Here is a 56,086-nt window from a genome sequence, read left to right as displayed (position 1 = left end):
CGTGCCGCCTTTCGCGATGATCTCCGCCATCGTTTCGCCCACGCCCGGCCCGATCTGGAACCCCGACCCGGAAAAGCCGAAGGCGTAATAGAGGCCGCTGGTCGTCGCGCTCGGCCCCATCACCGGCTGGCTGTCGGGCATATAGCCCTCGATGCCGGACCAGACGCGGATGATGTTGAGCTTGCCCAGCGACGGCGCGAGCCGACGGATCTGCTGCAACTGGCTCAGCGTATTCTGCGGTTCGACATAGGCGCGATACTGGTCGGGGAAGGACGGGCCGCGGGTGCTGCCCCCCAGCACGATATTGCCGCGTGCGACCTGACGGAAATAGACCGTTTCTTCCTCGATCGGCGTCATCACGCCGACCGCGGGCAGGATCGCATAGGGCACAGGTTCGGTCACGCTCATATTCGGCCCGCGCGGCACGATCGGCACCGGCTCTCCGAACTGCGACGACAGCGCATTGCCCCACGCCCCCGCCGTCACCAGCAGGATCGGCGCCCGGAATGTCCGTCCGTCCGCAGCCGTGACGATGAAGTCCTCGCCCACCTTCTGCGCGTCCACGATCTTCGTATTTTCGTGGATCACCGCGCCCAGCCGCTCTGCCGCCCGCGCAAAGGCGGGCGCGGCGAGACGCGGATTGGCATGGCCATCGGTCGGCGAATAGGAACCCGCCAGCACGTCCGGCCCGAAAAAGGGGAATTTGTCGCGCAGCGCATTGCCGCTCAACAATTCCAGGTCCAGCCCTTCCTCGCGCGCCTGCGCCGCATAGTCCTCCATCGATCCGACCAGTTCCGGCCGCTCGCGATAGCAGACGCGGATATGCCCGGACTGGAGATATTCGACGTCCGCGCCCAGCAATTCGCGCGACTTGCGCCAGATGGCGATAGCGCGATTGGCCAGCGGCAGTTGATGGATGCCGCGCCCCTGTCGCCGGACATTGCCGAAATTGGTGCCGCTCGCCTGCCGCCCGATCAGGTCGGTTTCCAGCAAGGTGACCGAAATCCCGTGGCCGCGCAGGAACAGCGCGGCGGACGAACCCATCAACCCGCCGCCTACGATGATGACGTCGCTGCCGGCGCTCATTGTCCGTCTCCGATCGCGATAGGCAGCGGCTTGACCGGCGCCTGTCCGCGCAGGCGGCCGACCTGTTCCACCGGCACGCCGGCTTCGGCTGCGATCAGTTCGGCGGCAGCCAGCCCGCAATAGCGTCCCTGGCACCGCCCCATGCCGACCCGGCTGAACGCCTTGGCGCGATTGGCTTCCTGCGCGCCCGTTTCGCGCATCACCGCCCGCAGGTCGCCCGCCGTCACGCCCTCGCAGCGGCACAATATGGCGTCGTCGGGCAGGGCTGGGGCCTGTCGGGCGGGCCATGGAAAGGCCTTCGCCAGCCCGCGCGCGAACCTGGCATATTGGCCGACCTCGCCGCGCAGCGAGGTCATCTCGCCCTTGTCGACCGGCAAGCCAAGATCGCCTAGCGCCGCCAGCGCCGCCAGCCGCCCGCTCGCCTCGGCCGATCGCGCGCCCAATATCTTCGCGCCGTCGCCGGCCAGATAGACGCGCGCCACGCTCGAACGCCCGTCGCCGTCGCGCTCCGGCAACCATTGGCGCGTGCCGGGGTCGAAGGCGAAGGCGCAGCGCGCCAGATCGGCCAGTTGCGTCTCAGGCCGCAGATGATGGCCCATCGCCACCGCATCGCAGGCGATCGTTTCTTCACGGCCTGATCCGGCAAGAAAGCGCACACCGCCGACGCCGCTTTCGGCATCGCCCATGATCTCGACCGGCGTCACGCCATGCTGCACAATTACGCCCGCGCGCTTCAGCGTCCGCGTCAGCGCCACCCCGTTCCACAGGACGGAGGGCATCGCCAGCAAATCCGGCAGCGCCTTCAACCGCGCGCTGAACGGCGACGTATCCAGCACCGCCGCGACATCCGCACCGGCCTCCACATATTGGCTCGCGACCAGATAAAGCAAAGGCCCCGATCCCATGAACACGACCTTATGCCCGATCGACACCGCCTGGCTCTTGAGCGCCACCTGCGACCCGCCGAGACTATAGGCCCCCGCATAATGCCAGCCCTTGACCGGCAGCAGCCGATCGGTCGCGCCGGTGCACAGCAGCAGCGCGTCGAACGGAATAGCCTCCTGAACCGTCGCACTCGCCGTCCAGACATGATCCTTGGCGATATTCCAAACCAGCGTTTCGGGCCGATAGTCGATCGCCGCTTTCAGTCCGTCGAACGTCTCATGCAACGCCTGCGCCCGCCCGGCTTCCGTGCCGTAGAGTTTGGCGTAGGGCCGGGTAAAATTGTCCGGCTGGCGGCGATAGATCTGCCCGCCGTCGCGCCGCCCTTCGTCGATCACGGTGGGACGGATGCCGGCCTGTACGCAGGCCTGCGCCGCGCGCGTGCCAGACGGGCCTGCGCCGACGATGATTATGCGTTGTTCGGCCATGACGCCCCCGGCTGGCTGGTGACGATGCTCTGGCCCGATGCGGCCAGGGTGGAGCAGGCGCGCAGGCGATCGCCGCTTGTCGTCCATACCCAACAATCCTGGCATGCCCCCATCAGGCAGAATCCCGCCCGCTTCTCCGGTCCGAACTCGCTCTGGCGCAGCGTGCCGCCGGCGCTCAGCAGCGCGACCATCAGCGTGTCACCCTCCATCGCCTCTACGGCGCGGCCGTCGACATACAGGGTCACGGGTGGGCGGTCGGTTTCACCCAGTCGAACGAACCGGCTCATGACGCGATCAAGCTTTCATCTCCATGATGGCATAATATGCGGCTGACCCCGGCCGATCCCTTGTCCAGCGGATGGCGCGGTGGCGGGGTGATGTTGCACAGGCCGTCCACGCGCGCGGCGCAGCGCGGCAGGAAACGGCAGAGGTCGGGATGGTCGCCCGCCGCGCCGATCGGCGGGGGCGCAGCCCCGGCATGGCTTTCCTCCAGCCAGCCCGCGCGCATTTCCGGCACCGATCCGATCAGCAGGTCGGTATAGGGATGGAAGGGGGCGGTGGCGAAGGCCGCACGCGGTCCCGTCTCGACCATCGTCCCCGAATAGAGGACCAGTATGTCGTCGCAAATCGCCCGCACCGTCGAAATATCGTGGCTGATGAACATCGTCGCGATCCCCAGTTCGCGGCGCAGCTCCGCCATCAGCTCCAGGATCGCCGCGCCAACGACGGTATCCAGCGCCGACGTCACCTCGTCGCACAGGATGATCTGCGGGTCGGCGGCCAAGGCCCGCGCCAGATTGACGCGCTGTTTCTGCCCGCCCGACAGGCCGCCGATATTGCGGTCGATCAGGCTGGCCGGCAGGCGGATGAGGTCCAGCAGTTCCAGCACCCGCAGATGCGCGGCATTGCCCTTCAACCCGGCATAGAAGGCCAGCGGCCGCGCCAATATCTGCCCCACGCTATGCGCGGGATTGAGCGCGGTGTCGGCATTCTGGAACACCAGTTGGATACGGCGAAACTGCTCGCGGCTGCGCCCGTCCAGCCCCGGCGGCAACGGCTCGCCATCCAGCAGCACCTGCCCGCTCGCCGGGGGCAGCAGCCCGGCGATGACGCGGGCTATGGTCGACTTGCCCGATCCGCTTTCGCCGATCACGCCCAATGTGCCGCCGCGCTCGATCGTCAGATTGATGTCGCGCAGCACGGGCACGCGCGGCAGTCCATCCTTGCCGATCCTGCCATAGCCGGCCGTCACATTGCGGATTTCCAGCAGCGGCGCGGCGGCGGGCAGGGCGACCTTGACCGGCGTCGGCCGGATCGCCGGGCGCGCTGCGGCCATCAGCGTGCGGGTGTAGTCGTCGGCCGGCGCGTGCAGGATCTGCGCCGCCGCGCCCGCCTCGCGGATGCGACCCTGGCTCAACACCACGATCTGGTCGGCCATCTGCGCCACCACGGCCAGGTCGTGCGACACATAGATGGCGGTCGCCCCGCGCTCAAGCACCACCGCCTTGAACGCGCGCAGCACTTCGATCTGCGTCGTCACGTCCAGCGCCGTGGTCGGCTCGTCCAATATCACCAGTTCGGGATCGGTGATCAGCGCCATCGCCGCCATCAGCCGCTGCAACTGCCCGCCCGACAACTGGTGCGGATAGCGCGTGCCGATCGTGTCGGGGAAGGGCAGGGCGAGCGCGCGGAACAGATCGACCGCCTTCGCCTCCGCCGTGGCGCGCGGCATCAGTCCATGGATCATCGCCGGTTCGATCACCTGATCCATGATCGTGCGCGACGGGTTGAACGCCGACGCGGCGCTCTGCGCGATATAGGCGATGCGATTGCCGCGCAGCTCTGCCAGCGCGCTGCGGTCCAGCGTCGTGATCTCCGCGTCACCTACGCGGATGCTGCCGCCCGCGATGGTCGCGCCCGGCCGGGCATGGCCCAGCAGGGTCAGTGCGATCGTCGTCTTGCCCGACCCGCTCTCGCCGATCAGCGCCAGCACCTCGCCGCGTTGCAACGCGAAATCGATGCCGCTGACGATCGGAAAGCTCTCGCCTGCCGCATTGCGCGCGGTCACGGTCAGGCCTTTGACCTCGACATGGGGCTTTTCCATCATCGGCCTTTCCCCCGTCCCGGCAGTGCATCGATCAGCAGGTTCACCCCCACCGTCAAAGTCGCGATCGCCACCGCCGGCGCCAAAATCGCCAGCGCCCCTTCGCCCAGCCCGGAAATATTCTCCCGCACCAGCGAGCCCAGATCCGCGTCGGGCGGCTGGACGCCCAGCCCCAGGAAGGACAGGCCCGACAGCAGCAGCACGATGAACACGAAGCGCAGGCCGAAGTCGGCGAGCAGCGGGTGGATCATGTTGGGCAATATTTCCGTGATGGCGATATGGAACCGCCCCTCGCCACGCGCACGCGCCACCTGCACATAGTCCATCTGCGCCAGATTGACCGCCAGCGCGCGGGCGATGCGATAGTTGCCCGGCACATAGGTGATCGCGGCGATCAGCAGCAGCAGCGGCAGCGACGACCCGAAGGCTGCGACCAGCACCAGCGAGAAGATTTTGGACGGAATGGAGATCAACATGTCCATGAAGCGCGACAGCGGCTCGTCCACCTTCGCGCCGCCGACGGCCGCGGTCAGCGCCAGCGCCGTGCCGGTCGCGCTCGCCAGCATGGCCGCGGCCGCCGCCAGACCGACCGTATAGCGTGCGCCTGACAACAACCGGCTCAGCACATCGCGGCCCAGATAGTCGCTGCCCAGCCAATGCGCGGCGGATTGCCCGTCGAACACGTCATAGGCCACGAACGCGCCGACCGGATAGGGCGCCAGCATCGGCCCGAACAGCGCTACGGCCAACCAGAAGAGGACCAGCGTCAGGCCGACCTTGCCCGACAGCGGCAGGGCTTTCGCCCGTTTGAAAGCGGAAGCGATCATTGTGCGCGCAGCCTGGGGTTGGCGAGGATCGCGGTCACGTCCGCGATCAGCATCAGGAGGAGATAGGCCGCGCAAAAGATCATGGCGCAGGCCTGGAGCAGCGGCATGTCGCGGCTGGTGACGGCATTGACCATCAGGCTGGCGAGGCCGGGATAGTTGAAGATCGTCTCCACGATCACCGCCCCGCCCAGCAGGTAGGACAGGCTCAATGCCATGGCGTTGACGATCGGCGCGATCGCATTGGGCATGATATGCTTCAGCACCACCTGCACCGGCGCGACGCCCTTCAGCACCGCCATCTCGACATAGGGTCGGTCCATCTGGTCGATCACCGCCGCCCGCGTCATCCGCGCCATTTGCGCGATGACGACGACGCTCAATGTCAGGATCGGCATGGCGACCCCGCGCAGATAGTCGCCCCATCCCATCTCTTCGGAAGCCAGCGCGATGGAGGGCAGCCAGCGCAGCTTCACGGAGAAGATCAGCACCGCGATCGTCGCCACCAGAAATTCCGGCACCGCCACCATGGACAAGGTGGCGATATTGAGCGCCCGGTCGATCCTCCCCCCCGGTTCATCGCCGATCCGATGCCGATCGTCAGCGCCACCGGCACGGCCACCAGCGCCGTCAGCGCGGCCAGCAACAGGCTGTTGGGCAGGCGGTCGCTGATGACTTCGGACACCGGCATGTTGGCGACCATCGACTGGCCCGGATCGCCGCTCACCATCCCGCCCAGCCAGTCGGCGTAGCGGACATAGGCCGGGCGATCGAGACCCATTTCATGGCGCAGCGCCGCGACCTGCTCCGCCGTGGCGCTCTGCCCCAATGCTTCCTGCGCGGCGTCTCCGGGCAGCAGTTGCGCGATGACGAAGATCGTCACCGACACCAGCAGCAGCGTCAGCAGTGAAGAGGCGAACCGCTTGGCGATCAATGTCAGCGCGGCCTTCATGCCGCTCTGGGAGGATGCGCCCGCCATCAGCCTTCCCACCATATATGTTCGGCGAATTGATAGCCCATCAGGCCCCCTAGCGAGACGGGATACATCCCCTTCAACCGCCGGTCGTAACCATCGATCAGGCTGATGAACACCGGGATGCCGACGCCGCAATGATCGTGGACCAGCCCCTGCATCTCGCCATAAAGCTGCTTGCGCCGCGCTTGGTCGGCTTCGCCCCGCGCCTCCAGCAGCAGCCGGTCGAAGCGCGGATTCTGCCATCCGCTCTCGTTCCAGGCGGCATCGGATTTATAGAAGAGGCTGAACAGCAGGTCGGCGGTCGGACGCGGGTTGGTGTTGCCGAACCCCAGCGGATGCTTCATCCAGTGGGTAGACCAATAGCCGTCCGCCGGCACCCGGTTGACCGCCAACTTCAACCCCACCCGCGACCCATATTCCTGCAATATCGACGCCATATCGACCGATCCGTCCGCGGCGGGCGAGGCATAGACGGGCAGGCGCACGCCGGTCAGGCCCGCGCGCTGCAAATGCCATTTCGCCTTGTCCAGGTCGAGCGACCGCTGCGGCAGGTCGGCGCGATAATAGGGGTGGAAGGGCGGGATCGGCTGATCGTTGGCGATCGTCGCATAGCCGCGATAGAGCGCCCGTTTGATCAGCGGCCGGTCGATCAGATATTTCATCGCCGCGACGAAATGCGCATTGCCGGTCGGCAACTGCCGCTGCTGCATGATGAGGTTGGTGTAGAGGCCTGACTGCGTTTCCAGCAGCGCATGGCCACGCGACGCCATGATCCGCTTGGTCGACCGCGGGTTGACCGCGATCACCAGATGGACGTCACCCGACAGCAACGCATTGACCCGGCTGACCTCGTCGGGAATGCCGATCAGTTCGATCTCCTCCAGATAGGGTTTGCCTGGCTTCCAATAGTCAGGATTGCGCCGCGCCAGCGTCCGCACGCCGGGCCGGAACTGCGCGCACAGATAGGGTCCGGTGCCGTTGGCGGTACGGAAATCGCGTGTTCCGGCCCGCAGGATCAGGAAATGGGACTGCGCCAATATGGTCGGCAAATCCGCATTGGGCCCGGTCAGCCGGATGGTCAGCTCATGCCGCCCGGTCGCCTTGACCTGCGCGAATTGCTCGGCGATCTGCGCCATCTTGGAGCCCACCGCCGCATCCTTGTGCCGCAGCAGCGACCAGACGACATCGGCGGCGGTCAGGTCCGCGCCATCATGGAAGGTCACGCCCTTGCGCAACCGCACATGCCAGTCGGTCTGGTCCGTGCTTTCCATCCGTTCGGCCAGCGCCGGACGTGCGATCAATTGCCGGTCCAGTACGGTCAGCCCGCTATAGAACATATAATGGCGCACATAGTCGGTCGACAGCGCGCCCTTGGCCGGGTCCAGCGTGTCGGCGGTCGAGCTGGACAGGCTGGCGACACGGATGCGCCCGCCCACTCGCGGCCTGCTCGCCGCCAGCGCGCCGTCGGGCAGCAGCAGCCCGGCGCCGATGCCAAGGCCCGCGCCGATCAAGTCTCGCCGGGAAAAGGGCGACATCGCGTCCATCAATGGATCATATCCTGCCATTTGTACCACAGGCCCACCAGCGGCAGGAACCAGGGCTTGCCGAAATGGCCGGGCACGCTCGGCCAGTCGAGGCCCGCCCAGGGATTGACGGCCGGCTCGCCGCCCATCACCCGCGCCATCTGCTGCCCCATATAGGTCGCCATCTGCACGCCATGGCCGCTATAGCCCATCGCATAATAAAGCCCGTCCATCTCGCCCGCGCGGGGCAGGCGGTCGGCGGTCAGGTCGACCATTCCGCCCCATATATGGTCGATGCCCACGCCCTTGAGCGCCGGGAACATCTCCCCCATCGCCTGCTCCAGGATCATTCCGCTCTTCGCGTCCGATCGCGGGTCGCTGATCGCAAAGCGCGCCCGCCCGCCGAAGATCAGGCGGTTGTCGGGCGCCAGCCGAAAATAATTGCCGATATTCTTGCTGGTCACATAGTTGCGCCGTCCCGGCAGCAGCCGGCCGATCAGCGCGTCGTCCAGCGGCTGCGTCGCGATGATGAAACTGCCCACCGACACGATCCGCCGACGGAAAAAACCAAAGGGGCCAACAGCCGGCGCGCCACCGGTAGCGACCAGCAATTGTTTCGCCGTTACCGTACCGCGCGACGACGTCACGCGCCATCCCTGCGGCACGCGCTGAAAATCGGTAACGTCGGCTTGCTCGTAAATCCGCGCCCCGGCCCGCGCCGCCGCCTCGGCCAGCCCGACCCCGAACCGGCCGGGATGGACCTGCGCGCTGGTCGTCTGGATCAGCGCGCCGTGGAAAGAATCCGATCCCACTTCGTCACGGATGCGGTCGGGCGGCACCAGCCGGACATTCTCGTCCACTTCGGCGGTCAGCAGGTCATACGCACGGACCAGCTTGTCATAGTGAGCCGGCTTGGCCGCCAGCTTCACCCGGCCGCAGCGGTTGAAGTTGCAATCGATGCCCTCTTCGCGCGCCAGCCGCTCGACCGTATCGACGGCGTCGCAATGGGCGCGATAATAGGCTTTGGCGACATCCTTGCCGAAACGGGCGGAGAGCGCGCCATAGTCGTGAGCCGTGCCATTATTGCACTGGCCTCCGTTGCGACCCGAAGCCTCCCCGACGACGCGCCCCTTTTCCAACAGCACGACGCTGCCCCCCCCCTTCGTCAGCGCCAGCGCCGCCGACAGGCCGGTAAAGCCACCGCCGATGATGGCGACGTCCGCCATGCCTTCGACCGCGCCCTCCGCCCCGCCGGTGAAGGCGGGGGCGCTGGCGAGCCAGTAGGAGAGGGGAGAGGCGCCCATCCGGGGTTTACAGGCCGACGACCGCGGGCAGGCAGCCGATATGGGGGATTTCGACGTCGCGATAGAAGGGGTTGGACGGCTCATGGCCGCGACCCACGAACACGCGGCATCCGAAATGCAGGTCGGTGGCCGTGTTCTGGTCATACCGGAAACTGGAGGAGACGTGCATCATATCCTCCGGGTTCGCGCCGAGCTGATCGAACATATATTCGAACGCCTGCATCCGCGGCTTGTACGCCTGCGCCATCTGCGCGGTATAGACCGCATGGAAAGGCGCGCCGAGCATGGCGACATTATGATGGATCTGCTCGTTCATTGCGTTGGACAGGATGACGAGCGGAATCTTGTCGCCGATCTTGGACAGGCCGCCGGCGACATCGTCATGCGGACCCCAGGTCGGGACGGCGGCATAGACCGCGTCGGCATCGGCCTCATTATAGGCCACGCCCCATTTCTGGCAGGTGCGGCGCAGCGAATTGCGGATGATCTCCTGATAGGGTTGCCAATCGCCCATCACCTGGTCGAAGCGGTAGGCGCTCCAGTCCTTGCAGAAGGCGGGCAGTTTTTCCGCATCGATGCGATCGGCCATGAAGGCGGTCGCCATCTCGGTCATGCGGAAACGGGTCAGCGTGCCATAGCAGTCGAAGCTGATATATTTGGGCCGGAAATTGGGCATCGGCGGAGCGTCCTTTGCGGGTTCTACGATTGGCCCTCGGGGCCGTGTGACAACAGCATTACGACATGGCAGGGCCGGAACATGCACCCGATTGGCTCGGGTCGGGGGCAGATTCCGGCCTTTTATGGCATGGCATTCGGCATCATTTGCCGTGCCGCTTTCGTGCGTGCGAATATGGCCGGATGATAGCTGAAAAGCCCTGCTGCAGACAGTTGCGCGGCATGGAATGTCGCACCTTCAATAGCCCCGGTCGCGCGTGACTTCGCCGTCCATCGGCTGGCCGGCAGCAAAGCGTCGGATATTGGCGATCAGCGCGCGCGCCGCCCCATCCGGGCGGGTCATGCTCGCGACATGGGGCGTCAGCAGGATGCGCGGATGCGTCCAGAAAGCATGGTCGGCCGGCAGCGGCTCCGGCTCGGTCACGTCCAGCACCGCGCCCGAAAGATGCCCGTCATCCAGCAACGACAGCAGATCATGCTCCACCAGATGTCCGCCGCGTCCGACATTGATGAGCGCCGCACCGCGGGGCAGTTTCGACAGATGATCCCGGCACAAAATGCCGCGCGTCTCGTCGGTCAGTGGCAACAGGCAGAGGAGGATGTCGCAACCTGCCAGAAAGCGCGGCAAAGCCTCTTCGCCCGCATGGCAATGCACACCCGCGATCGCATGGGCCGACCGGCTCCATCCCGACAGGGCAAAGCCGAACGGCTGCAACGCCTGCAACACCGCCTGGCCCAGATTGCCCAGCCCCATCACGCCGATCCGCCGCTCGCCCGCGGGCACCAGCTTGATCGGCGCCCAGCGCGCGTCCTTCTGCGCCTCGCGATAATCGATCAGGTTCCGGTGCAGCGCCAGCATCGCCATCGTCGCATATTCGACCATGCCGGCCGCGATCCCCGGCTCGATCATGCGCACCACGCGGACATGAGGCGGCAGCGCGCGCATGTCGAACTGGTCGATCCCGGCGCCGATCGAAAAGAGGACGTCCAGTTTAGGCAGGCTGGCGATCAGTTCGGCCGAGGGCGCCCAGGCGGCGAGGTAGCGGATCGTGGCGGGATCATGCGGCTGGGTCGGATCGACGAAGCCGATGTCCGGCGCGTCCTCCGCGAAAATCGCGCGCCAGATGCGGCCGCGCGCGGGATCGGAGGTATAGAGCAGGGTCATGGCATGGCCTTTCGGACGGGACGGCGGCGCTGGGCGGCAGCCTGCCACCAGAGGATCGGGCCGGAAAGGGCGAGCGCCGCCAGCGTCAGCGCGACAATCAGCAAGATGGCGGGACCGGCCGGGCCGATCACATCGCCGCTATGGATCGGCAGCACCGTCATCCACAGCGCCCCATTTTGCTCGGCGCGCGTCGCGCCGACGATATGCGGCCGGGACAGAGTGACGATGGCGCGATGCACCGCGCGCGCATTGCGTTCGGGCGCGTGGAAATTGACGATCAGCCGGTCGCGCTCGATCCGCAGGTCGCGCAGCGCGCTGTCGGGAAAGGCGCTCTGCGCCAGCGACAGGCTGCGGTCGACCGCGGCCGCGGGGGCGACGACCGATACTGGCGCGGCGCTCCCATCGGCCAGTTCGGGCAGGATCAGCAGCAGGCCGGTTCCGGCGAGCATGACCAGGAAAGCGGCGGCGACCACGCCGACCGTGCGATGCGCCTGCCGCAGCACCAGCCGCGGGGCCAGCGACCAGCGGATCGTCAGCGCCCTGGCGATGTTGCGCTTGGGCCACCAGAAAGCGAGGCCGCTCGCCGCCATGGTCAGCAGCGCCAGCGCGTTGAGCGCGACCATCGCCATGCCGGCCTTGCCCGCCATCAGCCGATAATGGATCTGCAGCGCGGCCTCGACCGGAAAGGTTGACATACCGCCCGCGCGCAGCACTGCGCCACCGGCCGGATCGATCGAGGCATAGCCGGTGCGCCCCTGGTCGTCCGCCAGTTGCGCGAACCAGGTCGCGCCGTCTCTGTCGGGTGCGAACAGGCGGACGACATGCCGGCCCGGCATGGTCCGGTTCGCCTGCGCCACCGCTTCGCCGGCGGAGATGGCGGGACCGATCGCCCGGCTGGTCATGCCTGCCGGATCGATCGCCCGCGCCGCCGGTCCGCGATAGAGCAGCAGCGCGCCAGTCAACGCCTGCACCAGCAGGAATGCTGCGATGGTCAGGCCCAGAATGCGATGGATGCGAAGCCATGTCGGCCGGGTCATGCGAGCGCCTCATGCGGCAGGAAAAGAAAAGGCCGCCGACGTCCCGGAGCTTGGAGGGAGGGACGCCGGCGGCCGATCGGGACAGGGCGGCGTCCCGAATGTCAAAAGTCAGAAGTCAAAGCTCGCCCGCACCGTGAACTGGCGCGGCGTGCCCGGCTGTATCCACAAGGCCGCATAGGAGCTGGCATAATATTTCTTGTTGAAGACATTGTTCACATCGGCGGACAGCTTGATCTGGTCGGTGATGTTGAACGACCCCAGCACCTTGGCGATGGTATAGCTCGGCAGGAAGAATGTGGTCGCGGTTTCGCCCAGGCGACGGCCGACATGGGTCACGCCCGCACCCAGCATCGCCTCATGATCGCCGATCGAGAAATTCTTGAACAACAAGGCATTGCCCTGATGCTTGGGAATGTTGATCAGTGGGTCGCCCTTGCGGATCGGCGCAGCGAAATTGGGGTCGAGCGCGTTGGTCGCCCAGCCCGCATCGGTATAGGCATAGGTTAGGAAGAGTTCGAAACCGGCCGGCAGCTTGGCGTTCATGTCGAACTCCACGCCCTTGCTCTCGGCCGCGCCGACCGGCTTGGAAAAGCCTGCATTGACCGGGTCTGTGGTCAGCACATTGTCCTTCTTCATCTTGTAGAGCGACAGGGTGCTGGTGATCCGGCCGTCGGGCGTCACGAACTTGGCGCCGATCTCATAGGATTTGCTGGTTTCCGGCGCGAACGGCTGACCGTCGAAGCCTACGCCGCTATTGGGGCGGAAGCCCTTGCCGTAGCTGGCATAGAGCGAGACGCTCGGGGTCGGTTCGAACACCAGGCCAGCCATCGGGCTGAACTTGGTGTAGGAGGCGCGCGGGTTGGTGCCGTTCAGGCGCAGGTCGATGTCCTGGCTGAAATCGTCATAACGGCCGCCAAACCGGATTTTGAACTGCTCGGTGATCTCGATCTGGTCCTGGGCATAGATGCCCCAGGCCTTTTGAATCTCGGTGGCGTTCTGGATGACGGTCGTGGGCGTGGGTGCCACGATATCGTAATTGGGTTCGAAGATATCGATCGCATAGGACTGGTCCGCCGCGCTCGGGCGATAGCGGGTCTGGAAGGTCTTGATCTTGAACTTGTCCCAGTCCGCGCCGATGCGGATATTGTGGACGATCGATCCGGTCTCCAGCTTGCCGCTGATTTCGCCGCGGAACACCATATGGGTGGTGCTGTAATCGCGGTATCGACGCTGGCGTGACAGGGTGCGGCCATCAGCATAGAGGCGCTGGCGGCCTGCAATCGGATTATTCAGATTATAGACGAGTTCTGGATCGCTGGAAAAACCCTTGAATGTCGTGTCCTTGTAACCCGCGCCCAGCATCAGCGTCCAGTCGTCGCTGAAATCATGCTGATATTGCGCCTGATGGCCCAGCACCTCGACCTTGGTCGGGCCGTCATTGGGGTTGCCCAGGAAGCGGCTGTTGGGAATCGCGCCCAGCTTGTAGCTGATCGTTTTGTCGGCATTGATCGTCGGGATCGCGACCACGCCGCGTTCGAACGGCACTTCCTGGTTCACATATTCCAGTTCGTAGGTGAAGATGTCCTTCTCGGACAGCTTCGCCAGGAAGGACGGGGTCAGCGTATATTTCTGCGTCTCGACCGTGTCGCGGAAGCTCTCCGCCTGTTCGGACGATCCGTTGATGCGCACCGCGACGCTGTCGCTCAGCGGCAGATTATAGTCGGCCTCGACCCGGTAGGTCTCAAAGCTGCCGCCCGCAATGGCGAAGTGGCCGCCTTCCTCGAAGGTCGGCTTCTTGGTCACGATGTTGATCGTGCCGCCCGGTTCGCCGCGCCCGAACAGCGCCGAATTCGGCCCTTTGAGCACCTCGATCCGCTCGACGTTCGACGCATCGCGCGGACCGCCATAGCCGCGGCCGCCGTTGAAGCCGTTGACCAGGAAGCCGCTGGGGAAATTCTCGTCGCCGGCAAAGCCGCGGATCGCGAAACTGTCCCAAAGGCCGCCGAAATTATTCTGCTTCGACACGCCGCTCGCCAGTTCCAGCGCGGTGTCGAGCCGGGTGATGTTGAGGTCGTCCAGCAGCTTGCCTTCCAGGAACTGGACGGCCTGCGGGATTTCCTTGACCGGCGTGTCGCCGAAATATTGGCGTTTCAGGCCGGTGACGACGATTTCGCCGTCCGCGGCCGGGGCGGCGGGTTCCTGGGCCTGTGCGGCGGATGAAAGTGCGATGGCGGCGGTGCTGGCGACGAAGGCCAGACGAAGGGCCGATGATGTGCGCATGATGCTATCCCCTTATGAAGTCGCTGTTCCCGAATGTCCTGCGAAACGGGGACCGGCTGGTCTTCTTCTTGTTTCCCGCGCGGATGTTTGCATCCTGTCGTCGGGGCCGGCCCACGGGGTGTTTTCGACCACCTCTTCTTGGGACAAGGCTAGGTTGAGTTACGGATATATTACGTCAAACTTGGCGCATGGGACGGCGCAAAATTGTGAATCGCGGGGCGCTACGGCATGAAAATGCTGCGTTCGATTGCTGCGTTCGATCATGCAAAAACCCCCGGAAAAGGCCGCTTCCCGGAGAAAGCGGCCATATGGTCTGAAGGCTGTGGCCTTCAGAGATATTTGAGCCACCAAATGTCCTTGCGGCGCTGCTTCAATTGCGCGAACCAGCGGGTGGGGAAGTAGAGGACCGGGATCAGGATGAAGACCCAGATCCACACCCAGCGCAGATGGTCGACCCCGAAAACCGTACCCTTGGTCGGGCCGTAAAGGACCAGCGCCACATTGTAGATGATCTTGAGCACATAGAGGTGCAGCACATAATAGAACATCGGCGCGCCGCCCAGCAGGGCCAGCTTCGGCATCAGCGCACTGCCCTCATATCGTTCGAACAGCGCGAGCAGCAAACATCCCGTGCCGATCGTCGGCATGAGGAACAGCAGCGACGGCGGATATTTGGTGAGCGCCAGGAAGCTCATCATCGTGCGCAGCGGCGTTTGCGCGACGAACCAGGGCTTGTCGCCATAGATGTTGAGATAGCGGATCAGGACGAAACCGACGATCAGGCCAAAGCCCAGCATCGCCAGCCGTCGGATGCGCGGCTGCGGGTCGGTGCCGCGCGCGAACCAGGGACCGCAGGCGTAACCCAGCAGGATCACGCCGATCCAGGGCAGGATCGGGTAGGTGGTCTTGAAGACGGTGCCAGCGATCTCGAACTTTTCCCGCTGGTGCAGGATAGCCCAGGGAATGAAGAAGGGCGACTGCGCCGTCAGCCGGATCGGATCGAGCAGATTGTGCAGGCACACGATCGCCAGGCCGACCGCGAACTGCGCCGGGCGGGGCAGGTGCAGCAGCGCGGCCAACGCGACCATGCTGATCCCGATCGCCCAGATCACCTGCAGCCAGATCGCCGTCGGCGGAAAGGCGGGCGCCTGCGTCGGCCAGGCATAGCCGACCACGGTAAACTCCAGCACGATCAGGAACAGCCCGCGTTTCAGCAGGAATGCCGACACTTCGGCCTTGCTGTGCGACTGGCCATAGAGCCAGGCGGACAGGCCCGTCAGCGCAACGAAGGTCGGCGCGCAGAAGGTCGACAGGAATCGGGTGAAGAACAGGCCCGGATCGGTCGTGTTGGCGTCCACCGGATCGGTGACCTGCAAATGCAGGAACCATGTCTCGCGGACATGGTCGACCAGCATGAACAGCATGACGAGCCCGCGCAGCGCGTCGATGGCGATCAGGCGCGTGCGCGCCTTTGCGGCGGCCACCGGCGACGTCGCGCCGGGGCTCAGGCCTGTCAGGGGCGGCTGCGCCGCAATGCTGTTCATCTGTCTATCCCTTCCCTGCCTCTTCACTCGCCCTTGGGCAGGAAGAGATCCTTGTAGAAACCGACCGTCTTGACGGTCACGGTGACGGGCGTTTCGCCCTTGTTGCGGAAATACCAGCCATGGGTGCCGTCGAACGGCGCGGTGAAGTCGCCCTGGCCGCCGGTCATGTCCAGTTCCTTCCAGTAATCGGTGAACGCCCCGTCGGTGGCGCCGGCCTTCTCGCCATGCATTTCCGCCTTCACCGGGCCGCCGGTCGATGCCCATGTGAAGATGAAACTGTCGCCCTTGGTCATATGCGCCTTCACTTCCTGGCCGCTATGCGGCGCCAGGGTGATCGTCATTTCATCCTGCCGCCAGGCCGCCGGCTTGGCGATGGTCGCCTTGGTCGGGATCGCGACGTCGGTCGGCGCGGCGGCGTCCGGGACGGGGGCGGAGTCGGCCGCTTCGCCGGCCACCATGCCATTGAGGCCGATGGCGCTGCCGACGCCCGTCGGATCGATGCCATATTCGGCGGGCAGCACGAACAGGGTGACGATGGCGATCGCTGCCAGCGCGGCCCCGCCGGTCGCCTTGGCGAGGGTGGCGGGCGAGGGGCTGATGCGGGGTGGGAGGGCGGATGCGCTTTGCATGGTCATGTCAGGCACCTTGGGTGAAATAGCCGGCCAGTTGATAGCCGATGAGGACGAAGCCGGCGGTCATCAGCGCGGCGTTGGCGAGGATGGCGCTGCGGTTGAAGCTGGGTGACAGGCGCCACAGGTTCATCAGCAGCAGGATGATCGTCAACGCCATGAACTGCCCGAGTTCGACGCCGACATTGAAGCTTATGAGATTATATATCATTCCATCTTTCGCCAGTGTCAACTCCTGCAACTTGGTCGCCAGGCCGAAACCGTGGAAGAAGCCGAAGATCAGCACCGCCGCCTTGGGATTGGGCGACACGCCGAACCAGGTCTTGAACCCGTCCAGATTGTCGATCGCCTTGTAGACCACCGACAGGCCGATGATCGCGTCGATCAGGAAGGGGTTGGCGCGGATGTCGAGCAGCACGCCCAGCAGCAGCGTCGTGCTATGCCCGATCGCGAACAGCGTCACATAGGCGCCGACATCCTTCATCCGGTAGAGGAAGAAGATGACGCCCGCCAGGAACAGCAGATGGTCGTATCCGGTGACCATATGCTTGGCGCCCAGATACATATAGGGGATGATGTTGATCCCCGACGCGCCTTCGATGAAGGCCTTGTCATTCTCGTTGACGCCATGCGCCCAGAGCGATGCGCTCATGCAGGCGAGGGCCAGTCCCAGGAGCAGCAGCGCAACCCGCCGCACGCCTGGAAAGAAAAGCGGGGGGCGGGTTGCGCTATGCATGGCCTTATTTCGCCTGGAAGGTGGCGAAGCTCTTGGCCCCGCTCTTGTCGACCAGCGCGACCACCAGCTTGGCGCCCTTGGCGGCCTTGAAGCCCCCTGCGCTCAGCTTGTTGCCGCCGGCGGGCTTGAGCGCCGCCTCGGTCTTGGTGCCTGCGGCCGTCTGGGTGAGCTTGGCGGTGAAGCTGGCGGCCGCCAGCGGTTCATCCTCTTCGCTCAGATAGACATCGACGCCCTTGGGGCCGGCGACCAGCTCGATCATCGTCTCGCCGGTCATCTGGACCATGCCGCCATGCTGCGGTTTCATGCTGCCATGGGCGTGCAGCATCGCCGGGGCGGCGATCAGGGCGAAGGCGGCCAGACTGACGCCAAGGAACCCGGTGCGGAACATATCGGTCTTCATGGATAATCTCCTGAAAAATGCGGCTTATTCGGGCAGATGCGGCAGGACGAAGGACAGGGAGGCGCGATATTCCTCATGGTCCACCTTCTTGTCGCTCGTCTGGCCGACATAGATTGCCATCAGCACATTGATGCCCTGGTTGCGCAGCCTGATCGTCGCGGTGCCGTCCGCGCCGGTCTTGGCGGGCGCGGCCTCGTCGGGATCGTTGACATAATCCTGCATCACGGTCGCACCCGCGATCGGCTTGCCCTTATAGTAGACGCGCACCTTCATCGGTTCTCCCATCTTCTGGGGGATGGCGAGGTCGGCGGGAACGATCTGGAGCATGTGCCCCTCGAACAGCGGCACCGGCTTGGTCGGCACCTGGGTCAGATGGACGGCATATTTGAAATTATGCTCGGCTAGCGTCGCCGTCGGCACTTCGTCGCGGCCCTTGTTGTGCCACTCGCCGTCGGGCGTCTTGCTCCAATAGCCATAGTCCATGACCGCGGCGACGGCCGCGACCGGTTCGTCGCTGTCGACGACCGGGATGGCGCCGGCTTCGCGCAGGCGAGTGGCGACCGGCGCCCAGTCGCTGTCATAGCCGGTGACGGTCTTGACCAGCGGCAGCCGCTTGACCGCGTCCAGATCGTCCGCGCCCACGCCGTAGATCAGCGCCAGTTGGCGCGCGCGCTGCGCGAACCAGATGCCATGGGCGCTGGCGGGAATGGCCATGGCGGCGAGGGTGACGGTGCCGACGGCGGCAATGGCGAGGCGAGAAAAAGCCAAGTGCGAACTCCTCGATCAGGGGGTGGTCCCTTGGGATCGAGGCTATGATGACCACACGATGGAATGTTCCGAATATGTCGAATGACTAGGTGGAAAATGTCAAAAAGAGAGGGCCGAAGACGCATTATGCGTCGCCGGCCCCCTATCAGGTTACAAAAGGATGCTCGCAGGTTACAACGGGATGACGGTCAGGCGTCCGCCAGTTCCACGATGTTGACGATATGCGCCTGGGTATATTCCAGCAGGCCCGCCTCGCCCAGTTCGCTGCCCAGTCCGGATTGTTTCACGCCGCGGAAGGGGATGTTGGCGTCGATCGCCAGATGCTGGTTGACCCATACCGTGCCGGTGTCGATCTGCATGGCCACGGCGGTCGCACGCGCGACATCCTTGCCCCATACCGTGCCGGCCAGGCCATAGTCGCTGTCATTGGCGCGGGCGATGACATCGGCGATATCGTCATATTTCTGCACCGGCAGCACCGGACCGAACTGCTCCTCCTGCACCAGCGGCGCGTCTTCGGGCAGGTCGCGCACGATGGTCGGCGCGATGAAATAGCCCGGCCGGTCCATCGGCTCGCCGCCCGCCAGCACCGTGCCGCGCGTCTTGGCGTCGGCAATCAGGGCGCTGACCTTGTCATATTGCATCTTGTTCTGCACCGGGCCGATGGTCGTACCCTGCTTGGCGCCATCGTCGACGATCGCCTCGTTCGCCAGCTTCGCCAGCTCGTCGCAGAAATCGTCATACAGCGCGCTGGGGACATAGGCGCGCTTCACTGCGACGCAAATCTGCCCGGCATTGGTCATCGCGCCCTGATAGACCTTCTTGGCCACCTGCCGCGCGTCGACATCGTCCAGCACGATCGCCGCATCATTGCCGCCCAATTCCAGCGTCACCCGCTTCACGGTTCCGGCGGAGGAGGCCATGACCTTCTTGCCGGTCGCGGTCGATCCGGTGAAGGCGACCTTGGCGATATCCTTGTGCCCGGTCATCAGCGGCCCCAGTTCATTCTGGTCGCAGACGATGTTCAGCACGCCCGCGGGCAGGATCGCCTGCGCCAGCTCGCCGAACAACAGGGTGGTCAGCGGCGTCGTCGGCGCGGGCTTGGCGACCATCGTATTGCCCGTCACCAATGCCGGTCCCAGCTTGTTCATCAGCAGGATCAGCGGAAAATTCCACGGCGTGATGGACGCGACCACGCCCAGCGGCGTGCGATGCTCGATCACCTTGTTGCCGCCCTCGTCCTTCAATGTCTTGGGTTCCACCCGCATCGTGGCGAAGGCGCGCAGGGTGAAGACGCTGCCCATGATCTCGTAACCGGCCTGGTCCAGCGGCTTGCCCTGTTCGGCGGTCAGCAGGCTGGCGAATTCGCCGATCCGCGCCTCCAGCGCATCGGCCAGTTTCAGGACCAGCGCGGCGCGCCCCTCCACCGGCGTTGCCGCCCAGCCGGGCTGCGCGCGCTTGGCCGCCGCGATCGCGCGTTCCAGCAGCGCCTCGTCGGCCTTGGGACAGGCGGCGAACGATTCTGCCGTCGCCGGGTTCACCACGTCGAACGTGCTGGCGCCCGGCGTCAGTTCGCCGTCGATCAGCATCCGAAATTCATGATCCATGAGTCGCTCTCCTTATATAGGCTATCGCAGGCCGATCCGGACGGACACTTGGCTATCGCTTTCCGCAGCGGCTGGCTATATCCTGTATATGTGCGCCTGGGATACAATTTTGACAAGAGGGTATCGAAACAGATGAAACAGGGGGCCGATCTCCAGACGCTCGTCGGCTATCGCGTGCAGCGGGCCAATCTGCTGATGGAAACCGACGCGCGAGCCGCGCTGTCGGATTTCGACCTGTCGCCGGCGAAGATGACTGCGCTCATCCTGATCCGCGACAATCCCGGCTGCGACCAGACCGCGCTGGGTCGCGCGCTCAGCATCAATCGGTCGAGCGCGATGAAACTGGTCAACATCCTGGCCGACAAGGGCTTCGTGGAACGGCGGCCTGGCCGCGACTTGCGGACCAACGCCCTGGCCTTGCTGCCCGAAGGCGCGCGCCAGCTCGAAAAGATGGTCGCTGCGGTCCGCCGGTCCGACGCGCGCATGACGCAGCGGCTGAGCGCCGACGAACTGGCGACCCTGCACGACCTGCTGGCCCGGCTCGGGCCTGCGACGGGCCTATCGGATGACGAGGGCTGAACAACATGGGCTTGCGCAAAATGTATCATAGGCGCACAATCTGCGCGAACCAGGCGGCCGATTCGACCCGATAGCGCCGCGCGAAACGGGGAGATGGGCGCGCGTGACCGAAGCTGTTTGCATGGATGAAACGGAAATCCTGGGTCAAGGCCTGCCCTCCGCTTCGCTGGATTGCCTGCTGCGTCCCCGCTCGGTCGCGATCGTCGGCGCCTCGGACAAGCCCGGCGCGCTGGGCGCATCGGTATTGGCCAACCTCGTGCGGCAGGGTTTCGACGGAGACATCCATCTGGTCAATCCCAAGCGCACGGAGATTGGCGGGCGGCCCTGCGTCGCGTCGGTCGATGACCTGCCGGAAGGTGTCCATGTCGCTGTTCTCGCCATCCCGCGTGCCGGCGTGCTGGACACGATGCGCGGCCTCGCCCGCCGCGGCGTGCGCGCCGCCGTCATCTTCTCCGCCGGCTTTGCCGAGGACGGGCCGCAGGGCCTGGCCGACCAGCAGGCCATCGCCCGCATCGCCCGCGAAAGCGGCATGGTGGTGGAGGGGCCGAATTGCCTCGGCCTCGTCAATTTCCGCGACAATGTCTCGCTGACCTTTATCGAAATGCCGGAGGCGAAGGCGCAGGGCGATCGCCGCGTCGGCATCGTCTCGCAATCGGGCGCGATGGCCGCCGTGCTGGCGACGACCATGATCCATCGCGACGTGCCCTTGAACTGCTACATCTCCACCGGCAATGAAGCGGCCAGCGGGATCGAGGATTATCTGGCCTATCTGGTCGACCAGCCCGACACCGCCGTCATCGCCCTCATCGCTGAACATGTGCGCGATCCCGCCCGCTTCCTCGCCGCCGCCCGCGCCGCCCGCGACGCGGGCAAGGCCGTCGTGCTGCTTCACCCCGGCCGCAGCGCGGCGGGCGCGGAAAGCGCCGCCACCCATACCGGCGCGATGGCGGGCGACCATGCGGTCATGGCCGTCCATGTCCAGCGTGCCGGCGTCATCCTCGCGGACTCGCTGGAGGAACTGGGCGACATCGTCGAAATCCTCGCCCGCTCGCCCGATGCCGGGATCGGCGGGACCGGCGTCATCGCCGAATCCGGCGCGTTCAAGGCGATGATGCTCGACCTGGCCGAAGCGGTCGCGCTCGACCTGCCGAAACTGACCGATGCCGACAGCCCGGCGCTGCGCGCGGCGCTGCCCGATTTCGTCCCCGTCACCAATCCGATGGACATCACCGCCCAGGGGCTGGTCGATCCCGGCCTCTACGGCCGCACGCTCGCAGCGCTGGCGCAGGACGACCGGATCGGCACGATCCTCCTCACCCTGATCCAGACCGACACCGGCACTTCGCACATCAAGTTCAAGGCGGTTCTGGACGCACTCCAGGCGATCGGCGAAACCAAGCCGGTCATCGTCGGCGGCGTCGATGAAGGCGGCGGCGTCTTCGCCGACGATCTCGCCGCGCTGCGCGCCGCGGGCGTCACCTATCTGCCCACCGCCGAACGGACGCTGCGCGCGCTCGCCCGCATCGCCGCCCATCGCCAGCGCGACGAAGCGGTGGCCCCGCTCGACGCCGATCCGATCGCCGATCTGGCGCAGGTCGGCAGCACCATCCCGGAACATCGGTCGAAGGCGATCATGGGCGCGCAGGGCATCGCCTTCCCCGCCTTCGAACTCGCGCAGTCGGCTCAGGAAGCCGTCGCCGCCGCCGATCGCCTCGGCTATCCAGTGGTGCTCAAAGCCCAGTCCCCCGAACTGCCGCACAAGAGCGACGCGGGCGGTGTCATCATCAACTTGGCCGACGCCGATGCCGTGGCGGCCGGCTGGGACCGGCTAATGGCCAATCTCGCCGCCTCGCGCCCTGGCCTCGCGCTCGACGGCGTACTGGTGGAGGGGATGGCGGCCAAGGGCGTCGAACTCATCGTCGGCGCGCGCAACGATCCGCATTGGGGGCCGACCATCCTCGTCGGCTTCGGCGGCGTCGCGGCCGAACTGCTGCACGACGTCTGCCTGCTCCCGCCCGACCTGACCCGCGACGCGATCATCGCGCAGATCCGCACGCTGCGCATGGCCCCCCTGCTGGACGGCTTCCGCGGCGCCCCGGCGATGGACATCGGCGCCGTCGCCGACATCGTCCAGCGGCTGGGCCGGATGGTCGCCGCCACGCCGGCCATCCGCGAAGTCGATCTCAACCCGGTGATCGTCTATCCGGCGGGGCAGGGCGCCATCGCCCTGGACGCGCTGATTTCCCTATAACCCCCTCCGTTCGTTTCGAGCGAAGTCGAGAAATGTGACGCGCCACGTCAGCCGCTTCTCGACACGCGCGAAGCGAACGGGTTTTTTACGTCAGCGCATAATAGCGCAGCACATTCCCGTCCGCGCGCCGCTCGCCCACGCCAATGAACACATGCTTGGTCAGCCAGTCATGCTTGCCGACCGGGCATTCGAAACTGGGATTGCCGCGCAGATAATAATCCTGCTGCTCCACCGGCTCGCCGTCGCCGAACGCCCAGTCGCGCAGGCGCGCCATCGTGTCGGGCTTGCGCCCCCACAGGAAACCCCGATTATTGAGCAGGATCAGCGTGCCATCCTCTTCCTCCAGCATGTAGCGGGCGTCGAACACAGCGACGTCGTCGGGCCGGAAATAGGCATAGTCGCCGCCCGACCCCGGCACCGCCTTGCCCCTGATCCGCGGTCCCTCGAACGTCCCGCCATCGACATAGACGGCGCTGCGATTGCCGCCCATCGGCGTATTCACGATGGTCTGAACCCGCGGAAATTGCAGCCGCACCTCCATTGCGAATTCCAGACGCGGATTGTCCAGCGTCGAAAACAGATTTTCCATCAAGCCAACTCCCCAATCACCCTAATTCCCCAATCACCCTAATTCCAGCGTCCCGCCATCCACGAACAGATTGGCGGCGGTGATAAAACTGGCTTCCTCCGAAGCCAGGAACAGAACGGCACGCGCGACTTCCTCCGCCCGGCCCATGCGCTGCATCGGCACCGCCGCGATCATCGCCTCGCGCATGGCCTCCACATCGGCCTCGCTCATGCCCGGATTGCGGTGCAGCAGCGGCGTTTCGATCGGACCGGGGCTGACCAGGTTGACGCGAATGCCTTCACCCACCAGTTCGCCCGCAATGACCTTGAGCGCCGCATACAGTCCGCCCTTGGCTGCTGCATAGGCGGTATTGCCCGGCACGAAGGCATGGCCGCCGATCGATCCCGTCGCCACGACCGACCCGCCCCGGCCCATCAGCCGCAACGCCTTCTGGATGGCGAACACGCAGCCGCGCAGGTTGACGCCATGGACATGGTCCCAGTCGTCGGGCGTCAGGTCGCGGAAAGGCGCGAAGCCGCCCACGCCGGCATTGACGAACAGCGTATCGATCCGCCCGTCCTGCGCCGCGATGTCGCCGATCACCGCCTCCATCGCGTCCAGATCGGCGATGTCCGCGCGATACCCCCTTGCGCCGGCGATCCCGGCCACCGCCGCATCGATCGTCGCCTGGTCGCGCCCGCTGATCCGCACCGTCGCGCCTTCCGCCGCGAAGGCCTGCGCGCTCGCCAGGCCGATGCCGCTATTGCCGCCCACGACCAGCACGATCTTGTCCTTGAATCGCATCGCTGCCTCCCGGCTCAAAAGGGGGAATGGGGATTGGGGCTGTCGGCCGGCACATCCTGCACCACGTCCCAATGCTCGACGATCCTGTCGCCTTCGATGCGGAAGATGTCCATCACCGCAAAGCCGGTATCGCCTGCCCACCGCCGCACATGATAATGGACGACCACATGGTCGCCATCGGCAAAGCGCCGCTTGATATCATGCACCGCATCGGGATTCTCCGCGCGCACCTTGCGCAGAAAGGCTTTCAGCGGTTCCAGCCCGGTATCGACCCACTGGTTATGCTGGATATAGTCCGCCGCGATGAAGCGGTCGGCGGCGTCGCCGTCCATCGGGATCAGCACATGGTCGAACATCGCCTGCACCAGATCCAGGTTGCGCTGTTCCTGCGCACTATAGCTCATCACCCTCTCCCTGCATTTTTCGCTGGCGTCGATCCGCCCTTTGCCCTTACGATAACGATCGTTATTAAAAGGGCAAGCGGGCAGGGGAAAAATCCCGCCCCTTCGGACAAGAGGAGAGGGCGATGGAACGCGCCGATTATGATCGCTATGCGCAGGCGTTCAACGACCGGGACTATGACACGGTGTTCGATTTCTACGCGCCGGGCGCCAGCATCCGCTTCTTCGGCGTGGACCTCGGCAGCCGCGAAGCGTTCAAGCGCTTCTACGGCTTTCTCCACGCCCATGTCATCGAAACGCTCACGATCGAGCGTTTCGCGTCCAGCGCCGATCTGGTCGCGCTCGAAGGGATCATCCGGGTCGAAGGCGTCAAGGATCTCGACGCCGCTGCGCTGGCGGCGCAGGGGCTGGACCAGTTCGCCCCGATCGCGAAGGGCCAGGTCCAGGAAATGCGCCAATATATCCATTATCATGTCGCCGACGGCAAATTCACCAGCGTCGGCTGCGCGATTGTCGGCTGAGTGACCTGCCGCACCACGCATGGCTTGACTTCACCACCGCCAGATGCCCTATCGGAAGACCATGTCGAACAGCAGCCCGCCCCGGAAACCGTCCGCGTCCTCCAAGCCGCCGCGGCCGCGCGCTGCCGAAGCCAGCCCGGCGGACACGCTCCACCGCGTGCTGCGGCTGGCGAACAAGCTGATGGCGCCTTTCTCCACCTATCTGGAACATCGCTACAAGATCAGCCTCAATGAATTTCGCCTGCTGATGCTGATCGGGCGCCACCCCAATTCGGCGAGCCATGAGCTGGCCGAAATGACCGGCGTCAATCCGATGAGCGTCTCCCGCGCGGTCGCCGCGCTGCAAAAGCATGGCCGCATCGCGGTCGAGCGCGATCCCGGCAACAAGCGGCGCAAGACGCTCATCCTGACCGACGAGGGGCAGCGCCTCTACGGCCTGATGCGCCCGCAGACGGACAAGGTGGCGACCTATCTCGTCTCTGCCCTGGCAGGGCAGGAGGTCGACATGCTCAACCAGTATCTCGACACGCTGGTCGACACGCTCGAAGCCACCGACGACAGCGGCAACAGCCGGTTCCTCGAATTCACCCGGCCCGACGGCGACGACGAGCCGACGGCCTGAGCGTTCAGGCCTGCCGCGCCAGCGCGGCGGGCAGTTCGGCCCGCAACAACTCCAGTAGCCCGCTGATCTTGGGCAACAGATGGCGACGCTGCGGATAGACCGCCCAGATCGGTTCGTCATCGGGCCGGAAATCGTCCAGCACTTCCTCCAGCGCGCCCGATGCGATGTGGGGCAGCAGGTAGAATTCGGGCAACTGGCATACCCCCATGCCCGCAATCGCGGCCTCCGCCACCGCGCCGCCGCTGTTGCAGCGCCACCGCCCTTTGGGCCGGATGCTCTCCGCCCGCCCGCCCCGCCGGAACCGCCACAGCGGCGACGTGCCGACCAGGCATTCGTGCCGCGACAGGTCGCCGGGCTTGCCGGGCCGGCCCTGCCGGTCGAGATAGGCGGGCGCGGCGCAGGTATGGAGCCGCCGCGAGGCGATCCGGGTGCCGATCAGCCGCGATTCCGCCAGCTCCCCGGTGCGGATGGCCAGGTCATAGCCCTCGCCCACCAGGTCGACCAGCCGGTTGGTCAGGTCGATGCTGATCCGCAGCTTGGCATGGCTGGAGGCATAGCGCCGCACGATCGGCGCGATGAAGCGCTCGCCCATAGCGGTGGAGCAGGTGATGCGAATGTCCCCCTGCGGCTCGCCGCCCTCGCTGATCATCGCGATCGCCTCGTCTCGCTCGGCGACGATCCGGCTGCAATGGTCGAAAAAGACGCGGCCCGTATCGGTCAGCCGCACCGTCCGGGTTGTGCGGTGGAACAAAGGCGCCTGCACCCGCGCCTCCAGCGCGGCGATGGCGCGGCTCATATGGGTGGTCGACAGGCCCAGCGCCTCGGCGCCCGCCTTGAAACTGCCCGCGGCTGCGATCGCGACGAACTCGTCTATGCCTTCCCAGCGGTGCATATTGTCCCACTCCAGAAATAATGAATCCCGCAAATGCTTTCTTATCGCGCAGGCGGGATATTGCTAGAGCGGGCGACACCACCGCCGCGCGGCGCGGGCTTGCACGGGCCCCTGCCGATCGGGCACAGGATTTTCCGATTATCGGACCAATTCGGGAGTAGACCCATGAAGACCCGCGCCGCCGTCGCCTTCGAAGCCAAGAAACCGCTGGAGATCGTCGAACTCGACCTGGAAGGCCCCAAGGCGGGCGAGGTTCTGGTGGAGATCATGGCGACGGGAATCTGCCATACCGACGCGTACACGCTCGACGGGCTGGACAGCGAGGGCATCTTCCCCTCGGTCCTGGGCCATGAGGGCGCGGGCATCGTGCGCGAAGTCGGCCCCGGCGTCACCTCGGTCAAGCCGGGCGACCATGTCATCCCGCTCTACACCCCCGAATGCCGCCAGTGCAAAAGCTGCCTGTCGGGCAAGACGAACCTTTGCACCGCGATCCGCGCGACCCAGGGCAAGGGGCTGATGCCCGACGGCACGACCCGCTTTTCCTACAAGGGCCAGCCCGTCTTCCACTATATGGGCTGCTCGACCTTCTCCAATTTCACCGTCCTGCCTGAAATCGCGGTGGCGAAGATTCGCGAGGACGCGCCCTTCCAGTCGAGCTGCTATATCGGCTGCGGCGTGACCACGGGCGTGGGCGCGGTCATCAATACGGCCAAGGTGCAGGTGGGCGACAATGTCGTCATCTTCGGCCTGGGCGGCATCGGCCTTAACGTGATCCAGGGCGCACGCCTGGCCGGCGCGAACAGGATCATCGGCGTCGATATCAACCCCGACCGGGAGGAATGGGGCCGCAAGTTCGGCATGACCGACTTCCTCAACTCCAGGGGCCTGTCGCGCGAGGACACCGTGGCGAAGATCGTCGAGATGACCGACGGCGGCGCCGATTATACGTTCGACGCGACCGGCAATACCGATGTGATGCGCACCGCGCTGGAAGCCTGCCATCGCGGCTGGGGCACGTCGATCATCATCGGCGTGGCCGAAGCGGGCAAGGAGATCGCGACCCGTCCCTTCCAGCTCGTCACCGGCCGCAACTGGCGCGGCACGGCCTTCGGCGGCGCCAAGGGCCGGACCGACGTGCCCAAGATCGTCGACATGTACATGACCGGCAAGATCGAGATCGACCCGATGATCACCCATGTCATGGGTCTGGAGGAGATCAACACCGCCTTCGACCTGATGCACGCGGGCAAGAGCATCCGTTCGGTCGTCGTCTACTGATGGAAACGGTCAGCACCAATCGCGCCTTTGGCGGCGTGCAGGGCGTGTACCGGCACGCCTCTGCCGTCACCGGCACGGACATGACCTTCTCGGTCTATGTCCCCCCACATGAGGCGGGCGCGACGCTGCCGGTCGTCTGGTATCTGTCGGGGCTGACCTGCACCCACGCCAATGTCACGGACAAGGGCGAATATCGCCGCCTGTGCGCCGAACTGGGGCTGATCTTCGTCGCACCCGACACCTCGCCCCGCGGTGAGGGCGTGCCCGACGATCCCGATGGTGCCTATGATTTCGGGTTGGGCGCGGGCTTCTATGTCGACGCGACGCAGCAGCCCTTCGCGCAGCATTACCGCATGTGGTCCTATGTGACGCAGGAACTGCCCGCGCTCGTCGCCGCACATTTCCCCGCCGACCCGGATCGCCAGTCGATCATGGGCCATTCGATGGGCGGCCATGGCGCGCTCACCATCGGCCTGACCTTCCCCGACCGGTACAAGGCCGTCTCCGCTTTCGCGCCGATCGTCGCGCCCTCGCAAGTGCCCTGGGGACACAAGGCGCTGGGCGGCTATCTGGGCGACGATCGCGCCGCCTGGCGCAAGCATGACGCCGTCGCCCTGATCGAGGATGGCGCGCGCCTGCCCGCCTTGCTGGTGGACCAGGGCGCGGCCGACGCTTTCCTGGAGCCGCAATTGCGGCCTGGCCTGCTGCGCGCCGCCTGCGACGGGGCCGGCATCCCGCTGACGCTGACGCTGCGCGATGGCTATGACCATAGCTATTATTTCATCGCAACCTTCATGGGCGATCATCTGCGCTGGCACGCCGCGCGGCTGACGCAGCAAGGCGCGGCATGAGCATCGACCTGCTGACCGACGATGTCGTGAACGAACCCTAGCAGGGCGCGGTGCGCGAAGGGAAGGGCGCCTTCTTCGTCATCCGCGACGGCCGGATCGCGCGGGTCAGCAACCACTATAATCTCGCCGACTGGCTGGCGCAGGTCGGCTAAGGGCTGTGGGGATTTAGGATTCCCCTTTTGCTGGAGTTGTGATTCACACTCTGGATGGATCGCTTTGTACTGACGGACGCCCAATGGGCGCAGATGGAACCGCACTGTCTGGGCAAGATCACCGACCCCGGACGCAGCGGCAGAAACAACCGGCTGTTCGTGGAGGCAGTGCTGTGGATTGTCCGCACTGGAAGTCCATGGCGCGACCTACCGGCGATGTTCGGCAATTGGAGCACGGCATTCCGCCGATTTCGCGATTGGCGGGAAGCCGATGTTTTCAAGCGGATTTTCGATGCTCTGTCGGATGAACCCGACATGGAATACGCCATGATCGATGCCACCATCGTCAAGGTTCACCGGCACGGCCAGGGCGCAAAAGGGGGACTCAGAGCCAGGCCATTGGTCGTTCCAAAGGAGGCATGACGACCAAGATCCTGGCTTTGACCGATGCGCTGGGCAACCTTGTCCGCTTCCGCTTGATGCCCGGCCACCGCTTCGACACGGTTGGCGTTGCTCCACTCATCGACGGCATCAAGTTCGGCGCACTGCTCGCTGACAAGGCTTTCGACAGCAACGATATCGTCGCCGATCTCAACGAGCGGGGTGCAAAAATCGTCATCTCGCAGCACCCGCGACGCGCCAGACCCATCCCGCTCGACGCCGAAATGTACAAGTGGCGCCACCTCATCGAAAACTTCTTCTGCAAACTCAAGGAATTCAAGCGTATCGCCATGCGCGCCTGCAAAACCGATCGCAGCTTCGAGGCCATGATCCACCTCGCTGCAGCCGTCATCAATTCCCGGTGAATCCCCACAAGCCTTAGAGCATCGTGCGGAAAAATGGGAACCGCTTTTCTGCTTAAAACGATGCGACAACAAAAACTAAGAGCGCGCGATGTGCGTCGGATTTAGAGCAGCATGCTCTAGGCGCGCACGCGCGCCTGCTCCAGGCCGAGCGCCGCCATCACCAGCAGCATCGTCAGGAAACTGACCCCCAGAACGCCGGTCAGCGGCAGGATGGACACCGATGGCAGCAGCGACACCGCCGCGCTTGCCGCGGCCGTGATCGCCAGTTGCAACGTGCCGAGCAATCCCGCCGCCGCCCCCGCGCCGCCGGCCGCCGCATCCAGCGCGGAAATCGCCGCAGGCGTCAGGATGAAGCCGGACAGGGCGAACAAAAGCATCGAATAGGCTTGGAACAGCGCGATCGGCGCCCCCGCGCCCGCCAAAGCGATCAGCCCGGTCGCGCCGATCGCGACCAGCGCCACCCCGGTCACCAGCGTCCGCGCGCCCAGCCGCCGCATCAGCGCCGGCGCGAACTGGGTCGCGATGATCGACGTCACGGCATTCAGCGCCAGCAGCAGGCTGTAATGATGCGGCGTCAGCCCGAACCCCTGCGTATAGACGAACGGCGCGGCGGTCACGAAGGCGAAGGGCACCGTCGTCGCCAGCCCCGCCACCAGCGTCCAGCCCAGGAACGCGGGCGTCGCCAGCAACCCGCGATAGGCCTGCATCATCGGCTGAGGGCGTAGCCGCTTTTCGGGCGGCAGCGATTCCGGCAGCCTCAGCGCGACCGCCACCAGCGCCACGATGCCGCCGCCCGCCAGCAGCAGGAACAGTCCGCGCCACGGCATGATCTGCAACAGGTAACTTCCGGCGAGCGGCGCCAGCACCGGCGATATGCCGATGATCAGGAAGGTGAAGGCCATGAGTTGCGCGGCGCGATGACCGCTATGCCGGTCGCGGATCATCGCGCGCACGCTCGATGTCCCCGCACATGCCCCCATGCCCTGTAAAAATCGGCATGCGACCAGCATGGTCAGGCTGGTCGCCATCGCGCAGGCGATCGAGGCGATCGTGAATAGCGCCAGCCCGCCGATCAGCGGCCGCCGCCGCCCGAACCGGTCGCCCAAACTCCCCAACGGAATCTGCGCCAGCGCCAGCCCCAGGAAGAAGGCGGACAGCGTGCGCTGCACCGCGCCGCTGTCCGCCGCCATCGCCCGCGCCATGCCCGGCATGGCCGGCAGGTACAGGTCGATGGCGAAGGGGCCGAGCGAGGAGAGAAAGCCGAAGGCGATGCCCAGCAGCAGGCTCGGCTCGGTGTCTTTCCGGCCGGCCGGGTCGGTGGCGTGCGGCATCGTCTGGTCTGTCCTCTCCCTAATTAGTAACGAACGTTATATTTGTTTTGCGCCTTTCACAAGCGTTTGCGCGGCCTTGCGACCGGCGATGTTTCGATTTGCATATTGTGTCATCCACATACAATGTGCGCCGCATGGAGCGCAGCGCTCGCCGCCGCGCCTTGCCCCGATAAATGAGAGGAACGCCGCCCATGGCCGTCATGCCGACCGCAGCCTTGCCCGCCGACGATCCGCGCAGCATTCTGGCCAGCCGGCCGATGCGCCTGCCGCAGGTCATGGCGATCGCCATCTGCTTTCTGCTCAATGCGCTCGACGGGTTCGACATTCTCGCCGTCACCTTCGCCGCGCCGGGCATCGCCCGCGCATGGAGCATCGGCCCCGGCGCGATCGGCCTGGTCGTGTCGGCCGGGCTGGCGGGCATGGTCGTCGGCTCGCTGACGCTGGGCCAGCTTGCCGACCGCATCGGGCGTCGGCCGCAAATCCTCCTGTGCCTCGCCATCATGGTGGGCGGCATGTTGGCCTCCGCCTTCGCCCCCAGCGTCGTGCTACTCTGCCTGCTGCGCGCCTTTACCGGCCTTGGCCTCGGCGCGGTGCTGGCGGCGGTCAACGCCGCGTCGGCGGAATTCGCCAACCGGCGCCGCCGCGACCTGGCGGTCAGCATCATGGCGGCGGGCTATCCGGTCGGCGGCATCGTCGGCGGCTGGGGCGCGGCGCAATTGCTCAGGAACCATGGCTGGGAATCGATCTTCCTCGCCGGCGCCGGCGCCACCGCGCTGATGGTGCCGCTCGTGCTGCTCCTGCTGCCCGAATCGGTCAGTTGGCTCGCCACTCGCCACGGCCCGGCTGCGCTGCCGCGCATCAACGCCATATTGCGCCGGCTCGGCCAGCCGGAAGCGGGGCAGGTGGCCATCGTGGACGAACCCAGGGCGTCGATGGGCCAGCTCTTCGCCGATCGCTACCGCGTCACGACGATCGCGCTGATCCTCATGTACGGCCTGCACATGATGACCTTCTATTATGCGCTGGGCTGGGCGCCCTCGCTGGTCGTGGCGCTGGGGTTCGATCCGTCGCGCGCGACGATCGTGTCGGTGTTCATGAACATGGGCGGCGCGATCGGCGGGCTGACGCTCGGCTTCCTCTCGCCGCGCCTCGGCCTGCGCCCGCTGGTGATCGGCGGGCTGGCCGGCGCGGCGGTCGCGGTCGCCGCCTTCGGCGCCGTCCCCGCCGCCATGGTCTGGCTTCAGGTGGCGGCGTTCATCCTGGGCTTTCTCGCCAATGGATCGGTGGTCGGCCTCTATGCCCTGATCGCCAATATCTATCCCACCACGCTGCGCGCGACAGGCACCGGCACGGTGATCGGCTTCGGCCGCATGGGCGCGGCGCTCGGCCCGTTCCTCGCCGGGCAGTTGCTGGCGGTGGGGGCGGGCAGGGGCGTCACCTCGCTGCTGCTCGCGCTGGGTTCTGCGGTCGCCGCGCTGGTCCTGCTGCTGTCGCGTCTTCGCCCGGCGGATGAGGAAAGGCACCTGCCTTAGCGCGGATCATTCGGGTCGCCCGCCTGCATTTTCTCTCTGGCCCGACCCGAAATATTCGTGTAGATGAAATATTCATGGATGCGAAATCATCAGATCGCGATGTCAGCGCCCCCCTCCTGATCCTGCCGGGATTGCTGTGCGATTCCCGCATGTTCGGCGAAACGTTGGCCGCTTTCCCCGGCAGCGCTGTGATCGATGGTTTCTACCCCGGTTGCGACCGAATCGAGGCGATGGCCGATCATGTCATCGCCCACATGTCCGATCGCTGCGCCCTGCTGGGCCATTCGATGGGCGCGCGGGTCGCGCTTGAAGTCATGCGCAAGGCGCCCGATCGCGTGGAGCGGCTGGCGATGGTCGATACCGGCGTCCACCCTGTAAAGCCCGGCGAGCGCGAGGGCCGCTACCGCCTGCGCGATATCGGCCGCGCCCAGGGCATCGGCGCGCTGGTCGCGCAATGGCTGCCGCCGATGATGGGATTCGCGGCCCTGCGCAACGAAGCGCTGATGGACGCGCTCTACGCCATGGCGGTCGCCGCCGGCCTGCCGACGTTCGAAGCGCAGATCGAGGCGTTGTTGCACCGTCCCTCGGTCGATGCGCTGCTGCCGGCGATCGCCTGTCCGACCATCGCCATGGTCGGCCGGCAGGACCAATGGTCCCCGGTCGCCCAGCATATATCCATCGCCGCCGCGATTCCCGGCGCGCAACTGCGCGTCGTCGAAGGCGCCGGCCATATGATGCCTGCGGAAGCGCCGCAGGCCTTCAACCATCTCGTGCGGCAATGGCTTTCAATGCCGTCCGTGCAAGACATTTGTGAACTTCCGGATCAAGTCGAAGGAGAGGTTTGAATGACTGACAAGACCCTGCAACAGCTGCTCGATGAAAAGGGCGACATCGTCGAATTCCTGCGTAACCAGCAGGTCGGCCCCAATGCCTATCCGGGCGTGCCGGGCGAATATAGCAACTGGCGCGACGAACAGCGGAGCTGGGCGGAAAGCTCGGTCCTGTTCAACCAGAGCTTCCACATGGTCGACCTGCTCGTCACCGGCCCCGGCGCGTTCGACATGCTGGCCTATCTCGCCCCCAACAGCTTCAAGGGCTTCGTGCCGAACCGCGCCAAGCAGTTCGCCCCCGTCACGCCCGAAGGCTATGTGATCGGCGACGTCATCCTCTTCTATCTGGAAGAAGAAAAGTTCGAACTGGTCGGCCGCGCCCCCTCGATCGAATGGGTCGAATATTGGGCCTCGACCGGCAAGTGGGACGTGAAGGTGGAACGCGACGAGCGCACCATCGCCCGCCCGCTCGACCAGCAGGGCTATCGCCGCAACTATCGCTTCCAGTTGCAGGGGCCGAACGCCATGCCGGTGCTGGAAAAGGCGATGGGCCAGACGCCGCCGGACCTGAAATTCTTCCACATGGCGCCGATCAATATCGCCGGCGTCGAAGTGCGCGCGCTGCGCCACGGCATGGCCGGCCAACCCGGCTACGAACTGTTTGGTCCGTGGGAAGATTATGACACCGTCCGCAACGCGCTGATCGAAGCGGGCAAGGATTATGGCCTCACCCTGTGCGGTGGCCGTACCTATTCGTCGAACACGCTGGAATCCGGCTGGATCCCCTCGCCGCTGCCCGCCACCTATACCGGCGAAGGCTCGAAGGGCTTCCGCGAATGGATCGGCGAAAACAGCTATGAAGGCAAATGCTCGCTCGGCGGCAGCTTCGTCTCCGACAAGATCGAGGATTACTACCTCAATCCGTGGGAACTGGGCTATGGCATCATGGTCAAGTTCGACCATGAGTTCGTCGGCCGCGAAGCGCTGGAAAAGATCAAGGATCAGCCGCACCGTCAAAAGGTGACGCTGGCCCTGGACAACGAGGATATCGTCCGCGTCATGAGCTCGATGCTCCAGACCGGCGACAAGGCGAAGTTCCTCGAATTCCCCAGCGCCGTCTATTGCATGCACCCCTATGACGCGGTGCTGAAGGACGGCAAGACCATCGGCCTGTCGACCTGGATCGGCTACACCATCAACGCCGGCCGCTTCCTGGCGCTGGCGATGGTCGACGCGGAGTTCGCTGCGCCCGGCACCGAAGTGACGCTGCTGTGGGGAGAACCCAATGGCGGCACGCGCAAGCCGACAGTCGAACCGCATGTCCAGACCGAAATCAAGGCGATCGTCTCCTCGGTCCCCTATTCGGAAGCCGCCCGCGACAACTACGCCGACGGCTGGCGCACCAAGGCCGCCTGATCGGCTGATATCCCGAGCGGGAGGGGACGGGGGATGCCGAAAGGCGTCCCCCGTTTTCGTTGGCGGACGGAGCTTCGCAAAGCTATTGGTCCGGTGACGACCAATCAGAGACGATCATTTAATCAGCCTTGTTGCCGCAAAGCCGCCGAACCCATTGCCTGTAAAACACGAAAACGAGGGTAGTTAACGGAATCGCCCCGAAGATGGATAGCGGCGCGAGAATTTGCATAAAAATGCCGGGAGGCGGGCACCCCGCTGGTTCCAAAGAACATGCTGGCTCGACCGGTGCCGGAAAAATGCCGAGAACGAGCAAAAAATAGAGCATCCAGAAGACCAGTGCCATCCCGGCAAAAGCCAAATAGAGGCAATAGCGGAATACCGTCTGCATACCGCTATCATCAGGGCCAATCTGATTGGCGTCAATGTCCGCTATCCCGGATGTTTTCTCGAAGCCCGACCGTCCCCTCACCACCCATTGTCGCCATTCAAAGACAGATAGGCTTTCGGCATTTCTTCCAACCACCCAACCCCTTCCAATGTAGGATAATGTCTGATCTATCCTGATGGATGAAGCAGCGTTTCGCCTCATTCAGACCCGCCCGGACCGTTGATGCGTCCCTGTCGTGTCGGCGGCGCATAACCGTCGTGCGCCTGTCGCGCCGCTGTCGCCCATGCGGCGCGTCACAGACGCTTCGCAGGGGCGTCGGAAGCGCTTCGCGAACGCGTCCGGCCTCTTTCACCCGACGACACTGTATACTTTGCCTCGCCGCGTCCATGACGCGCCACGCGTCACACCGCCGGCATCTCGGCGGCGGTGAACAGGCTCACGGCCTGCTCCAGCTTGGCGATGGTCCGTCCCTCCACCTCGGCGGTGAAACGCGGCACGGGGATCGCCAGGGCAAAGGCGCCGACCGCCACATCGTCCACCATCACCGCCATGCCAAGGCCACAGATGCCCGGCGTATATTCCTCGCGAGTGCGGCCGATGCCGGTGGCGCGGATCTCCGCCAGTTCGGCGCGCAACTGCGCTTCATCGGTAATGCTGCTGGGGGTGAAGCTCTCCAGCCGTGCCTGCGCGAAATAACCGTCCAGCTCGGCATCGGCCATGGTGGCGAGCAGCGCCTTGCCCGCCGCCAGGCAATGGAGCGGGCTGCGCGTGCCGACGCTGATCGAATAGCGCAGCGACTGTTCCGCCGTCTCGGTGACGATCGCCTCCAGATGCCACCCGTCGCGGATGAAGAAGGACGCCGTCTCGTTCATCTGCAACCGCAGCGACTTGACCAGCGGCCGGACCTTGTCGGCCAGCGACATGGCGATCCGGGGCGCGGCCAGTCGGTCGAGCGCTGGCCCAGGCAGATAGCGCCGCCCTTCGCGCGTAAGATAATGGCGTTCCGCCAGCGTCGCGAGCAGGTAGGACAGGCTGCTGACCGGGATCGCCAGGCCAGCGGCGATCTCCTGCGCCACCACGCCTGCCGGGCGCGCCACGACATATTCGATGATGTCGATGGTGCGCATCGCCGATTTGACGGTGGACGGCGTGGTGCCATTCATGAGCCAGCGAACCCCTGTTTAAAACGTAAGACTGCCCCGCCTTTCGGCAAAGCGCCAGCCCGCCTCTATGCGCACGAAACGGTCGTGAAAGGAACCGACTTTCGGCGCGCCCTCGCCTGTGAACAACAGCATTGCGCTTTCCCCCGTCGCTTCGCTGTCGCTCAGGACGTCGATGACGACATTGGAGCAGACATGCTGCGTCGTCCGCGCCGGCCGGGCGAGGAAAGCGGCGAGGATCGCGTCGCGCCCCTCCGTCCACTCGTCCGGCGCAGTCGGGCGCGCCATGCGGCCATCGGGCGCATAGAGCGCCGCGACATCCGCCCAGCGCCCCGCGTCATTCAGATTGGCGTAGAGCGCAACCAGACGGGCGCAATCCTGTTCGATTCCGCGGCGCTGCTCTTCTGTCACAGCCGACCTCACAGGCGCGCGTCCGCCAGGTCCGCGCCGGCGCGTAGCGACCGCAGCTTCTTCCAGGTCACCGCCGGATCGATCTTGCCATATCCGGCGAAGGTGCCGAAGCCGCAATCGGTGCTGGCGATCACCCGGTCCTTGCCGACAATCCCGGCGAAACGCGCGATCCGCTGGGCGATCAGTTCGGGATGTTCGACATAGTTGGAGCAGGTATCGATCAGGCCGGGGGCAAGGATCTTGTCGCCCGGCACTTTGGCGTCCCGCCACACCGTCCATTCATGCTCGTGGCATGGATTGGCGCCCTCGAACAGCACGGTCGCGGGACGGGCGGCCAATATGATGTCGATCACCTTCTCCAGCGGAATGTCGTGATCGTGCGGCCCTTCATAATTGCCCCAGCAGATATGCATCCGCATCCGGTCCGCGGGGATATTGGCGGTCGCGGCATTCAGTGCTTCGACATTGGCGGCGGCGATCCTGATGAACTCCTCGTCGCTCGCATCCTGATAGCCGGTGTGGCGCGACATGGCGAGGTCGGGGCAATCGAGCTGCAGGTCGAATCCCGCCGCGACGATCGTCTCATATTCCTCGCGCATCGCATCGACCAGATCGGCCAGATAGGCTTCGTGGCTGGGATAATGGCGGTTGACCTGGAAAGCGGTGATGAGGCCGGGGGACGCGGCGTTCATGAAGGCGCGGGTGCCGGCATGACCGGCCAGCGCCGTCTTGAACCGGCGGATGTCGTCGTGCAGCGGCGCCAGCGTCACCAGCCGGACCGGCCCGATGCAGGAGGCGCGGGTAAATTCCTGGCTCCCCATGATCGCCGCCAGCTTCTGCCGCAGTTCCGGCAGCGGGGCGAGGTCGGCCGCGACCTTGCGATCGATATGCCCGCCAAAGCCCGACAATCGCTCGATCATATAGGTGGAATAGCCGACCTTGCCCAGTTCGCCGTCGCTGACGATGGACACGCCCGCGCCGACCTGCGCCGCGACCGCGTCCGTCACCGCCTGCTGGACCGTCGTGTCGAACGAAGCGGCGTCATAAGGCTCGCCCTTGTCGCGGGCCAGCAGCAGCGGGGTCAGCGCGTCGCCGCGCGGCAGGCTGCCGACATGGGTGGTGGCTATGGACATGCATCTCTCTCCCTCGAATGGCAGACAGGTGCCATAAATTCACGAATATGGATATATCATAAATGTGAAGTGGCCCGCGAAAGGGAGGGTGCGGCATCTGGACAATCGCGCCGACATGCCTATATACCGATCGGTATGAAAATGGCAGCCGAACCCGTAACGAGAGGACGCCCCAGGGAATTCGATCCCGAGGAAGCCCTGTCGGCTGCACTCCAGGTCTTCTGGACCCGCGGCTATGAAGGCGCGTCGCTGGCCGAACTGACCGAGGCGATGGGCATCACCAAGCCCAGCCTATACGCCTGTTTCGGCAACAAGGAAGCGCTGTTTCACAAGGCGCTCGACCTCTATGAGCGCGACAAGCTCTGCTATATGCGCTCCGCTCTCGATGCCCCCACCGCGCGCGGTGTCGCCGAACGTCTGCTGCGCGGCACCCTGCAAATCCAGACCGGCGGCAATGATCCGCGCGCCTGCCTCGGCGTCATCAGCATGGTCGCCTGCACCACTCAGGCCGAATCGATCAAGACCGATGTGATCGCGCGCCGCGCCTCGTCGGACAAGGCGCTGGTCGAACGGCTGGAGCGCGCCAGGGCGGAAGGCGATCTGCCCGCCGCGATCGAACCGGCCGCGATCGCCACCTATCTGACCGCCGTCATCCAGGGCATGGGCGTCCAGGCCAGCGGTGGGGCGACTCCCGCGCAGCTCGAACAGCTGGTTGAAACGACGCTCGCCATGTGGCCCAGCGCCTGAGCATTTCCGCCTCGTTCAGCATCGCTTCATAAATTTTTACCAAGCGGTACAGAAAGCGGTTGACGACATGCCGCATCGCATTATATACCGATAAGTATGAAATCCGGTTGAGGCTCAGCCTCGAAGGAGGCTCAATGGCAAAAGCCTGTTTATCCATAAGCGAGTGACATCGACTTAACGGCCGTTCCGGCGCGCCGCATCTGCATCAACATCTGGTCATGCCGAGTGGGGCCTGCGTCCTGCCGACCATGACCTGCGCATCCTGACGCCGCCGCGGTTCGGGAGAGGATCGTGCATGCCCCATCGGGCGGCGCGGCCAGGTTTGCGCATCATCAGGGGACCGATCAAATGGCCTATATCGATTTTGCCCAGCCGCTGCTCGCGGTTGGCGACGGCATCGCCTTGTCTGTCGTGCGCGACCGTATCAAAGCCGCCGCCACCGGCTTTTCGCCGACCGAATGGCAGGTGGTGCAACTGGCCCGCGGCGATGGTCTGGCATCTTTGCGCGAACCGGGCCTCTGGACGCGGATCAAGACCATGATCTTCGGTCCGCAACCGCATTTCCGGCTCGCCAGCGCGCGTCTGGAAGCGCTGCGCCGGCTCGCCGTGGAGGGGTGGCACAATGGTTTCGCTGTCCGCCCTTCCGCCATCACCGATTTCCGCACAGCGGGTTTCAGCGAGGGGCAGCTTGAGTTGCTCCTTTCCGCGATCACCGCCGCGCGCCACAGCATCAAGGGGACTGTCGCATGAACATGATCACGAAGATCGACGCGGACGCACCGGCCGCGGAAATCCGGTCTGAAGCGGTGCGCAAGCGCTGGAGCGGCCGGCATGTCGCCTGGGCCGCGCTGGCGCTGGCGATCGTCGGTGGCGTCGGCTGGAAATATGCGGGCCAGCCGCAGGCGCAGGCGTCCGCCGCGCCGGTGGTGACGGTGGGCGTCGCCGCACCGCTGATGCGGCAGGTGGTGCAATGGGATGATTATGTCGGCCGCTTCGCCCCCAGCCAGACGGTCGATGTCCGGCCGCGCGTGTCAGGGCCGGTGACGGCGATCCACTTCCGCGACGGCGACATCGTACGCAAGGGGCAGTTGCTCTTCACGCTCGACCAGCGGCCCTTTCTCGCCGCGCTGGCCGAAGCCCGCGCCAATGTCGCCAGCGCACGCAGCGGCCTGCGACTGGCACAGGCGGACTATGCCCGCGTCCAGCGCCTGACCGGTGACGAAGCTGTGTCGGCGAGCGAGATCGATACGCTACGCGCCCGCCTGCAAGCGGCTCAAGCGGCCCTGGCGGCCGCCGATGCCCGCGCCCGCACGCGCGCTCTGGATGTGGAGTTCACCCTGATCCGCGCGCCGATTGCCGGTCGCGTTTCCGATCGCAAGGTCGATATCGGCAATCTGGTGTCGGGAGCGGAGGGCGCTGGCGCCAGCCTGCTCACCACGATCAACGCACTCGACCCCATTTATTTCAGTTTCGACGCATCCGAAGCCCTGTTCCTGAAATCGCAGCGCGACCATGCGGATGGCGGGAGCGCCGAAGTGGAAGTGCGCCTGCAGGATGAAGCCGATTATCGCTGGAAGGGCCGCCTCGATTTCACCGACAATGGCCTTGATCCCCGGTCAGGCACCATCCGCGGCCGCGCCATACTCAGCAATCCCGACCTGTTCCTGACCCCGGGCCTGTTCGGCAATATGCGCCTGTCCAGTGGCGGCAAGGTCAATGCCCTGCTGGTCCCGGACGATGCGATCCAGTCCGACCAGGCGCTCAAGACGGTGCTGGTGGTCGGCCGCGACGATGTGGTCGCCGCCAAGCCGGTGCAACTGGGGCCGCTGGTCGATGGGCTGCGGATCATCCGTTCGGGACTGTCGCCACAGGACAAGGTCGTCGTGACCAATGCCCAGGCTGCCATGCCCGGCACGAAGGTTGCGACCCGCAGCGCCCCGATCAAGGCGACCCCGGCACCGATCACGCCGACCGACAGGGCCGCGCCGGTCGCGTCTCAGGCGACTTTCGAGCGGTAACACAACCCCGTTCCGGTTGATTTCCCCGCCCGCGATCCGACCCGTCGGATCGCGCGGCCTCCCTTTTGCTTTTCGCAAAGGACTTGCCCGATGCGTTTCTCGCGCTTTTTCATCGACCGGCCGATCTTCGCGGCGGTCATCGCGGTGGTCATCACCGTCATCGGCGCGCTGGCCTTTATCGGCCTGCCGGTCAGCCAATATCCCGACATCGTGCCCCCCACGGTCACGGTGGCCGCCCAATATCCCGGCGCGTCCGCCGAAACGGTCGCGTCGACCGTGGCCGCGCCGATCGAGCAGGAAATCAACGGTGTCGACGATATGCTTTATCAAAGCAGCCAGTCGACCGGCGATGGCAAGGTGACGATCACCGTCACCTTCAAGATCGGCACCGACCTCGACGCCGCGCAGGTGCTGGTCCAGAACCGCGTCGCCGTCGCCGTTCCGCGCCTGCCCGAAGAGGTGCAACGGCTGGGTGTGGTGACGCGCAAGACGACGCCCGAATTCCTGATGGTCGTGAACCTGCAATCGCCCGACGGGACGTTCGACCGCAATTACCTGTCCAACTATGCGCTGACGCAGGTGCGCGACCGGCTGGCCCGGCTGGACGGTGTGGGTGATGTCCAGCTATTCGGATCGCGCGACTATGCAATGCGCGTCTGGATCGATCCCGGCCGCGCCGCCGCGATGGACCTGACCGCGGGCGAGATCGTGTCGGCCCTGCGCGCGCAGAACGTCCAGGTGTCGGCTGGTGCGATCGGCCAGCCCCCTTACGACCGGGGCGAAGCCTTCCAGCTCGGCGTCGAGATGCAGGGCCGCCTGACATCGCCCGACCAGTTTTCCAATATCGTGATCCGCAGCGACGCCGATGGCCGTCAGGTGCGTGTCCGCGACGTCGCGCGCGTGGAACTGGGCGCGCAGGATTATGCGATCAACACCTATCTGTCGAACAAGCCAACCGTCGTTATCGCGGTGATGCAGCGCCCCGGCTCCAACGCGCTCGACGCGGCCGAGCATGTGAAGGCGGAGATGGACCAGCTTTCCCAGCGCTTCCCCAAGGGGCTGGAATATAGCGTCATCTACAACCCGACCGAATTCATCAGCCAGTCGATCGACGCGGTCTATCACACCCTGCTGGAAGCGGTGCTGCTGGTGGTGCTCGTCATCCTCGTCTTCCTCCAGAACTGGCGCGCGGCGATCATCCCGATCATCGCCATCCCGGTATCGCTGATCGGCACGGCGACGATCCTGGCGGGCCTGGGCTATTCTCTCAACAACCTGTCCCTGTTCGGGCTGGTGCTGGCGATCGGCATCGTCGTCGATGACGCGATCGTCGTGGTCGAAAATGTCGAGCGCAATATCGGTCGGGGCATGACGCCGCTGGAGGCCGCGCGCACGTCGATGGACGAAGTGTCGGGGGCGCTGGTGGCGATCGTGCTGGTGCTGTGCGCCGTGTTCGTGCCGACGCTCTTCATCACCGGCATTTCCGGGGCCTTCTACCAGCAGTTCGCGGTCACCATCTCGACCGCGACGATCATCTCGCTGATCCTCTCGCTCACCCTGTCGCCCGCCGCAGCCGCTTTGCTGCTGCATGCCAAGCATGGCCCGCGCGACCGCAGCAACGACCCGCTCTGGCGGCAGAAGCTGGGCGTGGTGGTGGATGGCTTCAACACTGGTTTCGACCGGATGAGCGAGGGCTATGCCCGCCTCACCCGCTGGCTGGTTGCTCGCCCCAAAAAGATGCTGGCGACCTATGCCGGGCTGATCGTGGCGACGGCGGGCCTGTTCTGGGTGACGCCCGCAGGCTTCATCCCGTCGCAGGACCAGGGCTATTTCATGGCCGTGGTGCAACTGCCCTCGGGCGCGTCGCTCGAACGCACCGACAAGGTGACGCGCGAGGTCGCGGACAAGATCCTGCCGATCAAGGGGCTGCGCGGCGCGGTGATGTTCGCCGGCTTCCATGGCCCGTCGCAGACCGCGGCGCCCAATTCGGCGGCGATCTACTTCCCCTTCAAGAGCTTTGCCGAACGCAAGGCGGAGGGCGTCACCTATGCCGGGATCATGGAGCAGGCGAACAAGGCGATGGCCGGCTATGACAAGGCGCGCATCCTGCTGGTGCCGCCACCCGTCATCCAGGGCATCGGGTCGGCCGGCGGCTATCGCATCATGCTGGAGGACCGGCAGGATCATGGCTATGCCGAACTGAACAAGGTCGCGCAGGACTTCATCGCCAAGGCCAACCAGACTCCCGGCCTGTCGATGATCTACACGCTGTTCGACGTCAGCACCCCGCGCATCTACGCCGATGTCGACCGCGCCAAGGCCGACCTGCTAGGGGTCCCGCCGGAGCGCGTGTTCGAAGCGATGCAGGTCTATCTGGGGTCGGCTTTCGTCAACGACTTCAACCTGCTGGGCCGCACCTATCGCGTTACCGCGCAGGCCGATGCCGCACATCGCGGCACGGTGGCGGACATCGCCAACCTCAAGACCCGGTCCAATGCCGGGGGCATGGTGCCGATCGGCTCCGTCGCAACCTTCCGCGACAAGACCGGCCCCTATCGCGTCGTCCGCTACAATCTGATGCCCGCGGTGGAGGTCGATGGCGACACGGCGCCCGGCTATTCGTCCGGCCAGTCGCTCACGACCATCGACAAGATGAGCGCGGCGCTGCCCGAAGGCTATGCCAGCGAATGGACCGGCATCGCCTATCAGCAGAAGAGCGCGGGCAACACCGCCGGCATCGTCTTCGGCATGGCCGTCTTCTTCGTCTTCCTGGTGCTGGCGGCGCAATATGAAAGCCTGACCTTGCCGCTGGCGATCATCCTGATCGTGCCGATGTGCCTGTTCGCCGCGATGCTGGGCATCAACCTGCGGGGCATGGACAATAATATCCTGACGCAGATCGGCCTGGTGGTGCTGATCGCCCTCGCGGCGAAGAACGCCATCCTCGTGGTCGAATTCGCCAAGCAGGCGGAGGAAGAACAGGGGCTGTCGCCGATCGAGGCCGCCGTTCAGGCCGCGCAGACCCGTCTGCGCCCGATCCTGATGACCAGCTTCGCCTTCATCCTCGGCGCGGTGCCGCTGGTGATCGCGACCGGTGCGGGGGCCGAGCTGCGGCAGGCGCTGGGGACGGCGGTGTTCTTCGGCATGGCCGGTGTGACCGCCTTCGGCCTGCTCTTCACCCCCACCTTCTATGTCGTGTGCCGCGCGCTGGGCGATCGTTTCGCCCGCCGCCGGCGTCCAGAGGCCGACGCTGCCTTGCAGCCGGCCGAATGAGGAACAGAGATATGACCCGGACTTTCATCGCTCTCCTGCTGGGCGCAAGTGCGCTCACCGCCTGCGCCGCCGGGCCGGACTATCGGCCGCCCGCTACCCCGACAACGGCGGCCGCGCCCTTCATCGGCGCGACCGGCGCGGCGGTCAGCACGGCCGACGTGCAGGATCGCTGGTGGACGCTCTATGGCGATCCGCTGCTCGACACGCTCGTCGGGGACGCGCTGGCCGCCAACACCGACATCCGCGTTGCGGTGGCGCGGATCGAGCGGGCGCGGGCGTCGCTGCGCGGCGCGAAGTCGGATCGTCTGCCGCAGACCAGCCTCGGCGCGTCCGGCACCTATAACCGGACGTCGGCGGCGCAGTCGCTGCCGGGCATAGACCGGGAAAATTGGGTGCTCGATGGCGGGCTCGACGTCTCCTACGAAGTCGATCTGTTCGGCCGGGTGAAGCGCGGCGTCGAAGCGGCACGGGGCGATCTGGCGGCGGTGCAGGCCGATGCCGACGGCGTCCGCGTCGCGGTGATCGCCGACACGGTGCGCGCCTATCTCGACGTCACCGCTACGGCCGAACGGCTGGCGGTGGCGCAGCGAACGGTGGCGCTGCTCGATCAGTCGATCCGCATCACCGGCGCGCGATTCGACGTCGGTCGGTCCGATCGGCTGGACGTGATCCGTGTGACCGCGCTGCGCGAACAGCAAAAGGCGACGATCCCGGCGCTGGCCGCGGATCGGGATGCGGCGCGGTTCCGATTGGCCACGCTGACCGGGCGGACGCCGCAGCAATTGCCCGACAGCGTACGCGCGGCGACCCGCACGCCGCAACTGGCCCAGCCGATCCCGGTCGGCGACGGCCAGGCGCTGCTGGCGCGGCGGCCGGATGTGCGCGCGGCCGAACGGCGGCTGGCGGCGGACACGGCGCGGATCGGCGTGGCGACGGCCGACCTCTACCCCCGCATCACGCTGGGCGGATCGGTCGGCACCACGGCGCTGGGTGGCGGCAATGTGCTGGGCGGCGGGCCGTTGAACTGGGTGTTGGGACCGCTTATCAGCTGGGCCTTCCCCAACACGGAAGCGATCCGGGCGCGGATCGGCGCGGCGAAGGCCGACGGCGCGGCCTCGCTGGCGACCTTCGATGGTACGGTGCTACAGGCGCTGGAGGAAAGCGAACGCGCCTTGTCCGCCTACGCCCACGCGATCGAGCGGGCGCGGACGCTGGGTCTGGCGCGGGACGAAGCGGCGCGCGCCGCCCGGATCAGCCTGGCGCGGCAGCGCGAGGGGCAGATCGATTTCCTGACGGTGCTGGACGCGCAACGCACGCTGGCGAGCGCCGAGGCCGATCTGGCGACCGCGACCCGCGCCCTGTCCTTCGCGCAGGTCGATCTGTTCCGGGCGCTGGGCGGGGGATGGGGTCAGGCCGCGGCCTGACCCTACATCACTGATCGGCTTCAGGCCTCGGTCTTCGCCTTGCTCAGATCATAGGCGCCCAGACCCGGCTTGTAGCTCTTCTCGTCGATGAACTGCCGGATGCCTTCCTTGCGGCCTTCGCTCTTGTCGTGGAAATTGGCGGCTTCCTGCATCCGCACCAGATAGTCTTCCGCCTCGTCATAGGTCATGGTGCCGACGCGGCGGACGGCATCCTTGGCGAATTTGAGCGCCACCGGATTCTTATTCAACAGCATCTCCGCCACTGCGGTCGTGCGGGCCTTGAGCTGCTCCAGCGGAACGCTCTCATTGACAAGCCGCATGGCGGATGCGGCCTTGCCGTCGATCAGGTCGCCGGTCAGCGTCAGCCACATGGCGTCGCGCATGGGCAGCAGGTCGACCACCACCTTGGTCACGCCACCGCCGGGCAATATGCCCCAGTTGATCTCGGACAGGCCGAACTGCGCCTCGTCCGCGCAGATGGCGAGGTCGCAGGCGAAGAGCGGACCAAAGCCGCCACCGAAACACCAGCCATTGACCATGGCGATGGTCGGCTTCTGATACCAGCGCAGGCGGCGGAACCAGCCATAGCTTTCGGCCTGCGACTTGCGCACGCCACGCAGGCCCTTGGCTTCGGTTTCGCGGAAATATTCCTTCAGGTCCATGCCCGCCGACCAGGCGGTGCCTTCGCCGCCCAGCACCAGCACGCCGACATCGTCGCGATATTCCAGTTCGTCCAGCACCTCCATCATGCGCCGGTTGAGCGTCGGGCTCATCGCGTTGCGCTTGGCCGGCCGCGCGAAATTCACCCAGGCGATCCGGTTTTCGACATGTACGGAAACGACGTCCTGCTCTTCCATCTTCCTGCTCCTGCACAATATGTATCATAGGCATACAATCTGGCAGCCATGATAGGCAAGCGCTTTTTCAAGGTCGTCGCGGGCAGTCCGCTTGACAAGCAGGCCATACCGCCAGATAATAACGATCGTTATTAATAGACTGGCATGGCCGGCGAAGCGAGGCGAGATGGATGTGCAAGGCAAGACGGCGCTCGTCACCGGCGGTGCATCGGGGCTGGGCGCCGCACTGGTGTCCAACTTGCTGTCCGCGGGCGCACATATTGTGGTGATGGACATATGCGCCAGCAAACTGCCGGGCGTGCGCTCCATCCTCTGCGACATTACAGATGAGGCGGCGGTGGCCAGCGCCATCGCCCAGCTCGGCCCCGTGTCGATCCTGGCGAACATGGCCGGGATAGGCGGCATCGGACCGATCGCCACGTCGGCGGGGCCGGGTGATGTCGCTGCCTTCCGCCGGGTGATCGACGTCAATCTGATCGGCGCCGTGAACGTCACGGCCCATATCGCGCATCGCATGATCGGCAACGCGCCGGACGGCCCGGATGGCACACGGGGCGTGATCCTCAATGCCTGTTCGATCGCGTCCTTCGAAGGGCAGGAGGGGATGGGCGCCTATGGCGCGTCCAAGGCGGCGCTTGCCGCGCTCACGCTCATCTGGGCGCGCGACCTGTCCCGCCACGCGATCCGCTGCGTCGGCATCGCGCCCGGCTTCTTCGCGACACCGATGACCGCGCACATGCCGCAAGCGCTGGTCGAGGAACTGGTCGGTGGCATGGAATTTCCCCGCCGCGCCGGCACAGCCGAGGAATTTGCCGATGCCGCCATGTTCCTGATCCGCAATCCGATGATCAACGCCGAAGTCCTGCGGCTGGATGGTGGGGCGCGTCCGCCCGCGCGCACCCGCTGGACCGCGGCGGCCTGACCCCTTTTACGACAAGGCACAACACAGCATGGCCCAAACGCTTCCATCCGCCACCATCGCCGCCTTCGCGGCGATCGTCGGCAAGGATCATGTCTTTTTCGATGAGGCCGACCAGGCAAGCTATCAGGACAAGTTCGCGATCGACGACGCCCGCCATCACCCGGCCGGGGCAGTCGCCCCCGCGACAGTGGAGGAGATTCAGGCGATCGTCCGCATCGCCTCCGACCGTGGCATTGCGCTGTGGCCGATCAGCCGGGGCAAGAATCTGGGCTATGGCGGTTCCGCCCCGCTGCTGGCGGGGTCGGTGGTGCTGGACCTCAGCCGGATGAAGAAGATCGACTATGACGAGGCGAACGGCACGGTGCTGCTGGAGCCGGGCGTCGGCTTCTACGACCTCTACGACTTTCTGAAATCGAGGGGCATGAAACATTGGCTGTCGGTGCCGGGCAATAGCTGGGGATCGGTGGTCGGCAATGCGCTGGATCGCGGCATGGGCTATACCCCCTATGGCGAACATGCGACGCGCATCTGCGGCATAGAGGCGGTGATGGCCGACGGCCTCGTCGTGCGGACCGGCATGGGCGCTCTGGAGGGCGCGCCGACCTGGCAGCTCTACCGCTTCGGCTTCGGCCCCGGTTGGGACCAGATGTTCGTCCAGTCCAATTTCGGCATCGTCACCAAAATGGGCCTGTGGCTGATGCCCGCGCCGGAATCGCTGATGGGCATGGATCTGGAATTCGACCGGCCGGAGGATCTGGGACCGCTGATCGACGCGATCGCGCCGCTCCGTCGCGAAGGGCTGTTGCAGCAGTCGCCGACCATCGGCAACTGGCTGCGCGCCGCTGCCGTGGTCACGACCCGCGACCAGTGGACCGACAAGCCCGGCGCGCTGCCCGACGATGTGATCGCGGCGATCCGCAAGAAGTTCAATGTCGGCTGGTGGGGGGTGAGCCTGCGGCTTTACGGCCGGGATTCGGTCAACAAGGCGGCCTATGCGATCCTGGAGCAGGAACTGGGTAAGCTCAAGCCCATGTCGCTGCGCCCCACGACATGGAAGACCGGCGAACCGCTGGAGGCGACCGGCTGGACCGGCACGCCGCTCACCATGCCGATGCAGAACGCCAACTGGCATGGCGGCCGCGGTGGCCATATCGGCTTCTCGCCCATCCTGCCGCAATCGGGCGCAGCGGCGCAGGCCCAGTTCCAGCGCACCTACGCCCGCTACAAGGAATATGGCATGGACTATCAGGCCAGCTTCGCCTTTGGCGAGCGCCACCTCATCAACGTCAACGCCGTGCTCATCAACAAGGACGATCCAGACCTGATGGGCCGGGTCGACCCCTTCCTCAAACATCTGATCGCCGACGCCAAGGCCCAGGGCTATGGCGAATATCGCACCCATCTCGACTATATGGACGCAGTCGCGGGCACCTATGATTTTAACAGAGGTGCGCTGGGGCAGCTCAATCGCAGGGTGAAGAATGCACTCGATCCCAAGGGTGTGATCGCACCGGGGAAGAGCGGCATCTGGCCCAGCAATCGCATGGGAGGGCGGGGCTGATGCGCCGGGGCATGATCGCGCTGGCGGGCGCCGCGCTGATATTGGCAGGCGCCGCCTGCGGCCGGGCGAGCGAAACGCCGACGCAGGCATCCAAGGGGCCGCCGCCCTTGCCCGCGCCCGAAACGCTGTCGTCGCGGCCGGCGGCGGGGCCGGGCGAAAAACTCTATCTGGCGAAATGCGCCATGTGCCATGGACCCGGTGGCATGGGGACCGGCTTGCTGGCGCGACGCACCGACCAGCCCTTGCTGGAAAAGCGCACCGATCTGACCATCGACTATGTGGTACAGGCGGCGCGGACGGGCATCGGCAACATGCCCGCCATCCCGCGGGGCGAAGTGAGCGACGCCGAGTTGCAGCAGATCGCCGAGCATCTGGCCAAGGGGGCGAAGCCATGAGCGGCCTGTCTCGAAGGAGCTTTCTGGCAAGCGCAGCGGTGGCCTCGACGGCGGTGATCGGCGGACGGACGGAGGCGACCACCTTGCCGCTCCTCCTGCACGACGCGCAACTGATGGCCGGCCGCCGCTTCGCTGCCCGCGCTCAGTCATTGGGCGGCCAGGCCGTGACGCTCGACGGCGATCGCGTGCGGCAGATGCGGGCTTTGCTGGCGACTTCGCCCACGGCGATCTTCGCTGTCACCCGGCGCAGCGACGAACTCCTGGTCGGCGAGATCGCGGCCGAGGCAGGCTATCGGCGCGTGGCGCTGGTGCGGCATGGCCATGGTTCTACGGTAGCCAACTGCGAGGCGAACGGCGCCACCGTCGCCAAGCTGGCACACCTTTCCCAAGCCAACTGGCCCGAAGCCTTTGCCGAACTGGCGCTGGACAAGATCGGCCAATGCGCCGTCGCGCCCGCCATCGAGATGATGCCCGCGTTCAGTTGGGTGATGGTTAGACCTTAAACATCCGTTCGCTTCGAGCCCTTCGACTGTCTGACAAGGCAGGCGCTCAGGACAGGCCAAGGTCGAGAAGCGGCCAGAGCTGCGCTCCCGTTTCTCGACACGCTCGAAACGAACGGCTGGTGTTACCGCCGGATAATCAGCGAGTCCGGCCGCTTGCGCGGCACCCATTCCCCGCGACCGGGAAAATTCTTCAGCACTTCGCCATCCCAAAGCCGCACGGTACGGCGATGGAAGCGCCACTGGCCGTCGGCACCCTTCACCGCATGGTCGTCATACCAGCCGGCAAAGCGCAACAGATAGGGCGGCTCGCCCTCGCACTCGGTCACGAAGGCGAAGCCGCGCATCTTGCAACTGCCGTCGTCCTGTGCGGTATATTGAACCTGCGTCACATGATGCTGGCGCCCCGGAAAGCCCGGCGCATTGCGATAATGTTCGGCGATGCCGCGAATCCCTTCATGGCCCTCCCAGATGTCGGGATCGTCAAATACTTCCTCCACCATGCGCGCGTCCGGGGTGAAGCAGGCGACCAGCCCGTCGACGTCACCCGTGTCGAGCGCCCAGCTATAGGCGGCGATCAGGTCTTGCAGCGCAATCCGGTCCTCGATCGGAAGGGAAGGCATGATAGTCACTCTCCTTAGTTTCTATGGCTTGACGCAATAATAACATTCGTTACGATTATCTGCAACAAGACGACAGATCATGCAAGCGAGAGGACGCATGGGGAAGATCATCATTTCAGGCGCTTCGGGTTCGTTCGGGCGGGCGGCGGCGGAATTGCTGCTGGAAAAGGTCGCGCCGCAGGATGCGATATTGCTGACCCGCACCCCGGCCAGGCTGGCCGATCTGGCAGCAAAAGGCGCCGACGTCCGCTTCGCCGATTTCGACGATCCCGCCACCCTTCCCGCCGCGATGGCGGGGGGCGAAAAGATGCTGCTGATCAGCACCGCGCGCGTCGGCACCCGCGTCGGCCAGCATCGCCATGCGGTGGAAGCGGCGGTCGCGGCTGGCGTCCGGCACATCGTCTACACCTCGATCATCGCCGCCGATCAGCCCGGCAATCCCGCGATCGTCAAGAACGACCATCGCGCGACCGAGGAGATTATCGAAGGCTCCGGCGCCGCCTGGACCCATTTGCGCGACAGCCAATATGCCGAGGCGATCGCCGGGCCGATGACCATCCCCGCACTGATGATGGGCGGAAAGCCCGACAATTGCGGTGATGGCCCGGTCGCTTTCGTCAGCCGCGACGATTGCGTCGCGACCGCCGTGGGCGTGCTGACCCAGCCGGGCCACGAGAATCAGGCCTATGTGCTGACCGGTCCCGACCTCATCACCATCCCGCAGGCGATGGCGCTGGCGAGCGAACTCGCCGGCAAGCCGATCGTGGTCGAAGCCGTCGATGACGAGGCGATGTTCGCCTATTTCGATGGGCTGGGTGCGCCGCGCCATGCCTCCGACATCGTGCCCGACGGGCCGATCCCCTGGTCGAGCGACGACATGGTGACATTCGGCCAGTCGATCCGCGAAGGCTATTTCGCGGAAAAGACCGACTGGGTGGAAAAGATCACCGGTCGCAAGCCGAAAAGCCTGCGCGACGTGATGCTGGCGCACAAGGAAGGCTGGCCGCTGTGAAGAAGATGATGGCCGCGCTGGCGGCGTTGCTGGCGCTCGCAGGATGCGCGGGCGGTGGAACGACGGGTGACAGCGGGGCGGGCGACGACTGGCCCTATACCGGCGGCGACGTCTGGGGCAGCCATCATTCGCGCCTGACCGATATCGACAAGGGCAATGCGGGGCGGCTGGGCCTCGCCTGGTCCTATGACCTCAACACCAACCGCGTGCAGGAAGCGACGCCTGTGGTGGTCGATGGGGTGATGTACACCAGCGGCAATCTCGGCCGCGTCTATGCGCTCGACGCCGCGAGCGGCCAGCCGCTCTGGACCTTCGAGCCGGAGGTCGACATGCAGTCCAATCGGTCGACCTGTTGCGATCAGGCCAATCGCGGTGTCGCCGTGGCCAATGGCAAGGTCATGGTCGGCGCGCTTGACGGGATGCTCTACGCGCTCGACGCGAAGACCGGCAAGATCCTCTGGAAGACCGACACGGTGGTCGATCACAGCCGGGGCTATACCAGCACCGGCGCGCCCGAAGTGGCCGGCGACCTCGTCATCCTCGGCAATGCCGGCGCGGAATATGACACGCGCGGCTATGTCACCGCCTATCGCATCGCAGACGGCACGCAGGCCTGGCGTTTCTACACCGTACCCCATGATCCGGCCAAGGGACCGCAAGAGGACAAGGCGCTCGACGCCGCGCTCAAGACCTGGGACGCCAACAGCCGCTGGGATATCGGCGGCGGCGGCACCGTCTGGGATGCGATCAACTATGATCCCAAGTTCGGCACCGTCTATATCGGCGTCGGCAATGGCGGCCCCTATTCGATCGCGACCCGATCGCCCAAGGGTGGGACCAACCTCTATCTCTCCTCGATCGTCGCGCTGGACGCCAAAAGCGGCGCGGTGAAGTGGCATTATCAGGAAACGCCCGGCGATAGCTGGGACTTCACCGCCACCCAGCCGATGGTGCTGACGGAGATGGAAGTGGACGGGCAGGTTCGACCGGTCATCCTCCATTCGCCCAAGAACGGCTATCTGTTCGTGCTGGATCGCGAAACCGGCAAGCCGCTGCGCGTCAATCCACTCGTGCGGACCAACTGGACCAGGGGATTCGACAAGGATGGCGTGCCGCAGATGACGCCGGACCGCACCGATTTCTGGAACGGCCCGCGTATCGTCTTCCCGGCATCGGCGGGCGCGCGCAACTGGTATCCGGCCGCCTATGATGCGGAGCGCAAAAGCTATTATGCCTCTGTGCTGGACATGGGGAACCTGATGTTCACCGTGCCCCCCGGCACCCCGGCGGAAGCGCGGCGGCCCAAGGCGCTCAATGTCCAGACGACGCTCATCTTCACCCCGCAATTGCAGGCCGTGCTGCCGACCCTGCCGCCCGCGATCCGTGAACAGGTGGAAAAGCTGCCCGAAATGCAGTGGGTGAAGGACAAGCCTTATTCGTCGGAATTGCGCGCGATCGACCCGCTGACCGGCAAGGCCCGCTGGGCGGTGCCGACCGAAGGGTGGCAGGACCGGATGGGTATGCTCTCCACCGCGTCCGGCCTCATCGTCCACGGCACGATCGGCGGCAAGTTGATGGTCCGCGACGCCGACAACGGCAAGCTCATCAAGGCAATCGACACCGGCACTTCGATCATGGCCGCGCCCATGACCTATCGCGTGAAGGGCGTGCAATATATCGCGGTCGCGGCTGGCTTCGGCGGCGGCGGCTGGGGCTATGTGCCGCGCTATTCCGCCGCCTATCGCAACGGCAATGCCAACCGCATCCTGGTGTTCAAGCTGGACGGCGGACCGGTGGCGCAGCCAACGCCGCTACCACCCGTGGAGGTGGCCTCCGCACCGCCCGCGCAAAAGCCCGGCGTGACGCCAGCGATGATCGCCAAGGGGCAGGGGCTGTTTTTCCAGAATTGCGCCATCTGCCACAGCAACCAGCTACGCTCGACCGCGCCCGACCTGCGGCGGATGCAGCCAGGCACGCATGACATGTTCAATCAGATCGTGCGGGAAGGACTGTTGCTGCCGGGCGGGATGCCACGCTGGGACGACCTGCTGGGCGTAGAGGATGTCGATGCCATCCATGCCTGGCTGATCGCCGAACAGGGGCCGTTGCGGGAGCGCGAGTTGAAGCTGAAAGCCGCCGGCAAGCCGCTCGACGCGCCCAGCGCCGCCATCATGTCCAATTTCTAGGAACGATCATGGAAGACACCGACATCATTGTCGTGGGCGGCGGTTCGGCCGGGTCCGCGATGACCGGGCGGCTGGCCGATGCGGGCCTGTCCGTCACCCTGATCGAGGCGGGCGGGACCGACCGGCATATGCGGTCGCGCATCCCCGCGCTTACCAGCGCCATCGTGCAGAATCCCGCCTATGACTGGTGCCATCAGGTCGAGCCGGACCCGTCGGTGGGTGGCCGGGCCGATATCTGGCCGGCGGGCAAGATGCTGGGCGGTGGCAGCGCGCTCAACGGCATGATGTTCATTCGCGGCCATCGCTGGGACTATGACGAATGGGCGCGGCAGGGCGCGGCGGGATGGGATTATGAATCGGTCCTGCCCTATTTCCGGCGGATGGAGGATAATGAGCGCGGCGCCGACAAGTGGCGCGGCACCGGTGGACCGATCGCGGTGTCCGAAGGGCGCGCGCGCTATCCGATTACCGACCAGTGGATCGCAGCGGCGCAGGCGGCGGGCATCCCCCGCTCGTCGGACTTGAACGGGCAGAACGCCGAGGGCGTCGACTATGTGCAGGTGTCACAGCGAGGCGGCACACGCTGTTCCGCGGCGCGGGGCTATCTGCACGAGCGGCGCAGTGGCAAGGCGCCCACCATAATGCTGGGGGCGCAATTGCTGCGCATCCTGATCGAGGCAGGTCGCGCGGTCGGCATCGTCTATTGGCAGGACGGCGTTGAAAAGACGCTGCGTGCGCGCCATGGCGTGGTGCTGAGTGCCGGGGCGATGAACACGCCGCGCCTGCTGATGCTGTCCGGTATTGGCCCGGCCGACCATCTGCACGCCCATGGGATAGAGGTCGTCCGCGACCTCCCCGGCGTCGGCGCCAATCTTCAGGACCATGTGGGCACCCATGTCGTGAACGAGGTGGATGTGCTGACGCTCAACAGCGACGCGCAGGGGCTGCGCGGGGCGTGGCAGGTGCTGCGCTACGCGCTGTCGCGTCGCGGCGCGCTGACCACGGCGATCGGCCACGCCCAGGCCTTCGTGAAGAGCCGGCCGGACCTGCCTGCGCCCAATCTGCAGATCAGCTTTGCCGCCTTCGCTTTCGATTTCGACGAACAGGGCCGGCTGATGCTGCGCAAGACGCCGTCGGTCTCGACCCTGGTCGGGCTTATGCGGCCCAGCCATCGCGGGCGGATCAGCCTGCGCTCGGCCGACCCTTTCGCGCCGCCGAAAATCGAACATCGGCAACTGGGCAGCGACGATGATATCGACCAGATCGTCGAGGGCATCGGCATCGCCCGCTCGATCCTGCATGAGACACCGATTGCGACACATATAAGGGGGGAGCTACGCCCCGGCGCGGGGCTGACCGACCCGGAACAGTTGCGCGCCTACGTGCGCATGGCATCGATCCCACTATATCACCCGGTCGGCACGGCCAGGATGGGCGCGCGCGACGATGCGTTGGCGGTGGTCGACGCCGATCTGGCCGTCATCGGCGTCGAGGGGCTGTGGGTCGCCGACGCCTCGGTCATGCCCAGCCTTCCCGCCGGCAATACCAACGCCACCGCGATCATGATCGGCGACAAGGGCGCGGATCACCTGCTGAGGCGCCTCCGCCGCAATTGAGGCGCTGGCGGCGCGGGGCCTGCTTTGCCACAAGGCGGGCATGACACCGAATCGCGCCGCCCTCTTCGTGGATGCCATCGCCCCCTTGCCGGTATGGCGCACGTCGTGACGCCGCGACTGGGCGCGGGACTGGTGATCGCCGCCCCGGCGTCGGGCGCGGGCAAGACGATGGTGACGATTGGCCTGCAACGCGCCTTCACCGATCGCGGCCTGAGCGTGCAGGGTGCCAAATGCGGACCCGACTATATCGACCCGGCCTTTCACGAAGCCGCGACCGGCCGGCCCTCGATCAACCTGGACGGTTTCGCCATGGCGCCGACCATGCTGCAGGGGCTGGCGGCGCACGTCGCTACAACTGTTCAACTCGTCGTCGCGGAAGGCGCGATGGGCCTTTATGACGGCGCGCGGGCGCCGGGTCGTTCGGGCGCGTCGGCCGATGTGGCGCGGCTGCTGGGCTGGCCGATGCTGCTGGTCGTCGATGCCCGCGCAGCGGCGCAGACGGTGGCGGCGGTGGCGCATGGCTGCGCGACTTTTCCCGGCGCGCCGGCCATCGCCGGAGTGATCGCCAACAAGGTGGCCAGCACGCGCCATGTCCGCATGATCGAGGATGGGTTCGCGCGTATCGGCCTGCCGCTGCTGGGTGCGATGGCCACGGACGAGGGATTGGCCATGCCGTCCCGCCATCTGGGACTGGTGCAGGCTGGCGAAACGGAGGAACTGGAACGGCGAATCGACGCGATCGCAGCGCGGGTGACGGCGCAATGCGATCTGGATGCGATCCAGGCGGCGGCCGGCGCTACGACAGACGTGCTGGCGCAACCGCCCGGCATCCGGCCACCGGGGCAGCGGATCGCCGTCGCCAGGGACGCCGCCTTCAGCTTCTTCTATCCCCATATCGTACATTGGTGGCGGTCGGCCGGCGCGGAGCTGCGCTTCTTTTCTCCGCTGGCGGACGAATCGCCGCCCGCCGATTGCGATGCCTGCTGGCTGCCCGGCGG

General features: G+C 65.7%; 53 protein-coding genes (2 of these 53 cut by a window edge). 23 read left to right on the top strand and 30 right to left on the bottom strand.

What is annotated here, in order from left to right; all coding sequences use genetic code 11:
• The 19 genes from SBA_RS22025 to SBA_RS21935 all read right to left on the bottom strand — a co-directional run.
• On the bottom strand, positions 1–1,086 hold the 5' portion of the coding sequence (locus SBA_RS22025; protein WP_261937029.1) for an NAD(P)/FAD-dependent oxidoreductase. 48 nt of this gene lie to the left of the window's left edge; only the first 1,086 of its 1,134 coding nucleotides appear in the window; its start codon is at positions 1,084–1,086; its stop codon lies beyond the left edge, outside the window.
• On the bottom strand, positions 1,083–2,456 hold the full coding sequence (locus SBA_RS22020; RefSeq protein ID WP_261937028.1) for an FAD/NAD(P)-dependent oxidoreductase: 1,374 nt from the start codon (positions 2,454–2,456) through the stop codon (positions 1,083–1,085). Before SBA_RS22020 ends, SBA_RS22025 begins: the two co-directional genes overlap by 4 nt.
• Positions 2,438–2,743, bottom strand: coding sequence for a (2Fe-2S)-binding protein (locus tag SBA_RS22015; RefSeq protein ID WP_224550883.1), 306 nt, complete (start codon positions 2,741–2,743; stop codon positions 2,438–2,440). Before SBA_RS22015 ends, SBA_RS22020 begins: the two co-directional genes overlap by 19 nt.
• Complete coding sequence (locus tag SBA_RS22010) at positions 2,740–4,563, bottom strand: ABC transporter ATP-binding protein (protein WP_224550882.1); 1,824 nt, start codon at positions 4,561–4,563, stop codon at positions 2,740–2,742. The genes SBA_RS22015 and SBA_RS22010 overlap by 4 nt, the downstream gene beginning before the upstream one ends.
• Entirely contained in the window at positions 4,560–5,387 is an 828-nt protein-coding gene (locus SBA_RS22005) for an ABC transporter permease (protein ID WP_261937027.1), read from the bottom strand. The genes SBA_RS22010 and SBA_RS22005 overlap by 4 nt, the downstream gene beginning before the upstream one ends.
• Entirely contained in the window at positions 5,384–5,914 is a 531-nt protein-coding gene (locus SBA_RS22000; RefSeq protein WP_261937491.1) for an ABC transporter permease, read from the bottom strand. The genes SBA_RS22005 and SBA_RS22000 overlap by 4 nt, the downstream gene beginning before the upstream one ends.
• Complete coding sequence (locus SBA_RS21995; RefSeq protein ID WP_261937026.1) at positions 5,869–6,363, bottom strand: ABC transporter permease family protein; 495 nt, start codon at positions 6,361–6,363, stop codon at positions 5,869–5,871. Before SBA_RS21995 ends, SBA_RS22000 begins: the two co-directional genes overlap by 46 nt.
• The gene (locus tag SBA_RS21990) at positions 6,363–7,907 is read right to left on the bottom strand and encodes an ABC transporter substrate-binding protein (RefSeq protein ID WP_390902474.1); all 1,545 of its coding nucleotides are present in this window, start codon (positions 7,905–7,907) and stop codon (positions 6,363–6,365) included. The genes SBA_RS21995 and SBA_RS21990 overlap by 1 nt, the downstream gene beginning before the upstream one ends.
• Positions 7,904–9,187 carry an NAD(P)/FAD-dependent oxidoreductase gene (locus SBA_RS21985; RefSeq protein WP_261937024.1) on the bottom strand — a complete coding sequence of 428 codons (1,284 nt, stop codon included), beginning with the start codon at positions 9,185–9,187 and terminating at the stop codon, positions 7,904–7,906. Before SBA_RS21985 ends, SBA_RS21990 begins: the two co-directional genes overlap by 4 nt.
• 7 nt (positions 9,188–9,194) lie before the next feature.
• Complete coding sequence (locus SBA_RS21980; RefSeq protein ID WP_224550877.1) at positions 9,195–9,863, bottom strand: haloacid dehalogenase type II; 669 nt, start codon at positions 9,861–9,863, stop codon at positions 9,195–9,197.
• Positions 9,864–10,100: 237 nt separating this feature from the next.
• Entirely contained in the window at positions 10,101–11,027 is a 927-nt protein-coding gene (locus SBA_RS21975; protein ID WP_261937023.1) for a 2-hydroxyacid dehydrogenase, read from the bottom strand.
• Positions 11,024–12,064: a PepSY-associated TM helix domain-containing protein gene (locus tag SBA_RS21970; RefSeq protein ID WP_261937022.1), complete on the bottom strand. Its 1,041-nt coding sequence runs from the start codon at positions 12,062–12,064 to the stop codon at positions 11,024–11,026. The genes SBA_RS21975 and SBA_RS21970 overlap by 4 nt, the downstream gene beginning before the upstream one ends.
• Positions 12,065–12,172: 108 nt before the next feature.
• Complete coding sequence (locus SBA_RS21965; RefSeq protein WP_261937021.1) at positions 12,173–14,344, bottom strand: TonB-dependent siderophore receptor; 2,172 nt, start codon at positions 14,342–14,344, stop codon at positions 12,173–12,175.
• A gap of 329 nt (positions 14,345–14,673) precedes the next feature.
• On the bottom strand, positions 14,674–15,888 hold the full coding sequence (locus SBA_RS21960) for a DUF1624 domain-containing protein (protein WP_261937020.1): 1,215 nt from the start codon (positions 15,886–15,888) through the stop codon (positions 14,674–14,676).
• A 23-nt stretch (positions 15,889–15,911) separates the two neighbouring features.
• Positions 15,912–16,523 (bottom strand): hypothetical protein, encoded by a 612-nt coding sequence (locus tag SBA_RS21955; protein ID WP_224550872.1) that lies wholly within the window; start codon positions 16,521–16,523, stop codon positions 15,912–15,914.
• 1 nt (position 16,524) lies between these two features.
• Positions 16,525–17,253 (bottom strand): HupE/UreJ family protein, encoded by a 729-nt coding sequence (locus SBA_RS21950; protein ID WP_261937019.1) that lies wholly within the window; start codon positions 17,251–17,253, stop codon positions 16,525–16,527.
• A gap of 4 nt (positions 17,254–17,257) precedes the next feature.
• The gene (locus SBA_RS21945) at positions 17,258–17,653 is read right to left on the bottom strand and encodes a hypothetical protein (RefSeq protein WP_224550870.1); all 396 of its coding nucleotides are present in this window, start codon (positions 17,651–17,653) and stop codon (positions 17,258–17,260) included.
• Between the two features lie 24 nt (positions 17,654–17,677).
• On the bottom strand, positions 17,678–18,421 hold the full coding sequence (locus tag SBA_RS21940; RefSeq protein WP_261937018.1) for a DUF4198 domain-containing protein: 744 nt from the start codon (positions 18,419–18,421) through the stop codon (positions 17,678–17,680).
• 188 nt (positions 18,422–18,609) lie between these two features.
• A complete protein-coding gene (locus SBA_RS21935) occupies positions 18,610–20,028 on the bottom strand; it encodes an aldehyde dehydrogenase family protein (RefSeq protein ID WP_261937017.1) in 1,419 nt (472 codons plus the stop codon).
• A gap of 132 nt (positions 20,029–20,160) precedes the next feature.
• On the opposite strand from SBA_RS21935, the gene SBA_RS21930 reads away from it, so the two are divergent.
• Both SBA_RS21930 and SBA_RS21925 read left to right on the top strand, forming a co-directional pair.
• On the top strand, positions 20,161–20,607 hold the full coding sequence (locus tag SBA_RS21930; RefSeq protein WP_224550867.1) for a MarR family winged helix-turn-helix transcriptional regulator: 447 nt from the start codon (positions 20,161–20,163) through the stop codon (positions 20,605–20,607).
• 121 nt (positions 20,608–20,728) lie between these two features.
• Entirely contained in the window at positions 20,729–22,858 is a 2,130-nt protein-coding gene (locus SBA_RS21925) for an acetate--CoA ligase family protein (RefSeq protein ID WP_261937490.1), read from the top strand.
• A gap of 85 nt (positions 22,859–22,943) precedes the next feature.
• Here SBA_RS21925 and SBA_RS21920 read toward each other — a convergent pair whose 3' ends face one another.
• From SBA_RS21920 to SBA_RS21910, 3 genes are read right to left on the bottom strand one after another with little or no spacing between them, the layout of a single operon-like run.
• Complete coding sequence (locus SBA_RS21920; RefSeq protein WP_129926879.1) at positions 22,944–23,447, bottom strand: DUF3237 domain-containing protein; 504 nt, start codon at positions 23,445–23,447, stop codon at positions 22,944–22,946.
• A 33-nt stretch (positions 23,448–23,480) separates the two neighbouring features.
• Entirely contained in the window at positions 23,481–24,230 is a 750-nt protein-coding gene (locus SBA_RS21915) for an SDR family oxidoreductase (protein ID WP_261937016.1), read from the bottom strand.
• A 14-nt stretch (positions 24,231–24,244) separates the two neighbouring features.
• Positions 24,245–24,634, bottom strand: a complete 390-nt coding sequence (locus tag SBA_RS21910; RefSeq protein WP_066609147.1) for a nuclear transport factor 2 family protein — start codon at positions 24,632–24,634, stop codon at positions 24,245–24,247.
• 122 nt (positions 24,635–24,756) lie between these two features.
• Here SBA_RS21910 and SBA_RS21905 point away from each other — a divergent pair, with 122 nt between their 5' ends.
• Positions 24,757–25,152, top strand: coding sequence for a nuclear transport factor 2 family protein (locus tag SBA_RS21905; protein ID WP_261937015.1), 396 nt, complete (start codon positions 24,757–24,759; stop codon positions 25,150–25,152).
• Between the two features lie 61 nt (positions 25,153–25,213).
• Positions 25,214–25,774 carry a MarR family winged helix-turn-helix transcriptional regulator gene (locus tag SBA_RS21900; protein ID WP_224550864.1) on the top strand — a complete coding sequence of 187 codons (561 nt, stop codon included), beginning with the start codon at positions 25,214–25,216 and terminating at the stop codon, positions 25,772–25,774.
• 4 nt (positions 25,775–25,778) lie between these two features.
• Here SBA_RS21900 and SBA_RS21895 read toward each other — a convergent pair whose 3' ends face one another.
• Positions 25,779–26,666, bottom strand: coding sequence for a LysR family transcriptional regulator (locus SBA_RS21895; protein WP_261937014.1), 888 nt, complete (start codon positions 26,664–26,666; stop codon positions 25,779–25,781).
• A 165-nt stretch (positions 26,667–26,831) separates the two neighbouring features.
• On the opposite strand from SBA_RS21895, the gene SBA_RS21890 reads away from it, so the two are divergent.
• From SBA_RS21890 to SBA_RS21880, 3 genes are all read left to right on the top strand, one after another.
• A complete protein-coding gene (locus tag SBA_RS21890) occupies positions 26,832–27,944 on the top strand; it encodes an S-(hydroxymethyl)glutathione dehydrogenase/class III alcohol dehydrogenase (protein ID WP_224550862.1) in 1,113 nt (370 codons plus the stop codon).
• On the top strand, positions 27,944–28,795 hold the full coding sequence (gene fghA / locus SBA_RS21885; RefSeq protein WP_261937013.1) for an S-formylglutathione hydrolase: 852 nt from the start codon (positions 27,944–27,946) through the stop codon (positions 28,793–28,795). Before SBA_RS21890 ends, fghA begins: the two co-directional genes overlap by 1 nt.
• Positions 28,796–29,001: 206 nt before the next feature.
• A protein-coding gene (locus SBA_RS21880; RefSeq protein WP_261935108.1) for an IS5 family transposase occupies positions 29,002–29,753 on the top strand; the annotation gives its coding sequence in 2 pieces (ribosomal slippage) (positions 29,002–29,332 and positions 29,332–29,753; 753 coding nt in all).
• Between the two features lie 116 nt (positions 29,754–29,869).
• Here SBA_RS21880 and SBA_RS21875 read toward each other — a convergent pair.
• Entirely contained in the window at positions 29,870–31,084 is a 1,215-nt protein-coding gene (locus SBA_RS21875) for a multidrug effflux MFS transporter (RefSeq protein ID WP_261937012.1), read from the bottom strand.
• Positions 31,085–31,275: 191 nt separating this feature from the next.
• Here SBA_RS21875 and SBA_RS21870 point away from each other — a divergent pair, with 191 nt between their 5' ends.
• The 3 genes from SBA_RS21870 to desA all read left to right on the top strand — a co-directional run bounded on the left by SBA_RS21870 (position 31,276) and on the right by desA (position 34,862).
• Complete coding sequence (locus SBA_RS21870) at positions 31,276–32,616, top strand: MFS transporter (protein WP_390902473.1); 1,341 nt, start codon at positions 31,276–31,278, stop codon at positions 32,614–32,616.
• 74 nt (positions 32,617–32,690) lie between these two features.
• The gene (locus SBA_RS21865) at positions 32,691–33,461 is read left to right on the top strand and encodes an alpha/beta fold hydrolase (protein WP_261937011.1); all 771 of its coding nucleotides are present in this window, start codon (positions 32,691–32,693) and stop codon (positions 33,459–33,461) included.
• Positions 33,462–34,862 carry a syringate O-demethylase gene (gene desA, locus SBA_RS21860; RefSeq protein WP_261937010.1) on the top strand — a complete coding sequence of 467 codons (1,401 nt, stop codon included), beginning with the start codon at positions 33,462–33,464 and terminating at the stop codon, positions 34,860–34,862.
• A 118-nt stretch (positions 34,863–34,980) separates the two neighbouring features.
• Here the strand turns inward: desA and SBA_RS21855 are convergent, their stop codons facing one another.
• From SBA_RS21855 to SBA_RS21840, 4 genes are all read right to left on the bottom strand, one after another.
• Positions 34,981–35,250 (bottom strand): hypothetical protein, encoded by a 270-nt coding sequence (locus SBA_RS21855; RefSeq protein ID WP_261937009.1) that lies wholly within the window; start codon positions 35,248–35,250, stop codon positions 34,981–34,983.
• 401 nt (positions 35,251–35,651) lie between these two features.
• Positions 35,652–36,413 (bottom strand): IclR family transcriptional regulator, encoded by a 762-nt coding sequence (locus tag SBA_RS21850; protein WP_261937008.1) that lies wholly within the window; start codon positions 36,411–36,413, stop codon positions 35,652–35,654.
• Between the two features lie 18 nt (positions 36,414–36,431).
• Entirely contained in the window at positions 36,432–36,821 is a 390-nt protein-coding gene (locus SBA_RS21845) for a nuclear transport factor 2 family protein (RefSeq protein WP_261937007.1), read from the bottom strand.
• An 8-nt stretch (positions 36,822–36,829) separates the two neighbouring features.
• Positions 36,830–37,954: a cobalamin-independent methionine synthase II family protein gene (locus SBA_RS21840; protein ID WP_224550601.1), complete on the bottom strand. Its 1,125-nt coding sequence runs from the start codon at positions 37,952–37,954 to the stop codon at positions 36,830–36,832.
• Positions 37,955–38,089: 135 nt separating this feature from the next.
• On the opposite strand from SBA_RS21840, the gene SBA_RS21835 reads away from it, so the two are divergent.
• The 5 genes from SBA_RS21835 (at position 38,090) to SBA_RS21815 (ending at position 45,416) form a co-directional block, all read left to right on the top strand.
• Positions 38,090–38,701, top strand: a complete 612-nt coding sequence (locus SBA_RS21835) for a TetR/AcrR family transcriptional regulator (RefSeq protein WP_224550602.1) — start codon at positions 38,090–38,092, stop codon at positions 38,699–38,701.
• Between the two features lie 348 nt (positions 38,702–39,049).
• Positions 39,050–39,451 (top strand): hypothetical protein, encoded by a 402-nt coding sequence (locus SBA_RS21830; protein WP_224550603.1) that lies wholly within the window; start codon positions 39,050–39,052, stop codon positions 39,449–39,451.
• Positions 39,448–40,719, top strand: coding sequence for an efflux RND transporter periplasmic adaptor subunit (locus tag SBA_RS21825; protein WP_261937006.1), 1,272 nt, complete (start codon positions 39,448–39,450; stop codon positions 40,717–40,719). The genes SBA_RS21830 and SBA_RS21825 overlap by 4 nt, the downstream gene beginning before the upstream one ends.
• Before the next feature lie 90 nt (positions 40,720–40,809).
• A complete protein-coding gene (locus SBA_RS21820) occupies positions 40,810–43,992 on the top strand; it encodes an efflux RND transporter permease subunit (protein ID WP_261937005.1) in 3,183 nt (1,060 codons plus the stop codon).
• Positions 43,993–44,003: 11 nt separating this feature from the next.
• Positions 44,004–45,416, top strand: a complete 1,413-nt coding sequence (locus SBA_RS21815; RefSeq protein WP_261937004.1) for an efflux transporter outer membrane subunit — start codon at positions 44,004–44,006, stop codon at positions 45,414–45,416.
• Between the two features lie 20 nt (positions 45,417–45,436).
• Here SBA_RS21815 and SBA_RS21810 read toward each other — a convergent pair whose 3' ends face one another.
• Positions 45,437–46,273 carry a p-hydroxycinnamoyl CoA hydratase/lyase gene (locus tag SBA_RS21810; protein WP_261937003.1) on the bottom strand — a complete coding sequence of 279 codons (837 nt, stop codon included), beginning with the start codon at positions 46,271–46,273 and terminating at the stop codon, positions 45,437–45,439.
• 166 nt (positions 46,274–46,439) lie between these two features.
• On the opposite strand from SBA_RS21810, the gene SBA_RS21805 reads away from it, so the two are divergent.
• Genes SBA_RS21805 through SBA_RS21790 form a run of 4 tightly spaced genes read left to right on the top strand, consistent with a single transcriptional unit; the run spans position 46,440 to position 49,654 of the window.
• Positions 46,440–47,195, top strand: coding sequence for an SDR family NAD(P)-dependent oxidoreductase (locus SBA_RS21805; protein WP_224550608.1), 756 nt, complete (start codon positions 46,440–46,442; stop codon positions 47,193–47,195).
• Positions 47,196–47,223: 28 nt separating this feature from the next.
• Complete coding sequence (locus SBA_RS21800; protein ID WP_261937002.1) at positions 47,224–48,756, top strand: FAD-binding oxidoreductase; 1,533 nt, start codon at positions 47,224–47,226, stop codon at positions 48,754–48,756.
• Entirely contained in the window at positions 48,756–49,151 is a 396-nt protein-coding gene (locus SBA_RS21795) for a c-type cytochrome (protein ID WP_261937001.1), read from the top strand. Before SBA_RS21800 ends, SBA_RS21795 begins: the two co-directional genes overlap by 1 nt.
• On the top strand, positions 49,148–49,654 hold the full coding sequence (locus SBA_RS21790; protein WP_261937000.1) for a hypothetical protein: 507 nt from the start codon (positions 49,148–49,150) through the stop codon (positions 49,652–49,654). Before SBA_RS21795 ends, SBA_RS21790 begins: the two co-directional genes overlap by 4 nt.
• Positions 49,655–49,776: 122 nt before the next feature.
• On the opposite strand, the gene SBA_RS21785 is transcribed toward SBA_RS21790, so the two are convergent.
• A complete protein-coding gene (locus SBA_RS21785) occupies positions 49,777–50,274 on the bottom strand; it encodes a nuclear transport factor 2 family protein (RefSeq protein ID WP_261936999.1) in 498 nt (165 codons plus the stop codon).
• A gap of 97 nt (positions 50,275–50,371) precedes the next feature.
• Here SBA_RS21785 and SBA_RS21780 point away from each other — a divergent pair, with 97 nt between their 5' ends.
• From SBA_RS21780 to SBA_RS21765, 4 genes are all read left to right on the top strand, one after another.
• Positions 50,372–51,286 (top strand): NAD(P)H-binding protein, encoded by a 915-nt coding sequence (locus SBA_RS21780; RefSeq protein ID WP_261936998.1) that lies wholly within the window; start codon positions 50,372–50,374, stop codon positions 51,284–51,286.
• A 5-nt stretch (positions 51,287–51,291) separates the two neighbouring features.
• Positions 51,292–53,472 (top strand): outer membrane protein assembly factor BamB family protein, encoded by a 2,181-nt coding sequence (locus SBA_RS21775; protein WP_261937488.1) that lies wholly within the window; start codon positions 51,292–51,294, stop codon positions 53,470–53,472.
• 8 nt (positions 53,473–53,480) lie between these two features.
• Complete coding sequence (locus SBA_RS21770) at positions 53,481–55,088, top strand: GMC family oxidoreductase (RefSeq protein ID WP_261936997.1); 1,608 nt, start codon at positions 53,481–53,483, stop codon at positions 55,086–55,088.
• A gap of 105 nt (positions 55,089–55,193) precedes the next feature.
• A protein-coding gene (locus tag SBA_RS21765) for a cobyrinate a,c-diamide synthase (protein WP_315975821.1) crosses the window boundary here: on the top strand, positions 55,194–56,086 show its 5' portion. 415 nt of this gene lie beyond the right edge of the window; the window shows 893 of its 1,308 coding nt (coding positions 1–893); it begins with the start codon at positions 55,194–55,196; its stop codon lies beyond the right edge, outside the window.

Origin of the sequence: Sphingomonas bisphenolicum, assembly GCF_024349785.1 — a bacterium.
Lineage (GTDB): Bacteria > Pseudomonadota > Alphaproteobacteria > Sphingomonadales > Sphingomonadaceae > Sphingobium > Sphingobium bisphenolicum.
Note: the sequence above shows the minus strand (reverse complement) of the source record. Positions and strands in the feature narration are given on the sequence as shown.

Excerpts from the sequence above, each read along its gene's own strand:
- SBA_RS22020 (WP_261937028.1), bottom strand. The coding sequence starts at position 2,456 with ATGGCCGAACAACGCATAATCATCGTCGGCGCAGGCCCGTCTGGCACG.
- SBA_RS22015 (WP_224550883.1), bottom strand. The coding sequence starts at position 2,743 with ATGAGCCGGTTCGTTCGACTGGGTGAAACCGACCGCCCACCCGTGACC.
- SBA_RS22010 (WP_224550882.1), bottom strand. The coding sequence starts at position 4,563 with ATGATGGAAAAGCCCCATGTCGAGGTCAAAGGCCTGACCGTGACCGCG.
- SBA_RS22005 (WP_261937027.1), bottom strand. The coding sequence starts at position 5,387 with ATGATCGCTTCCGCTTTCAAACGGGCGAAAGCCCTGCCGCTGTCGGGC.
- SBA_RS22000 (WP_261937491.1), bottom strand. The coding sequence starts at position 5,914 with ATGGTGGCGGTGCCGGAATTTCTGGTGGCGACGATCGCGGTGCTGATC.
- SBA_RS21995 (WP_261937026.1), bottom strand. The coding sequence starts at position 6,363 with ATGGCGGGCGCATCCTCCCAGAGCGGCATGAAGGCCGCGCTGACATTG.
- SBA_RS21985 (WP_261937024.1), bottom strand. The coding sequence starts at position 9,187 with ATGGGCGCCTCTCCCCTCTCCTACTGGCTCGCCAGCGCCCCCGCCTTC.
- SBA_RS21980 (WP_224550877.1), bottom strand. The coding sequence starts at position 9,863 with ATGCCCAATTTCCGGCCCAAATATATCAGCTTCGACTGCTATGGCACG.
- SBA_RS21975 (WP_261937023.1), bottom strand. The coding sequence starts at position 11,027 with ATGACCCTGCTCTATACCTCCGATCCCGCGCGCGGCCGCATCTGGCGC.
- SBA_RS21970 (WP_261937022.1), bottom strand. The coding sequence starts at position 12,064 with ATGACCCGGCCGACATGGCTTCGCATCCATCGCATTCTGGGCCTGACC.
- SBA_RS21965 (WP_261937021.1), bottom strand. The coding sequence starts at position 14,344 with ATGCGCACATCATCGGCCCTTCGTCTGGCCTTCGTCGCCAGCACCGCC.
- SBA_RS21960 (WP_261937020.1), bottom strand. The coding sequence starts at position 15,888 with ATGAACAGCATTGCGGCGCAGCCGCCCCTGACAGGCCTGAGCCCCGGC.
- SBA_RS21955 (WP_224550872.1), bottom strand. The coding sequence starts at position 16,523 with ATGACCATGCAAAGCGCATCCGCCCTCCCACCCCGCATCAGCCCCTCG.
- SBA_RS21950 (WP_261937019.1), bottom strand. The coding sequence starts at position 17,253 with ATGCATAGCGCAACCCGCCCCCCGCTTTTCTTTCCAGGCGTGCGGCGG.
- SBA_RS21945 (WP_224550870.1), bottom strand. The coding sequence starts at position 17,653 with ATGAAGACCGATATGTTCCGCACCGGGTTCCTTGGCGTCAGTCTGGCC.
- SBA_RS21935 (WP_261937017.1), bottom strand. The coding sequence starts at position 20,028 with ATGGATCATGAATTTCGGATGCTGATCGACGGCGAACTGACGCCGGGC.
- SBA_RS21930 (WP_224550867.1), top strand. The coding sequence starts at position 20,161 with ATGAAACAGGGGGCCGATCTCCAGACGCTCGTCGGCTATCGCGTGCAG.
- SBA_RS21925 (WP_261937490.1), top strand. The coding sequence starts at position 20,729 with ATGGATGAAACGGAAATCCTGGGTCAAGGCCTGCCCTCCGCTTCGCTG.
- SBA_RS21920 (WP_129926879.1), bottom strand. The coding sequence starts at position 23,447 with ATGGAAAATCTGTTTTCGACGCTGGACAATCCGCGTCTGGAATTCGCA.
- SBA_RS21915 (WP_261937016.1), bottom strand. The coding sequence starts at position 24,230 with ATGCGATTCAAGGACAAGATCGTGCTGGTCGTGGGCGGCAATAGCGGC.
- SBA_RS21910 (WP_066609147.1), bottom strand. The coding sequence starts at position 24,634 with ATGAGCTATAGTGCGCAGGAACAGCGCAACCTGGATCTGGTGCAGGCG.
- SBA_RS21905 (WP_261937015.1), top strand. The coding sequence starts at position 24,757 with ATGGAACGCGCCGATTATGATCGCTATGCGCAGGCGTTCAACGACCGG.
- SBA_RS21900 (WP_224550864.1), top strand. The coding sequence starts at position 25,214 with ATGTCGAACAGCAGCCCGCCCCGGAAACCGTCCGCGTCCTCCAAGCCG.
- SBA_RS21895 (WP_261937014.1), bottom strand. The coding sequence starts at position 26,666 with ATGCACCGCTGGGAAGGCATAGACGAGTTCGTCGCGATCGCAGCCGCG.
- SBA_RS21890 (WP_224550862.1), top strand. The coding sequence starts at position 26,832 with ATGAAGACCCGCGCCGCCGTCGCCTTCGAAGCCAAGAAACCGCTGGAG.
- fghA (WP_261937013.1), top strand. The coding sequence starts at position 27,944 with ATGGAAACGGTCAGCACCAATCGCGCCTTTGGCGGCGTGCAGGGCGTG.
- SBA_RS21875 (WP_261937012.1), bottom strand. The coding sequence starts at position 31,084 with ATGCCGCACGCCACCGACCCGGCCGGCCGGAAAGACACCGAGCCGAGC.
- SBA_RS21870 (WP_390902473.1), top strand. The coding sequence starts at position 31,276 with ATGGCCGTCATGCCGACCGCAGCCTTGCCCGCCGACGATCCGCGCAGC.
- SBA_RS21865 (WP_261937011.1), top strand. The coding sequence starts at position 32,691 with ATGGATGCGAAATCATCAGATCGCGATGTCAGCGCCCCCCTCCTGATC.
- desA (WP_261937010.1), top strand. The coding sequence starts at position 33,462 with ATGACTGACAAGACCCTGCAACAGCTGCTCGATGAAAAGGGCGACATC.
- SBA_RS21855 (WP_261937009.1), bottom strand. The coding sequence starts at position 35,250 with ATGCAGACGGTATTCCGCTATTGCCTCTATTTGGCTTTTGCCGGGATG.
- SBA_RS21850 (WP_261937008.1), bottom strand. The coding sequence starts at position 36,413 with ATGAATGGCACCACGCCGTCCACCGTCAAATCGGCGATGCGCACCATC.
- SBA_RS21840 (WP_224550601.1), bottom strand. The coding sequence starts at position 37,954 with ATGTCCATAGCCACCACCCATGTCGGCAGCCTGCCGCGCGGCGACGCG.
- SBA_RS21835 (WP_224550602.1), top strand. The coding sequence starts at position 38,090 with ATGAAAATGGCAGCCGAACCCGTAACGAGAGGACGCCCCAGGGAATTC.
- SBA_RS21830 (WP_224550603.1), top strand. The coding sequence starts at position 39,050 with ATGGCCTATATCGATTTTGCCCAGCCGCTGCTCGCGGTTGGCGACGGC.
- SBA_RS21825 (WP_261937006.1), top strand. The coding sequence starts at position 39,448 with ATGAACATGATCACGAAGATCGACGCGGACGCACCGGCCGCGGAAATC.
- SBA_RS21820 (WP_261937005.1), top strand. The coding sequence starts at position 40,810 with ATGCGTTTCTCGCGCTTTTTCATCGACCGGCCGATCTTCGCGGCGGTC.
- SBA_RS21815 (WP_261937004.1), top strand. The coding sequence starts at position 44,004 with ATGACCCGGACTTTCATCGCTCTCCTGCTGGGCGCAAGTGCGCTCACC.
- SBA_RS21810 (WP_261937003.1), bottom strand. The coding sequence starts at position 46,273 with ATGGAAGAGCAGGACGTCGTTTCCGTACATGTCGAAAACCGGATCGCC.
- SBA_RS21805 (WP_224550608.1), top strand. The coding sequence starts at position 46,440 with ATGGATGTGCAAGGCAAGACGGCGCTCGTCACCGGCGGTGCATCGGGG.
- SBA_RS21800 (WP_261937002.1), top strand. The coding sequence starts at position 47,224 with ATGGCCCAAACGCTTCCATCCGCCACCATCGCCGCCTTCGCGGCGATC.
- SBA_RS21795 (WP_261937001.1), top strand. The coding sequence starts at position 48,756 with ATGCGCCGGGGCATGATCGCGCTGGCGGGCGCCGCGCTGATATTGGCA.
- SBA_RS21790 (WP_261937000.1), top strand. The coding sequence starts at position 49,148 with ATGAGCGGCCTGTCTCGAAGGAGCTTTCTGGCAAGCGCAGCGGTGGCC.
- SBA_RS21785 (WP_261936999.1), bottom strand. The coding sequence starts at position 50,274 with ATGCCTTCCCTTCCGATCGAGGACCGGATTGCGCTGCAAGACCTGATC.
- SBA_RS21780 (WP_261936998.1), top strand. The coding sequence starts at position 50,372 with ATGGGGAAGATCATCATTTCAGGCGCTTCGGGTTCGTTCGGGCGGGCG.
- SBA_RS21775 (WP_261937488.1), top strand. The coding sequence starts at position 51,292 with ATGATGGCCGCGCTGGCGGCGTTGCTGGCGCTCGCAGGATGCGCGGGC.
- SBA_RS21770 (WP_261936997.1), top strand. The coding sequence starts at position 53,481 with ATGGAAGACACCGACATCATTGTCGTGGGCGGCGGTTCGGCCGGGTCC.